This is a genomic window from Emergencia timonensis (genome assembly GCF_900086585.1).
GTDB classification, from domain to species: domain Bacteria; phylum Bacillota; class Clostridia; order Peptostreptococcales; family Anaerovoracaceae; genus Senimuribacter; species Senimuribacter timonensis.
Map to the genome: position 1 here is coordinate 865,073 of NZ_FLKM01000009.1, position 57,671 is coordinate 922,743.

The window sequence follows — 57,671 nt, forward strand, 5'->3', positions numbered from 1 at the left end:
TACAACGCCGGAATCCTTAGAAATACAAGGGTATCTGCGGGAGATGAAAGATGCCGGCTGTCAAGCGGCTGTCATTGAAGTTTCTTCACAGGCATTGATGCTGCAGCGAGTAGAAGCCATTGACTTTGACTTAGGTGTCTTTACAAATTTGGAGGAAGATCACATTGGACCCAAGGAGCATAAAAACTTTGCTGAATACGCTTACTGGAAATCAACGCTCTTCAAAAAATGTAAAATTGGCATCATAAATCGCGACGATCCATGTAAGGATTTGGTCTTAAAAGGACATACTTGTGATATCGAAACCTATGGATTTGAAGATGGCAGCGATCTGCGCGGAGGTAATTTTTTCCATGTTAGGCTTCCAGGCAAATTAGGTGTGGAATTCCGAGTGAAAGGAAGCTATAATATAGATTTAGTTGCTTGTATTCCTGGAAAATTTACCTGTTATAACGCCATGGCAGCCATAGCAGTCTGCAAACATTTTGCCGTAAGCGAAGAAACCATTAAGAGAGCGCTGAAAAAAATCAGCGTTCCAGGCAGACAGGAAATGTTTTCGGCAGGAAACGACAAAGTGATTATGGTAGACTATGCACATAATGGTACGGCATTGCGGTGCCTGCTGACTGCTCTGCGAGACTATCGGCCGAAGAAACTGACTTGCGTATTCGGCTGCGGAGGAGAACGGGACCCGCAAAGGCGATTGAAGATGGGCGAGGCTGCGGCTAAATTGGCTGATTTTTCTATTATCACCAGCGATAACCCGAGAAATGAACCGCCGATGTCCATCATCGGCGATATCGTAAGAGAGATAGAAAAAGACGAGGGTTCCTATATGGTGATTCCCGACAGAAGAGAGGCCATTACATACGCGGTTTCCCATTGTATGCAGGGGGAAATCGTAATCATAGCTGGAAAAGGCCATGAAACTTATCAAATCGTTGGAGATGAAATATTACATTTCGATGACAGAGAGGAAGTCCTCGCATCGATAGAAAAGGTGAAGAATGAACGAGATTACCATAGCAGAAATTAAAGAAGCGACTTGTGGAACGCTGATGGCCGGGTGTGAAGAGCACCTGGTCGGCAGCGTCTGTACTGATTCGAGAAAAGCAAAGGAGGGCGATCTTTTCGTCCCTATCATCGGTGAAGTACACGACGCGCACAAATTTATCCCACAGGTAATAGAAAAAGGGTGCAGGGCGCTGCTGATATCAGAAAAGTCGGCGGCAGCAGCACTGGGAGATTGTGATGTCATTTTGGTGGACGATACCACCAAAGCCCTCCAGGCATTAGCGGGTTACTATCTTGAAAAATTAAAGTTGAAGAAAATCGCGGTGACTGGCAGCGTAGGCAAGACCAGTACCCGCGATATGGTATATTATATCCTCAGTGAGAAGTACAAGACGGGAAAAACAGAAGGGAATTTCAACAATGATATTGGCGTTCCCCTGACGATTTTCAGTTTCGACGACTCCATGGAGGCTGCTGTTCTCGAGGTCGGCATGGATCACGCAGGAGAAATTCACAGACTGGTTGATATAATCAGGCCAGATATTGGCATAATAACAAATGTAGGTATTTCACATATAGAGAATCTTGGCAGCAGAGAGGGCATCTTACAGGCAAAATTAGAAATCGCAGATTATTTTGACGCTGGCAATACGCTGGTCATCAATCAGTCTAACGATATGCTGGCATCTGCCGTACTGCCGGATACTTATGACGTGGTGCGGGTCGGTCTTGCAGAGACAGATGCATTCTATGTCCACGATATCGAAGATTATGGCGAAGCGGGCATCAGCTACTGTCTGACTGCTTGTGGAAAGGATTACCAAATTAAACTGGGCATACCGGGCGCCCACAATGCGGTCAACGCAAGTCTGGCTTTGGCTGCGGCCAAGAGAGTGGGCGTGACCATAGAAGAGGGAATTACAGGACTTTCCAAAATGCAGTTGACGGATAACAGGCTTACGATTAGAGAAACCCGCGGCATCAAAATTATCGACGATACTTATAATGCGGCGCCGGATTCTATGAAGTCGGCCATTAACACCTTGGTGAATACCAGGGGAGATAGAAAAATCGCAATTTTAGGCGGTATGAACGAACTTGGACCGGATTCCCTTCTCTATCACAGAGAGGTCGGCAGATACGCTGGAGAAAAAAAAGTTGACTTATTGATTACAGTTGGGGAAAAAGCGAGAGACATTGCAATAGGCGGCATAGAAACATTAGGGGAAGACAAAGTCAAGCACTTTGACACGAAGGAACAGTTGTATGAACAGATGGACGAAATGTTTAAGGCAGGAGATATCATCATCGTAAAAGCCTCCAGAAGTATGGAAATGGAACAAGTCGTAGAAAGTATAATGAAGAAATAGGAGTAGGAGTTATGCAGATTTTTCAACTAATTATTGTATTACTTATGGGGCTGGCGGCATCGGCGCTTTTGACATCCTTAGAGATTCCCATTCTGAAACACAAGCAGTTTCAGCAATTCATCAGGGAAGAAGGTCCGAAATCCCATCTATCAAAAGAAGGGACGCCGACCATGGGCGGAATTGCCATTTGTGCTGCACTACTTTTGGTGACCATCGCAGGGGGAAATTTTACTGCGGACTCTGTGGTCATGCTCGTCGTTACATTTCTGTTTGCATTGATTGGATTTTTCGACGATTATATCAAAGTTGCCAAGAAACACAACTTGGGACTGACGGCTTGGCAGAAACTGGTTTTGCAGATTCTATTTGCCGTAGGGCTTGCCGTCTATATGGCTAAATTCTCCGGCTATGGCACGGACGTGTGGATTCCCTTTATCAACAGGTATATCGACTTTGGCTGGCTGTATATTCCTTTTGTCGCTTTTGTGGTTGTTTCTATGGCTAACGCCGTCAATTTGACCGATGGGCTGGACGGTTTATCCTCCGGCGTCACTGCTCTGGTGGCATTTTTCTTCGCTATCGTTGGTATGCAGTTCGGACACGGTGCTGCCACAATCTTCTGCTGCGCACTAGCAGGCGCATGCTTAGGATTTTTAATCTTCAACAGATTTCCGGCAAAGCTGTTTATGGGAGACACCGGTTCTATGGCTCTAGGCGGAGCGCTGGCAGCGGCTGCCATCATGATGAAAGCGGAACTGCTGCTGCCCATCGCGGGGCTGATCTACGTTTTAGAAGCGTTGTCTGTGGTCATTCAGGTACTGTACTTTAAAGCTACTGGCGGCAAACGTTTCTTCCGTATGGCGCCGCTGCACCATCATTTTGAGGTTGGCGGCATGAAAGAGAAGAACGTCGTCGTCATGTTTTGGTCCATCGCCCTCATCTGTTGTGTCCTAGCATATGTCGTTATGTCGATTTAACATTAAAAATAGAAATATAGGGTGGAGATATGAAAGCAAATATAAATAACATGAAAGATAAAAAAGTCCTGATCGTCGGCATGGGTAAGTCGGGTATTGCTGCTGCACAGGCTATGATCAGACTGGAAGCGGAAGTATTTATACAGGATTCTAAGAAAGAAGACACGATTGATGCACAGTTGATTTCTTTTCTCAGGGGGAGAGGGGTGACCTGTTATTTCAATCAGATTCCACCGGATATGGCAGCCTTTGATCTGCTCATCGTCAGCCCGGGTGTGAGCCCGGAATTACCTTTCATTACGGAAGCGAAAGAGAAGGGCGCAGAGATTATCGGAGAGCTGGAGATTGCCTATCGGATCGGCAGCGGAAATTACATTGCCATCACGGGTACTAACGGGAAAACTACTACTACCACCTTGGTGGGTGAGATATTTAAAAATGCCAGAAGGAAGACTTATGTAGTTGGAAACATCGGCGTGGCAGTCATATCCGCATCGATTGATGCTGGAGAAGACGATTGGCTGGTGACAGAGACCAGCAGTTTCCAGTTGGAGACCACGAAGTATTTTAAACCGGTGGTATCGGCCATTCTCAATCTGACGCCGGACCATCTCAACCGGCACCATACTATGAAGGCTTACGGTGACGCTAAGGCTAAGGTCTTCGCCAACCAAAGCGCTGACGGTTATCTGGTTATCAACTATGACGATAAGGGCTGCTACAAACTGGCGGCGGGCTGTAAAGCCAAGGTCGTGCCTTTCAGCAGAAAGAGTCAGCTTGACTTTGGCGCTTTTCTCAAAGACGATCGCATCGTCATCAAAGGGGAAACAGGAGAAGTGGCGGATATCTGCGGCAAAGAGGATCTGAAAATCATCGGCGCCCATAATCTGGAAAATGTTTTGGCGGCTGCAGCCATCGCCTATTTTGCCGGTATCGACGCAGAGACAATCGGCAGAACCATTGCCGGTTTTGGCGGCGTGGAACATAGAATCGAATTTGCTGGCGAAATAGAAGGCGTAAGATATTATAATGACTCAAAGGGGACCAATATCGACGCAGCTGTGACGGCGCTGAAGGCAATAGAACAGAATATTATTCTCATTGCTGGCGGAGATGCCAAAGGGCAGGATTTCGACGAGTTTGTAGAACATTTCAGGGGAAGCGTAAAGAAGATGATTCTTCTTGGCAGAGATGCTCATCTCATTCAGGAAGCGGCGGACAGAAAGGGATTTAAGGATTATGTCTTCTGCAAGGATATGGATGATTGTGTGCGCAAGGCATATGAGCTGGCTGAACCGGGGGACAACGTACTGCTTTCTCCTGCTTGTGCCAGCTGGGATATGTACGATAATTTTGAACAAAGGGGAGAACACTTTAAAAATTGTGTTAGCAGGTTAGAGGAATAATGAATTTGAAACTAAAAGGCAGACAAAACTTAAGAGCGAGCGACTTTGTCATCGTATTGCTGGTAACGGCGCTTGTCATATTTGGTGTAGTTATGGTATTTAGTGCCAGCTACTACTATTCTATTAACAGTACGGGATCGCCCTACGGGTATCTAAAAAAACAGGGACTATTTGCGATTGCAGGATTTGTGCTGATGGCGGTCTGTACCCAGTTGGATTATCATCTGTACAGGCGATGGTCGATCATCATCCTCATCATCAGCTTTCTGCTTTTGGGGCTGCTGCTTTTCCCGGGGCTGCCTTTTGTAGAGACCATCAACAATGCCACTAGGTGGATCTTAATTGGGCCGATCACCATCATGCCAGGAGAAATTGCCAAGATTGCGGTAATCATTTTTACGGCGGCCTTTTTAGCTAGTGAACCTAAGCTGATACTTTCCTTCACAAAGGGAATATTGCCACTTCTGCTGCTCATGGGTGTCTTCGGCGGCTTGATTATCAAACAGCCGAATCTGTCCACAGCGATTACTGTCTGCGGCATTATCGCCGGCATTATGTTCTTAGCGGGTCTGCAGTGGAAATATGTTGTTGGCGCAGCCATTTTCGGCAGTGCAGGGGTCGGCGGACTGGTTCTCGTCGGCGATAAAATCGGTGCAGCTCACTGGAAGGAAAGAATCACCAGTTTTATGGATCCTTTTGCAGATCCGCTGGGCGACGGTTTCCAGGTAGTGCAGTCTCTGCTTGCTCTGGGGACAGGCGGACTCTTCGGCCTGGGTCTCGGAAAGAGTATCCAGAAGAATCTTTATCTGCCGGAGCCGCAGAACGATTTTATTCTGGCAATCATCGGTGAAGAGTTGGGTCTGGTCGGAATCCTGGTATTGTTTGTTGTATACGCGGTGCTGATCTGGAGATGTTTCCACATCTGCTTAAATGCGCCGGATCGGTTCGGCATGCTGCTCTCCGGAGGCATCACAATTATGATCGGATTGCAGCTTTTGATCAATGTAGCCGTTGTTACTTCTTCCATGCCGGCAACTGGAATTACCTTGCCATTTGTCAGCTACGGCGGAAACGCCTTGTGGCTCTTCATGGGATCGGCGGGAATCATGCTGAATATATCGAGACAAAGTATTACGGCGCAGACACAATAGAGATTAGGGCTAGCCGCTTGCAATCGCTTGCGGACTGGCCGTCAAGTGCCACGGAGCGTAGCTCCTGCACTTTTGACCAGGGATCTGCCATCGATTTCGCTTCGCTAAATCGGGTTAGGTCTCCCAAAGCATAAGGAGTTCCCAGCAATTTACTGGGAGACCTAACCACATTTGCATAGCAAATGTATGGTAGGTCCCCTGTCAGGATTGCAGTGCTTTAGCACGTGGCAATCTACGGCACGTAAATTGGGGCAAGAACCATGATACGACTTAATTCACCAATCAAATGTCGCCTGACGGCTCATTTTCTTGGGAATTAAAAGCATAAGGAGTTCCCAGCAATTTACTTCGTAAATTGGGGCAACTCCATTAGGAGGAAATTTATGAGAGTGATTGTAACAGGCGGAGGCTCTGGCGGTCATATTTATCCGGCCATTGCCATCGCTGATAAAATAAAAGAGAAAGAGCCGCAATCGGAAATTTTGTATATCGGCAATGATATCGGTCTGGAAAAGACAATCGTACCGCAGACAGGATACCCTATGAAGCTGGTGTCGGCGAAATGGCTGGACCGCAGGAATATCTTCAAGATCTTCGATACTGGGTTTACCACCATGAAAGGCGTCTGGCAGGCTCTGCGGATTATGAAGAAATTCAAACCTGACGTGGTCATTGGAACAGGCGGTTTCGTGTGCGTTCCAGTCATGTTCGCAGGCCACAGATACGGCGCCAGGTGTTATCTGCATGAGCAGAACGCTTTTCCCGGCGTTGCAAACAAATCGCTGGAGAAATTTGCGACCAAGGTATTCCTGGGTTTTCCTGAGGCCAGTCAATATTTCAGAGAACCGCAGAAACACGTCAATGTGGGCAATCCGGTCAGAAAGCGATTCTACGATGTGGAGACCTCTGAAGCGCGGGCGAACCTCAATATAGATAAAGATGATTTTGTAGTCTTTTCTTTCGGCGGCAGCCAGGGGGCGGAGATGATCAACAATGTGGCCTTCGACCTGATGGATGCCATCAACGGACATAAAGGGGTTACTTTTATCTTTGGCACTGGCAGCCAGTACTACGAGACCATATTGGACAAGGCAAAACAGCGAAATATCCAAATTCAGCCCAACATCAGGATAAAATCGTACATAAACGATATGCAGAATTACCTGGGCGCTGCAGACCTGATTATCAGCCGAGCGGGGGCGCTGTCCGTAGCAGAGACGACGGTCTGCGGAAAAGCGGCTATCTTGATTCCATCACCAAATGTAACTGGCAACCACCAATATTTTAATGCAAAATCAGTAGCTGATAAAGGCGGCGCAATCCTCATAGAAGAAAAGAATCTGACCTCTGAGATGCTGATAGAGGAGGTTATGAGATTAAAAAACAACACGGACGTTTTGAGAAAGATGTGCAGAGCTAGCCGTGAAAGTGCGCCGATAGATGCTACAGAACTGATATATTCGGAGATAAAAAAGGATGAGTGAATACACAGACGACATAGAATTTAAGGAAATAGAGCGACAGAAAAAAATCAGGAAGAAGAAAAACTATCTGGTAAGAATCCTGGTCGTTTTTGTCTTCCTGGCTGCTGTAGCCCTTTTCTTGTCATCTAGTTTTTTCGACATTCAGAACATAGAGGTAGAGGGTAACAAGTATTACACAGATGGTGAAGTGATCAACCTGGCAGATGCCACCTTAGGCGTCAACTTGTTCTGGGGAGCAGGTGATTCGCAGATCAAAGCGAATTTGGGTAAGAACCCATACTTTTCTGACGTCAAAGTGAAACGAAAACTGCCGTCGACACTGATTATCGAGCTGAAGGAACGTGCACAAATTGCAGCTATCGTATATGGGGACAAGTATGTTGTGATTGACAAGGAGGGCACCGTACTTCGCAAAAGCGAAGTCGACCCAAAGGTGACCTTGCTTACGGGCCTTACGATCAGTAAACTCAATGTGGGGGAAACAGTTGGGGCGGAAGAGACGTCTACGCTGGAGACCACTTTGAAGATGCTGTCGTCTATGAAAGAAGGGGATATATATTTTAAAAAAATCGACGTATCCAGAGTTGTGATTAAAGCCTACATCTACGATACTTTAATCGTCAAAGGTACGCCAAAGCAGATGATGAAAGCCATTGACAGCGGCAAACTGCAGATTGTTGTCAATGATTTATTTAAGAAGGATATCACTAGAGGAACGATAAACCTCGGAGATCATAAGTATTTGTCGTTTTCACCAGGAATTTGATTAAAAAAATGATGCAAAGGGATAATTTTTGTGATAGAATAGATTATATTATGGGATGCAAGGAGGCTATTTATAATGCTGCAATTTGAGACAGGCCAAGATAACTCAGCAGTCATCAAAGTCATCGGCGTTGGAGGCGGCGGCTGTAACGCAGTCAACAGAATGATGGAGGCTGATTTAAAGGGAGTGCAGTTTATCGCGGTCAACACGGATAAACAAGCTCTGAATAGATGTAAGGCAGAGACGAAAGTCCAGATTGGTGAGAAACTGACGAGAGGACTAGGTGCAGGCGGCAATCCAGAAGTTGGACAAAGATCCGCAGAAGAAACTCTTGAGGAAATAACAGATTTATTAGAAGGATCAGATATGGTCTTTATTACCGCAGGTATGGGAGGCGGTACGGGCACAGGTGCTGCGCCGATCATCGCGAAGGCTTCCAAAGATCTTGGAATCCTTACGGTAGGTGTAGTGACCAAGCCGTTTTCGTTTGAGGGTAAGAAGAGAAAAGATCAGGCGGAGCTTGGTCTCAGCTTTTTAAAAAAATATGTAGATTCACTGGTAGTAGTACCAAACGACAAATTACTGCAGAATTGTGAAAAGAATACATCTATGTTGGATGCCTTTACCATGGCTGACGATGTACTGCGGCAGGGTGTCCAGGGTATTTCTGATTTGATTTCCGATTTTGCATTGATCAACGTGGACTTCGCCGATGTCAAGTCAGTCATGACAGACCGAGGCATCGCACATATGGGTACAGGCCATGGAAGTGGAGAGAACAGAGCGAAAGATGCAGTCAAATCTGCCATCGAAAGTCCTCTTCTCGAGACGACCATCGGAGGTGCGAAGGCAATTCTGCTTTACGTATCCGGCGGCTATGACCTGGGTATGTTAGAAGTGAACGAAATTGCAAGTTTGGTTGAAGAACAGGCGGATAGAGAAGCCATCCTGATTTTCGGTGCGGCTGTCAGCGAAAATATGAATGATGAAGTAGCAATAACCGTAATAGCAACAGGCTTTGAAGCAGGTTTAACACCTGAGAACAGTTATGGCAATTTCGACAAGAAATCCCAAGAGGTTGTGACAGAAGAGGGATTAAGAGGCAGAAGTGTAACTCTTGGAGAAATCTTTGACGAAACCAAGGACGAAAAGGATTCGGATTCCAGGTTTGGTATCCCTTCATTTTTGAATAACAAATAAAGTTTAGCTTAGTTGAAAAGCCGGTAGAATTGCGACCGGCTTTTTCGTGATTTCAGCGCTGTGCGCTGTAATCACGAAAAAGAGAGGTGTGCAGAGGGGAGTATCCCCTCGCCGCCCTCAGGAGGGTGCTCAGCCTGCGTAGCAGGCGCCGAAGGGAACCTAGGGTTCCCTAGCGGCCTTGCGAAGCAAGAGTTTTCGTGGTTTCAGCAGTGCGCAGACATACGAAAAAGAGAGATGTGCGAGAGAGGAATCCCCTTCCTTTGCAATTCTTACGCATCGGGCAGATTATCATATTTAAGTATCAATAAATGTAAAGTATTGGAAGTCATCGATGTGCCGACAGGAGAATATTTTATTCTGGCGGAAAGAAATGCCGTTTGGACGAAAAAAGAACTGCTATTTTATACTTGAATGCGGCATAAGGGCTGAATTTAGTTGAGATTATCTGCTGTTACATTACAATATAAAGATTTGGAAGTTTTTATGATAAAAGAAATCAACTCAAAGGACAACCGAATATTGAAAGAATGCCAAAGGCTCACTCAGAAGAAGTATAGAGACAAAGAAAGCCGCTACTTGATCGAAGGACATAATCTAATCGAGGAGGCCATAAATGATAGGGTCCCAATCGACTATTTGATTTTCGATGAGGAAAAGGCTTTAAATACTAATTTTGATGGCGACAGCTATATCGTGAAGCACAGTCTCTTTGAACGCATTGCGCAGACAGAGACCAGCCAGGGTGTGATAGCCGTAGTCCGAAAAAGGGAATATGGATTTGAAGAACTGACTGCAAGATGTCAGGGGGGCAGCAACATCGTTGTCCTGGACAGACTGCAGGACCCGGGCAACATCGGCACCATCATCAGGACGGCTGAGGGTGCAGGATATGCAGCTGTTTTCGCTCTCAAAGGCACCGCGGACATTTTTTCACCGAAGACCATCCGGGCAGCGGCCGGATCAGTCTTTAGGATCCCTATTATTCATGTCGAGGATAATAGGGAATTAAAAGCGCTTGCGGGCGACCTACATAAAAAGCTGGTCGTTACAAGCCTTGAAGCCGACAACAATTATTTTGACGCAGACCTCTGCAAAGATATCGCTTTAGTCATCGGCAACGAGGGCAACGGTGTATCAGAGGAATTATTAGAAATGGCAGACGTCAAAATCAGGATTCCCATGGCGGGCCGCCTGGAATCCCTCAACGCTTCCGTAGCTGCAGGCATTTTGATGTATGAGGCGCAGAGGTGCAAAAAGAAGATCAATAAACAACATTTAAGTGAGGTTACAATAAAATGCAAGAGAAATTAAGCAAGATGCTGGAAGAAGCTAGAGAACAGTTAAACAAAGCGGCTTCACTAGCTGACACAGAAGAAATCAGAGTCAAAGTCCTCGGTAAGAAGGGACAGCTGACAGAAATCCTTCGTTCCATGGGAAAACTGCCGCCGGAAGAGAAAAAGGCGCTGGGAATGGCAGCAAACAAAGTAAAGGCTGAGTTTGAACAGCTGCTCACCGAAAAGGCTGCTGAGGTGAAAATCAAGGCGAAGGAAGCGAAATTCAAGGCAGAGAAAATCGACGTTACTGAGCCGGGAAAAGAAATTACCTACGGCGTAAAGCACCCGATTACGCAGATTATCGATGAGGTTGTGGAGATTTTTAAGTCCATGGGTTATGCAGTTTATGAAGGACCAGATGTGGACACGGTCTACAACACTTTTGACGCATTGAACTCTCCGGAGAATCACCCAGCCAGGGATATGACAGATACCTTTTACATCAACGAGGACATGGTACTGAGACCGCATACTTCTTCTGGAGAAATCAGAGCAGAGCTGGAACTGCCGCTGCCATATAAGGTGTTGATTCCGGGCAGATGCTACAGAGTCGATACGCCCGATGCGACTCATTCTCCGACTTTCCACCAGATTGAGATGATGGTCATCGGTGAAGACATCACCATGGGAGACCTGAAGGGTTCCTTAGATCACATGGCGAAGAGACTTTTTGGACCAGAAACGAGAACTAAGTTCCGCCCGAGTCACTTCCCGTTCACAGAACCGAGTGCTGAGATGGACGTTTCCTGCTTCAAATGCGGCGGCAAAGGCTGTCCGGTCTGCAAAGGAAGCGGCTGGATTGAAATCCTGGGCTGCGGCATGACCCATCCCCACGTACATCAGGTGGGCAATATCGATACAGAAAAATATACTGGCTTTGCAGTAGGTATGGGCGTAGAGAGAATCGCCATGCTGAAGTACGGCATCGACGATATTCGTTTTCTCTATGAAAACGATATGAGATTCATCGAACAGTTCAAATAATTAGCAGAGTCGTACGAAGAACTCCTTCCAACCAAACATGGCTTAGGCTTCGTTTGCATGGGGAGTGAAAGCGTAAGGTCTGCCAGCCAAAACAAGTTTTGGGGCAGAACCATAAAAGTAAGCGAGGTTAAAAATACAATGTTAGTATCATTACAATGGTTAAAAGATTATACAAATGTAAACGTGCCTATTGACGAATTCTGTGATCGCATGATCATGAGCGGATCCGATATGGAGACCTGCGAAGAATTGGGATGCGGCATCAGCGGCGTCGTAGTAGGCAGAATTGACAAAATAGAACAGCACCCTGATGCGAACAAACTGGTAGTATGCCAGGTCAACGTAGGCGAAGAAGAACCGCTGCAGATCGTTACAGGGGCAACGAATATTTACGAAGGCGGTTATGTGCCCGTAGCAAAGGATAACAGCCATATTCCAGGGCCACTTCACGGTCAGCCGAAGGTGGAAGGCGGCGTGACGATTACCAAAGGCGAACTTCGCGGCGTAGTTTCTAACGGCATGCTCTGCGGGCCGCAGGAACTGGGGTATGACGACAAGATCGCGCCGTACATTTCTAAAGACGGAATCTGGATGCTGCCAGGCAACTGGGATGAATATTTAGGCAAAGATTTTGCCAAGGCACTGGAGCTTTCCGACTATGTGATAGACTTCTGCATTACGCCCAACCGTTCTGACTGCCTGTGCATGATCGGTATGGCAAAAGAAGCTGCCGCAGTATTTGAAGAAAAGATGACCTACCCTGATACAGAATGCGAGAAGACTGACGAAAACGCATCAGATTATATCAGTGTAGAAGTTAAAGATAACAACTGCAAACGTTACACTGCCAGAATCATCAAAGACGTAAAAATTGAGCAGTCACCTTGGTGGCTGCAGAAACGCCTGATGGCAGCCGGCATGAGACCGATTAACAATATGGTAGATATTACTAACTTCGTCATGATGGAATACGGTCAGCCGCTCCATGCTTTCGACATCAGAAGCATTGCTGGCAGTCACATCGTCGTGGATATGGCGAAAGACGGAGATAAATTCGTAACTTTGGATGGCCAGGAAAGAGATGTCTATGCAGACACACTGATGATTAACGACGCCGAAAAACCAATCGGTATCGCCGGCATCATGGGTGGTCTGGATTCCGAAATCGTCGACGATACCAACACCGTCGTCGTGGAATCCGCTTGCTTTGATAAGACCTGTGTTCACCGTTCCATCAAAAAATTGGGACTGAAGACTGAGGCGGCCGCCAGATATGAAAGAGGCCTGGACCCGAACCTGTGTGAAGCCGCTGCAGACAGAGTCTGCAAACTGGTAGAGATGCTGGGCTGCGGTAAAGTCCTCAATGGCAGCGTGGACGTCTATCACAACCCGGAAACAGCACCTGTTATCAAATGCAGAGTCAGCAGAGTCAATAAAATTCTGGGCACTGACATTCCAAGAGAAGAGATGGTAAACTACCTGGAAAGACTGGATATGAAGGTCGAAGGTGAAGGTGATACCATGTTGGTAACGCCGCCTACAGTCCGTCAGGATATGAAAGAAGAAGTTGACTGTGTAGAGGAAGTGGCTAGACTGTATGGCTATGATAATCTGCCGATGACCCTGCCTAGCGCAGACACGGTGGGAACCGTCAGCAAGAGCTGGGAACTGCGGGATATGACCAGAAACCTGCTCTGCGGCATGGGCGCAAGCGAAATTCAGACCTACTCCTTCTCAAACAACAAGATTTTAGACGGAATCGGTATTGAAGAAGATTCGTGGGAGAGAAACTTCGTCGATATCATCAATCCGATGGGAGAAGAGACTTCTGCAATGAGAACGATTCTGACCCCGGGTATGTTGGAAGTTCTGGGCAGAAACTGTGCGAGAAATCAGGAGCGTGTAAGAGCATACGAAATCGGACTGACCTACATGAAAAATCTGGTGGACGCACAGGCGCTGCCAGTAGAATCCTATAACTTGACCATGGGTATCTATGGCAAGGATGAGGACTTCTTCACACTGAAAGGCATGGTTGTAACGCTTCTGGAAAGACTGGGCATCGAAGATCTGGAATTTGCAGCAGAGTCAGATTACAAGGTATATCATCCTGGCAGATGTGCAAGAATCCTTACAAGAGACAAAAACGGTGAAACCGTTGAACTGGGTATCATGGGTGAGGTACACCCTGATGTAGCAGAGAATTATGGAATTGGAACGCGTTGTTATATTTGCGAGCTGTTTTTCGACCTGATTGTCGAGCTTTCGGACAAAGAAATTCAGTATCATCAGCCGCCGAAATACCCTTCTACATCGCGAGATGTTGCAATGATTGTAGAAGAGGATCTGCAGGTGGCAGACATGGAAAAGGCCATTAGAGAGGCAGGTACTGAAATTCTGAGAGAAGTCAAATTGTTCGACGTCTATAGAGGCGAACAGGTTGAAGCCGGCAAGAAGAGTGTGGCTTTCAGTCTGACTTACAGACACGATGACAAGACTTTGACAGACGAAGAAGTAGATCAAATTCACAGCAAAGTGATTGAACTGCTGAAAGAAAAGTTCAAGGCTGTAATTCGTGACAACTAATTGTAAAATGTCAGTAGGAGAGAAATAGTATGGAGAGCAAAGTAACTGTAAAGATTTTTGGACAGGAGTACACCATTGCTGGTGATAAAGCAGCAGAAGAGATTGAAAAAATAGCAGAATATGTCGACAATAAGATGCGTCTGATCAGCAGAGTTGCTGGAGATTCCGGTCAGGGCAGTATCGCAATACTGTCTGCCATCAATGTTGCAGAGGAATACTTTGACGCTCTGAGCCAGATCGAACAGCTGAAAATCTCGAAAACGCAGCTTGAAAACGACTCCAAGTACTACTTGAAGATGTGGGAAGATGCAAAGCAGAACTCCATGCAGTACAAAGAAAGCATGTCCGAAATTAAAACGCAGAAAAAAGAAAATGATGAGAGATTCAAAGAACTGCAGGCCAAGTGCAGCGAATATGAAAATTCCTTTTTCGATCTACAGATGGAAAATATCCAGTTGAAAAGCGAGTTAGAAAAACTGAAAAACAATGGATAGAGGAAATCATCATGAATAAAAAAGCACTAGATGTGTTAGAGTATAAAAAAATTATTGAGCTTCTGAAAGAGGAGGCAGGTTCGGAAATGTCACGTAAGATTATTTCCGAACTGGTGCCTTATACCGACGTGCATGTAATTTCAGAAGAACTAAGGTCAACCACGGAAGCGGTTGACCTTATTGTGCGTAAGGGGCCTCTGCCTACGGGCGGTATCTATGATATCGGCCAGAGCCTTGGATTAGCAAGGAAAGGCGGCACATTGTCCATGAAGCAGCTGCTGCAGGTTCATTACAATTTGCGCATCTGCGAGCGGATCGTCAGCTTTATGAAAAGTGACCTGCCCCCGCTGCCCCTGATCAATTCCATGACAGAATTGATCGTGACCATGCCCCGTCTGGCGGAGAATATCGACAGATGTATTCTCTCTGAGGATGAGATGAGCGACAATGCCTCATCAGAACTGCGAAGTATCAGACGCAGCATCGGCAGACAGAACGAGGCTATCAAAAACAAATTGAATCACATCCTGAATTCATCTGATAATCGGACTTATCTGCAGGATTCCATCGTGACTATGCGGGACGGCAGATATGTCATACCTGTCAAGCAGGAGCATCGGGCCAGGTTTCCGGGCATCGTCCACGACCAGTCCAAGGCCGGGGCGACCCTCTTTGTGGAACCCCAGGTCATCGTAAACTTGAACAACGAACTGAGAGAACTGGAGATGGCCGAAGAAGCGGAAATCGCGCGGATTCTGGCAGAGCTTTCTGCCAGCGTGGCGGAGCATTTCCACGACATCAAGAACAACCAGGAGATTCTCATTCAGCTGGATTTTATCATGGCGAAAGGGAAATTTTCCTGTCGTATGAAAGCAGAAGAGCCCCATATCAATGAAGACGGCTATCTCCTCATCAGAGAGGGGCGGCACCCTTTGATCGACGAAAAGAAAGTGGTGCCCATCAACGTCTCCATCGGCAAAGATTACCGAACCCTTGTAGTCACTGGACCTAATACGGGCGGTAAGACGGTAACCCTCAAGACCATCGGGCTTCTGGCCCTCATGGCGCAGAGCGGCCTGCACATTCCGGCATCCAGCCAGAGCCAGATCCCCATCTTTGATGATGTCTTTGCTGACATCGGAGACGAGCAGAGTATCGAGCAGAGCCTGTCAACCTTCTCCTCTCACATGAAGAACATCGTCAGAATCGCAGAGGAAGCTGATGCCGATTCACTGGTACTCCTTGACGAGTTGGGGGCGGGCACGGATCCGACGGAGGGCGCGGCTCTCGCCATCGCCATATTGGAGAACCTCTACAAGAGAGGCGCCATGACGGCGGCAACCACCCACTACAACGAAATAAAGAAATACGCCTTGTCCACAGACGGCGTTGAAAACGCCTCTATGGAATTTAACGTGGAGACACTGAGCCCGACTTATCGGCTTACCATCGGCATTCCAGGCAAGTCCAACGCTTTCGAGATATCCAAGAAGCTGGGACTGTCAGAGACTTTGATCGACAGGGCAGGACAGCTCATCGAGCGGGGCGATATCGAGTTTGAGGACGTGATCAGCGCCATCGAAGCCGACAAGAAAAAGGCGGAGGAAGAGCGGGATGAGGCCATCATGATTAACCTTGCCATGAAGAAAAAGCAGGAAGAGATCGAGAAACAGATGGCGGATCTTGCAAAGAAAAAAGAAAAGATGATCGCCGATGCCAGAGAAGAGGCGCGGGAGATCCTCAGAGACGCCAGAGAGACGGCCAGTGAAGTACAGAAGGAACTGAAGGAACTCTCCAAGCTGGAAAGCATGGGCGAGCGGAACAAGCGCTTTGACAAGAGCAGACGGAAGCTGAAAGAGACAGAAGGAAAATACGCCGAAAGACTGATCAGACAGGTCAACAACAATCCGGTGCAGGCATCGGAGATCAAGGTGGGCGATCGAGTCAAGGTTTTGTCTCTGGATCAGAACGGAGAGATTCTTTCCCTGCCCGACGACAAGGGGAACCTTTTGGTCAAGGTGGGCATCATGAAGGCCAACCTGAGCCTGGACGATTTGATGCTGATCAACGACGGCACTGGCAAGAAGAAGTCTTCGAAATCATCAAAATACGGCCAGCTTTATAAAGTAAAGGCGCAAAACGTTTCTATTTCCATCAACGTACAGGGTGAAAGCCTAGATGATGCGGTGATGGATGTCGATAAATATCTGGACGACGCTTACGTAGCGGGACTCAAGGAGGTCACGGTCATACACGGACGGGGAGAAGGCATCCTCAAGTCCGGTATCAGAGACATGTGCAAGAGACATAAGCACGTTGCATCATTTAGAAAAGGCAATTATAATGAAGGCGGTGACGGCGTCACCATCGTGAAAATGAAAACGGAGTAATCATATGTATTTGATCAGCGGATGCCTTTTGGGGCACAACTGCAAGTATAACGGAGGCAATAATTATAACAAAGAAGTCTGTGACTTTTATGAGAATCACTCCTGCGTTTCTGTCTGCCCGGAAGGAAGCAGCGGACTGCCCACACCCAGACCGCCAGCCGAGTATGTGGGGAGGCGGATTCTGGACAGGGAAGGCACGGACGTGACCGAAGCCTTCGAGCGAGGGGCAGCCCTTTCTTTAGAGCGGGCTTTTGATGAGGCCCGGCGGCGCGGCGAAACAATCGAAGGCGCTGTGCTCAAAGCCAACAGCCCCTCCTGCGGCAGCGACAAGATCTATGACGGAACTTTTTCCGGCAGACTGGTCCAGGGAGACGGCTGTTTTGCGGCAAAGCTCAAAGAGCGGGGAATCAAAGTAATTTCAGAGAAGGAGATAAACAATGGTAAATTTTAAAGATGAAATCGCAAAATTGATTGCGGAGAAGGTAGAAGGCCTCGAGCTTTCGGAGATTCAGGACATGATTGAAGTGCCGCAGGATACAAAGATGGGAGACTATGCGTTCCCATGCTTCAAGCTGGCCAAGGTGCTGCGCAAGGCGCCGCCTCTCATCGCCAAGGGCATCGCAGAGGGCATCGCGGACGCGCCTTTGTTCGAAAAGGTGGAACAGGTCAACGCTTATGTCAACATGTTCATTTCCAAGGAGGAGTTCGTCAAGGATACCCTGGAAGAGGTTCTGGCAAAGGGTGATGATTTTGGCAGGACAGATATCGGCGCAGGCAAGAAGGTCATCGTCGAGTATTCTTCTCCGAACATCGCAAAACCGTTCCACATCGGCCACATCAGAAGCACGGTCATCGGAAACTCCATCTACAAAATTTATGACGCGCTTGGGTACGATGTGGTCAGAATCAACCATCTAGGTGATTACGGCACCCAGTTCGGCAAGATGATCTGCGCCTACAGACATTGGGGCAACAAGGAAGACGTCATTAAGGAACCGATCAAAACCCTGCTCAGCTATTACACCAAGTTCCACGTGGAAGTAGAAACCCATCCGGAGCTGGACGATGAAGCGAGAGAGATCTTTACCAAACTGGAGCACGGTGAAAAGGAAGAGGTGGAACTCTGGCAGTGGTTCAGAGACGAATCTCTGAAGGAATTTACCAGAGTATATGACATGCTGGGCATCTCCTTTGACTCCTACGCCGGTGAGAGCTTTTACTCCGACAAGATGCCTAGATTCGTGAAGGAACTTGCAGACAAGGGACTGCTGGAAGAATCCCAAGGCGCACAGATTGTCGACTTGGAGCCTTATGGCCTGGGCGCTGCCCTGGTTACAAAATCTGACGGCTCCACCCTCTATATCACAAGGGATATCGCGGCAGCCGTATATAGAAAAGAAACCTATGATTTCTATAAGAACATCTACGTAGTCGCTTCTCAGCAGAACCTCCACTTCCAGCAGTGGATTCAGATTGTAGAACTTCTGGGCTACGAATGGGCGAGAGACTGCGTCCACATTCCATTCGGCCTTGTCAGCCTGGAGGACGGCACCATGTCCACCAGAGAGGGCAGAGTGGTCTTCCTGGAGGATGTTCTCAACAAAGCAGTAGATAAGACGAAGGAAATCATTAAAGAGAAGAACGCAGACGCATCAGAAGCGGATGTTGATGAGATCGCCAAAGCAGTGGGTATCGGTGCGGTCATTTTCCAGGAATTATCCAACAACAGAATCAAAGACTACACATTCAAGTGGGATAAAGTGCTCAACTTTGACGGAGAGACGGGTCCTTATGTGCAGTATACCCATGCGAGATGTGCGTCCGTATTGCGCAAGGCGGGAGAGGCCATCGTGAAAAAGGCAGCCGCACTTGAGGGCGTGGACTTTCAATATCTCTGCAGCGAGAGCGCTTATGAACTGGCAAAGCTGTTATACAAATTCCCTGCCGTCATCGTGGACGCAGGCGAAAAATATGAACCATCCATCGTAACCAGACATATTGTAGATATGGCACAGGGCTTCAACCGTTTCTATCACGATGAGCACATCCTGACAGATAACGAGGAGGAGCAGGTCGCAAAAGTGGCTCTGGTCATCGCAGCAAAGGACGCCATCAAAAACGGACTGGCACTGCTGGGCATGAAAGCGCCAGAAAGAATGTAGCGCTGGCAGGGGAGTTTCGTTCACTCTGCACCGAAAACAGGCACACTCATAAAATGCGTTTTCGCTTTCTCATGGCTTCGCCGGAACTCGCCTGACGGCTCAGACAACCGGCTCAGCCAGAGAAACCCTGGAAAACGCATTTTGCGGGTGCATCTGTTTTCTGCAGAAATCGTTCGCAGAAATCCCCTGCCCTGCGCAGCGGGAAAGCAGCCGGGGTTTGCCCCTCCGGGTTGCTTGGGTTTACCCTCCGGGCGGCCTCATTTGCCCCTCCGGGTTGCTTGCCATGCCCTCCGGGCGGCCTCATTTGCCCCTCCGGGCGGCAGTGTTACGCAGATTCTCCCCGGAAGGCTGGAAACGTTAAGCAGAAAGGCAGAATATCTGCTGATCTGCGTAACATTTGCATAGCTAATGGCTCGCGCCCGCCCTCATCTGCTAGGGGAGGGGGGTATGGCTTACGATAAAATTGTGCTTTTTGAAGGATTTAGTGTAGTTTGACATAATTGATCGGACAGTAAGGCTTGGTTTTAAGAGATTTCGAGGCAGTTTGGCTGGATAATATGTAATATTATGGAAGATAGTTGCTTTTGAGAGAGCTTTCAGGCGGAAATGAGCGGATAAATTGAAGAAAAATAACCGTTGCTGCCATTTTGAAGCCAAATCGGCGCGCCCCGAGGGGTTTTGTTATGTCAAATAATTAAAAAAATGCCAAAAAGCATAAAACTATCGTATAGGGATTCCAAGTCAAAGTTTATATGTAAAATATGACCGCTTAAGAATGAAGCGAGAAAAAAGTTAACTTAAAAAAATCTCCTTTCTGCTGGAGAATACCCTTTCATTCCTAAGCGGCTTTGTCAGAAATAGCTATGATTTTCAAAATTTGGAAGCGCTGGTTTCGATGAACCGGGAGACGGATTTTGAGGAATCATCTATTTTTGACGGTTAGTGAAAGAATGAAAGGATATTCTGATTTATGAGATATGAAGGTGATATTTACAGACCTCCCAGTGAGGCTTACAGCCTGTTAATTCAGGTGACCATTGGCTGCTCTCACAACAAATGCACTTTTTGCAGTATGTTCAAGGACAAAAAGTTCAGAGTGAGGGAAGTGAGCGAGGTTCTGGAGGACCTGGAAACAGCGAGGAAAACCTATCGCAGGGTGGAGAAGATCTTCTTATGCGACGGTGACGCCCTCTGTCTTGCTAATCACAAGCTGATGGTGATATTAGAGAAAATCAGGGAACTGTTTCCGGAGTGCAAACGAGTCGGTATTTATGGATCTGCAAAAGATGTTCTGCGCAAGAGTCCAGCGGAACTTGCGGAACTTCGCAGCGCCGGCATCGGCATGATTTATCTGGGTGCAGAATCGGGCAGCCAGAAGGTGCTGGATGCGATCTGCAAGGGTGTCACCCGCGAGCAGATGATCGAAGCGGTGCACAAGATCGAAAATTCTGGCATCAAAGCGTCGGTTACCTTTATCTCCGGTCTTGCAGGCAAGGCAGGATGGGAAGAACACGCCATCGAAACGGGAAAGATGATCAGCGAGATGAACGCTTCTTATGTGGGACTGCTGACTTTGATGCTGGATCCACGCGCGCCGATTACGAAACAGATTGACAGCGGCGAATTGACGCTGCTATCTGGTGAAGAAGTGGTTGCAGAGACCTATCTCATGCTAAAACATGCAGAGCCGACAAAGACTTGCGTGTTTAGAAGCAATCACGCCTCAAACTATGTTTCTCTGCGCGGCAATCTGCCCTCTGACAAAGAGAGGATGATGCAAAAGCTGCAGCGCGCCATGGAAGATCGCGGCTTATTAAAGGATGAAAGATTCAGGATGTTATAATTATGAGGATTTTACTGACCACCTTAAATTCTAAATATGTGCACTCCAATTTGGCGCTGAAATATCTCTACAGCGTGGCGGAAGGTTCGGATCTGGACATAGAACTCTTTGAGTTCACCATCAATAACGATAGGGACTACATCTATACAGAAATCGTCAGGGGCGGTTACGACTATGTCTGCTTCTCCTGTTATATCTGGAACATCGGGAAGATCAAAGACCTGGCATCGGATATTAAGAAAGCCTGTCCGGAAGTAAAGATTTTGCTGGGCGGACCAGAAGTCAGCCATGAAACAGTACCTTTCATGGAAGAGAACAGCTGGGCGGACTATATCATTCGTGGAGAAGGGGAGTACCCCTTCTTCCAATTTTGTAAAGAGCTGGTTTTGGATGAGAACGACTTTTCCAAAGTCAGCAGTTTGACCTATCGGGAAAATGGACAGATTCTGGAGACGGAAGACGGACCGCTGCTGGATATGGACACGATTCCCTTTCCTTATGAAAGTCTTCCTATGGAGCCGGACAAGGTCGTCTATTACGAGTCGTCGAGAGGGTGCCCTTATCATTGCAGCTACTGCTTGTCATCGCTTGAAAAAAACATCAGGCCCCTATCGGTGGAACGAACGAGACGGGATTTAGGATATTTTTTATATAAGAAAGTGAAGCAGGTTAAATTTATCGATAGAACGTTTAATTATGATAAAGACAGAGCCTATGAACTCTGGCGTTATCTGATTGAGAACGATAACGGCGTGACAAACTTTCACTTTGAAATCTGCGGAGAGCTTTTAGACGACCGGCATTTTGATCTGTTATCAACGGCTCGGAAAGGGCTGTTTCAGTTTGAAATCGGCATCCAGAGCGCCAATCCCGACGCCTTGATGGCTGTGGACAGAAAAGAAAGTGTCTTTCCAATATTACATAATGTAGAAAAACTGCTGATTCTGGGCAATATCCATATCCACGTGGATTTAATTGCGGGCCTTCCCCATGAAGATTACAAATCTTTTGCCCGGTCCTTCAACAAAGTCTATGAGCTGGGGGCGGATAACCTGCAGCTGGGCTTTCTGAAGCTCCTGAAGGGCACTAAGATTCGCCGTCAGGCATCTGAATTCGGATATGTTTTTCGTGCAAAAGCGCCTTATGAAGTGATTTCTAACCAAGATCTTTCGGCGGCAGAACTGGTCAAGCTGAAAATGATAGAGACAGTACTTGATCTCTACGCCAATAAAGGCGGATTTGAGATGACTTTGGAGTATATATTAAAATCTTCAGGAGGAAATCCATTTCGTTTTTATGAGCAGCTGGCAGATTTTTTCTTCTCTAAAGGCTATCAGCACAGGTCTCATAAAAAAGAGGATCTTTACAGGATCTTGTTGAAATTCGCTGAGAGCAAAGGCTTAGGCGAAGGGGCGGAAGTCTTTCTGACGGAAGATCTTTCGCGGACGATGAACTTTGATGCAGTGAAAAAATTCCATAAAAAAGGATGGGAGATATGATGGAAAACAAAGAAATACAGGATAGAATTGGTGAGTATCTGATACCCCACGTGGAAGAGTTCGTCTTCGATGAATTATCGGACAGTTATCTTGAAAAAGCCGGGATTGCGGACGTTCTTACCGGGGTGCCGGTTCCAATTAGAACGACTTCGATGGCCAACCTTTCCACTCTGGTCATTGCGCAGAACATGGCTTTTATCATCGGCTGTGATGTGAATTTTAAATACAGAGATAACTACATTGCCTATATCATCAGGACTTTTACCAAAGAGTTTGCAAAGCCTTTGATTAACGAGGGCGTGGAGGCGGCAGCCAAAAATGATTTTGATTACGCCTGCATCTGCTTTCGCGGGGCGCTTTTGATCGATCCCGATTCGGCAGACGCCCTCTATTGCTACGGCAGAGCCTGCAAAGACTCTTATGAGGTCGGCGAAGGAGAGGAATATGTGGGACGCTACAAAGCGGAATCACTGGAGGCCTTTGAAAAACTGACCATCAAAAATCCTGACTTTGACATGGGTTATTATTTCCTGGGATATGGGTATCTGAATCTGGGTCTTTACGTCAAAGCGAAGCTGACCTGGGAAACTTTTATGAAGCTTTCGAATCACAAGGAGCAGAAGGAAGAAGTGCAAGGGTGGTTGGACAAGCTGGCGGAACCAGTCAAAATAGAAGAGGGGTATAATCACGTTCTCAGCGGACGCTACGAAGACGGATTAAATATTTTGCAGGGTTATGAAAATGATGAGAGATTCAATACCTGGTGGCCTTTATGGTATTATTTAGGAGCTGCATATAAAGCGCTGGAAGACCCTGCGGAGGCGGAACGTTGTTTTAAGCAGGTTCTGAATCTATCGCCCAGCAATGTGGAGGCGATGGAAGAACTTTTGGCTATTTATGAGACACAGGGTGATCAAGAAAAGGTAGAAAAATTCTCGCGGAAAATAGAAATCGTCAAGTACAATGCGGAAATGGATAAAGCTGAAAGGATGAACGGCTTGTCGTAAAGTTTGAATTGGAATTTCTATCAGCTTGATTTTCCTGGCACTGCAGTATTTTCAACAGCAGATTTCTGTGAAAGTGCCATAAATCCGGCAAAAAAGGGAAAATTAGGCGAATTTTGATGGGAAAGTTGATGCAGAAGTGGCAAAAGTGTCTGAAAAGATGAAAGTTGCTCCTTCAATGGAAGAATATTCATGGGAAAATATGGACGTAAACCCTTTAGCACCTTGATATGGAGAAAAAACATCATAAATTTGCTATTTGCCCTGCGATGATACTGCAGTATCTGGTCAGATCTGCCTAAATTTGCAAAAAATTGATTGATTCTGGCACTTTACTGCTGACTGCAATGAGATTGAGCGGGAATCCTCGAAGTGTCTGCTAAAAAATACATTTATTACCTATTGACATTCACTATGTAGTATTATATAATTATTCATGCCGTCAGAAATGGCGGCATGAGTGTTCCGAGGTAGCTCAATGGTGGAGCAACCGGCTGTTAACCGGTAGGCTGTGGGTTCGAGCCCCACCCTCGGAGCCAATTTTTTTCTAATGTTGGTGCGCCGGAATGGCGGAATTGGCAGACGCACAGGACTTAAAATCCTGCGATCCTTACCGATCGTACCGGTTCGACCCCGGTTTCCGGCACCATTATAATTTCATACGATATCGCGGGGTAGAGCAGCTGGTAGCTCGTCGGGCTCATAACCCGGAGGTCGCAGGTTCAAGTCCTGTCCCCGCAACCAAACGCAAGAAAAAGCCGTTCGTCAGAACGGCTTTTTTCGTGCGTTGGATTTGTGAGATGAGGACTTGAACCGATAGGCGTGGCCGTGAAGCGAAGCAGTCCGATGGACTGGTGAGCAGGCCACGGTGCCAGCCGACCGAAAGGGGAGGCGCAGCGCGGCGACTTCGAAGAAATCGTGCAAGTTCGAAAGTACGCAGACCTTTGTGTTTTACGAAGAAAAAGCTTGGACTTGAACCAAGGAAAAATGCATAGTCCCCTATGGAGCCGAGGCCGAATATTACATCATCAATTACCCCTTTCAAGTAATGATTGATAGCAGAACAATTTACTTGTCTGCAGCATAAGATGACTTGGGACCACATTTATCTAATTATTTTGTAGGTCCATCATTCCACATCAAATCCATGGAAAGGGAAAGTGTTAACATGATTATTTACAATGCTAATAACGATTGCGATGGTTCCATCAATCGCAGTTGTAAGTTTTGCGGCGGTCGTGGCTGCAGTGCCTGCTGCCAAGGCCCTACTGGGCCGACTGGTGACACAAGTTCCGCCTGCTGTGATTGTAAGGAGCAGCTGAGAAATATAATCCAACAAATCATCACACTATATAAAGATTATGATATATTGGTCACTTTGAGTAGTGGCGATGCGGTTGTTGGCCGTCCCGCCTCTTTGATAACGGGACCAAACGGGCGTGCCGGAGTATTTGAAGTGACAAATTCTCAAAATTTGTCCCAATATTTGTCCATCTGCAGTATCGACTCGATTTTGATTAACAATGCGACGTATAATGATGCAATTGTTTATTTGCAGGAGCCGGTTCCTGCTCTGACAGACTGTTGCACTGATTGCGAAGCAACCATTCGATCTCTTTTGCCTGTCGGAAGACCTAATGTTAGTATCATCACAAACACGCAAACTCCATCAATGGGAACAGTTGTGAAAAATGAATACGGTATGATCGTACTTGCTAATGAAGCTGAAAACAATATCACCTTTATATCCTCGTGCAGTATAGATTTATTTTACACCTAGAGCCTGGGGTGAGCGGCCCCTTATGTCAGTCCACCCAATCTGTCGAAAAAATGCTTCTATGGCTGTGCAGTTCTATCTAAAGGCGTAGGAGCGAATCCTTTCATTGTCAGACTAAAAATTTATCTGACAACCTGAATTTGCTATTTAACGAATCTAAACAGAAAAAGTGGTTAATCTCTTCCATTATGAAGAAATTAACCACTTTATTTACGCGCTTGTAATTATTTGAAAGCTAAAGCATTGAACTGATCGACGATTTCTTTGTCTGGTTCACCTTCTCCAGTGTAAACCATAATCATGCCGTCGTTATGGGCGGCCGCTTTTACCACGGTGATTCCCAAATCATATCCGTCGCCAGTGACATCTTTATATGCATCGGAGTTTTGATCTTCGTACAAATAGAGCTCAATACCACCATCAAATGCGGCCCCATCTGCAGCGCCGATCATATCAAAAGCTTTTTCTTCTTTGTTGGTGAGTTCCAGTTCTGCGGCTACGGCGTCAATCGTTTTATCGATTTTTGGAACATCTGCTTTATCCGAGTCTCCGCCTCCACAGGCAGCGAGTCCGATACATAACAATATTGACAGGACTAAAACCAGTACTTTTCTTTTTTTCATAATACTCCCTCCTCGTTGATTTTCACTTTCTCTGACACCACTATTTATTTTACATTATTGTACCACAAAAAGAATCCAAAGTGATGTTTTTCTACTCTTTTTTATATTATTACAAAACTGCCATAAGATAGAATAGAAAATCGTAAGTCATTCCTTTTTCCTTGCGTACCTTTCCCTGTTCACATATACTGTAAGTAATGAGAATTCGATAATGCTGCATATAGAAAGAGGAATAAACAGATGGAATTAACCAAGACCACCAGGGCAATTTTTAACGCCATGAACGAAGGTATCATGATTATCGATCAGGCTTGTAGGGTAGTCTTTGCCAATCAAGTTTACTTGGATTTTATCGGTGAGTCAGAGCAAGAAGTCATGGGCAGAGAATTAGGCAGTATCCGGCCCAGCGCCAGGCTGCCGGAAGTGGTGCAGAGCGGACAGAAGTTGGTTCACATGGCTCGCTCAGAGGACAGCGCCAGCGGCAATCCGGTCTACTTTGTCAATATGTATCCCATTGTGGAAGACGGACAGATTAAGGGCGGCATCTCTGTCGTGATTTTTCTCGACGACGCCTACGATGTGAAAAAAGCCCTGGAGAAACACGAAGAGTATCTGCAGAGCGTCATGGACAGAATCAACGAAGTGCAAGGACAGACCGACGGTTTTGACTCTGTTGTGGCGGTAAGCTCGCCGTCAGTAGCGGCGAAGGAACTGGCTCAGCGCATTGCGGCTACTGACGCTACTGTACTGCTGGAGTCCGAAAGTGGTACGGGCAAAGAGGTTTACGCCAAAGCCATTCACAACGCCAGCAGTCGGCGGGGAGAGACTTTTCTGGCTATCAACTGCGCCTCCCTCAGCTCCGCCCTGCTGGAAAGCGAGCTTTTCGGCTACGTAGGTGGCGCCTTTACCGGTGCGGAGAAGAAGGGGAAAATGGGAGTCTTTGAGGCAGCCAGAGGCGGTACCCTCTTCTTGGACGAGATATCGGAAATCGACTTGGAGTTTCAGGCAAAGCTGCTCCGCGCCCTGCAGGAGCACTGCATCCGTCCAGTGGGCGGCCTGGCTGAGATTCCCGTCGATGTGCGGGTTATCTGTGCTTGTAACGCTGATCTGCAGGAATATGTGGCAAAGGGCAGATTCCGCAAGGATTTGTACTACCGCCTCAACACTTTTACCATCCATATACCGCCTCTGCGAGAGCGTAAAGAAGATATCCCCCACCTGGCTGACTTTTTTCTGCGAGAGTTTTCGGAGAAGCTAAAACGACCGATTTCGCTCTCTGAGGATGCCATGGTTTGTATGCAGAACCATAGTTGGCCCGGTAACGTCAGAGAGCTGCGCAATATTCTGGAGTTCGGCGCTTATCTTTCTGAAAACGGCATCATTACTCCTTCCATGCTGCCTGGCGAGATGACCCGCTCCTCTCATGCTGGGCAGGGGAGACCTGCCGAAGGGAAAGGTGCAATCAGAGAAGGGATGATAGGCGATGAGGCTTGCAGCAGGGACGACGCTTCAGAGATAAAAGAAGAAAGCTTGATGAAGCGAGTCCGTCGCTTTGAAAGGCAGGAGATTAGGCGGACGTTGGAAATATATGGCAGCGATTTGGACGGCAAGAAAAGAGCTGCAAAGGCTTTAGGCATCTCCTTGGCCAGCCTATATAACAAGCTGAAAGAAACGTAATAGAGGATTCTAAGATTTTAGAAAGATTCTAAGATCTTAGAATCTTTCTATTTTCACGTATTTCAACGGATAGCAGCATCGTAATTCTAAAATATTAGAATGCTATATCTGTGTCAACTGCCCGCTACTCTGCAGGCAGCAGCAGAGAAACCTTCTAATATCAATGTTAAGAGGTTTAGATGAATGATGATGTATATCTTGGCATGGCATTTGCTTAATTATAGACGTGAGATGCAAAAAATCCGGTTATTTAAAATGGTTAAACTATTTCCGGAGCATCAGAAAGGAGGTTGACTATGAGATGTATTCGAATAGGCAGCGGGGCAGGTTATGCGGGCGACCGCCTGGAACCGGCACTAGAGCTGATAGAAAAAGGAAACCTGGACTACATCGGTTTTGAATGTCTGGCAGAACGGACCATTGCTCTGGCACAGCAGGAACGGGCCGAACATCCGGAACGAGGATATAATCCGCTGCTTACATACCGGTTGGAAAAGGTTTTGCCTTTGGCACAGCAGAAAAAAGTGAAAGTAATTACCAATATGGGAGCAGCCAACCCTGAAAGTGCGGCGGAAAAAGCAGCGGAAATTGCCTGCCGCCACGGTTTGACGGGCTTAAAGATCGCCGCTGTGACCGGCGATGATGTGCTTGACAAACTGCAGCAGTATCAGGACAGAGATATCTGGGAAAACGGCAGGCCTCTGAGCGAGTTTGCAGGTGAAATTTTGTCGGCCAACGTATATATGGGCGCACAGCCCATTGTGGAGGCTCTGCGAAATGGCGCCGATGTGATTATCACTGGCAGAGTTTCTGACCCGGCGCTGTTTCTAGCTCCGCTGATTTATGAATTCGATTGGCAGGATGACGATTGGGTAAAGCTGGGCAAAGGCACTCTGGTAGGCCATCTACTGGAGTGCGGCGGCCAGGTGGCCGGCGGCTATTTTGCCGACCCCGGCAGAAAGGAGGTGCCGGACCTGGCGCGTTTGGGGTTCCCCTTGGCTGAAGTCTCGGAGAATGGGGACTTTCTGCTCACCAAGGCAGAGGGCTCTGGCGGCTGCATCACCCGTCACACCTGCATCGAACAGATGATTTACGAGATCCACGATCCGACAAAGTATTTTACGCCGGACGTTACTGCCGACTTCTCCCAGGTGCAGTTCACCGAAGTGGGTAAGAACTGTGTCCGCGTAGAGGGCGCAGGCGGTCATCCCAAGACGGACACGTTAAAAGTATCTATCGGTTACAAAGACTGCTTTATCGGAGAGGGAGAGATTAGCTACGGCGGTGCAGGTGCTTATGTGCGGGCGAAACTGGCAGCAGAAATCGTAAAGAAACGATTTTTGCTGACGGGCGTACTGCTGGAGGAGCTGAAGATTGACTATATCGGTGTGGATTCTACCTATTGGAACCACAAACAGGACTACATCGTACCGGAAGAGGTGCGGCTGCGCATTGCGGGCAGAGCAAAGGACCTCCAGGTTGCCCGTGCAGTAGGCAGAGAGGTAGAATCACTCTATACCAATGGACCGGCTGGCGGCGGAGGCGCACGGCAAAGCGTGCGGGAGATTACCTCTATCGCGTCCATGCTCATCGATCGGAACGATGTGCATCCAAAGGTAACCTATTTGGAGGTGAAGAAATGAAACTGAGAGAAATCGCCCACAGTAGAACAGGAGATAAAGGAAATATTTCTAACATCTCTCTGATTGCCTATGAAGAGGCAGATTATCCTTTGCTGGTTGAAAAAGTGACGCCAGAACGTGTCAGAGAGTGGTTTGGTGATATGATACAGGGAGAGGTGGTTCGTTACCAGCTGCCACAGCTGGCCGCCATGAATTTTGTCATCTACGGGGCGTTAGGCGGCGGTGTGACTAGATCCCTATCCCTGGACCCCCACGGAAAGAGCTTAAGCTCTCACTTATTAGATATAGAAATCCAGCCATAGAAAAGAGGTGTTTATGAACAAAGAGAGAATATTAGCAGGTCTGAAACCAGAAGAAGTCTTCTACTATTTTGAAGAAATTACAAAGATTCCCCATGGCAGTAGAAATGAAAAAGGGATCAGTGATTATATTGTTAACTTAGCAAGAAAAAGTAACCTGAATGCAGTGCAAGATGACTTCTATAATGTGGTGGTAAATATTCCCGCAACAGAAGGCTATGAAAATAAGAAAAAAACCATCATACAGGCCCATATAGACATGGTTTGCGCCAAGGATGAAACGAGCAGTCATAACTTTTCGAGTGATCCGCTGGACATCTATGTGGACGGAGAATATGTCAAAGCGAGAAATACCACCCTTGGTGCCGATGACGGTACGGGAGTAGCTATGATGCTGGCAATAATGAGCGCAAAGGATTTAAATCATCCGCCGCTGCAGATGCTCTTCACGGCGGGGGAAGAAATACGCTTTGTAGGGGCATCAGCAATGGACGAAAAACTCATCGATGGAGAACAGTTGATCGGACTGGATTGTTCTGATTCTAATGTTATCATGGTATCCTGTGCAGGTTTTAGCAGCAGCAAAATCAAACTGCCTACAGGGAGAGAAAGATTAGAAACTACTGCATCAAAGACGGTATATAAAATGAAAGTGGAAGGCCTGGCCAGCGGTCACAGCGGGAATATGATTCATCTTGGCAGAGTAAATGCCATTAAACTGATGGGCGCAATATTGCTAGAATTGGCTGAAACCGTCCAATATGACTTGATCTCCTTCATCAGCAATGGTCTTGAAAATGTGATTAGTAAGACAGCAGACGCCGTAATCTGCTGTGATACGTCAGAAGCAGAAAAGTTAGAAGAAGTGTTTAACCAGCTTGGGACTAATGTAAAAAAGGCCTATAGACGGACGGAACCGGAGATGAAAATTTCTCTTGATAAAGTTTCTTTCAATCAGGAGATAGAAATCATCAACAAGAAGGCGAAAAACAATCTGTTGACTTTGTTAGAGTTTTTGCCGTATGGCGCAAACACCATGATAGACGATGATTTTTCACTGGCGGAAAGTTCTCTCAATATCGGCAGCTTGATCGAGATAGACGGGCGATTGGAAGTGGAGTTGAGCATCCGCAGCAACAATGAATATCAACATGATGTGCTGCTGCGAAAGTGCAGAGATATTGCCGCAATTACCAATGCCCAGGTATTTTTACAAGGCAGGTCGGTACCTTGGGAATACAACCCAAATTCGTCCCTGCTTCGTATTGCACGTGAATTGTACCATAACTTGAACGGAAAAGCGCCGGTAATCAAAATGATTCATGCATCCGTTGAAGCCACAGTCTTTATTGACAAGATGAAAAAGAAGGGAAAAACCCTGGACATCATTAATATTGGATGTGACCAGCTTGACGTTCATACGACGAGTGAACGTCTGAAAATCTCTTCTGTAGAAAAAGTATATCGTCTGCTGAGAGCAGTGCTGGAAGCATCAGATTAAGGAGGAAACAAAATGACTGCAATTTATGCATTAACAATTTTATTAGCATTCTATGCATTTGGTGACTGTATTGCAATGAAAACCAAAGGTTTGCTATCATCCGTATTCGTAATCTGCGTTGTTATGTTGGTTTCCTTCTGGGTCGGACTTCCAAAAGATATCGCCGTAATTTCGGGGATTTCCACCATTGGAGGAGCCCTTGTAGGTCCTTTGGTAGTGGGTATCGGTACGACCATCAGCTTTGATGAACTGAAAAGACAGTGGAAAACTGTAATCGCCAGCGCCTTTGGAGTCACTGTCGGCGTAGTCGGTGTTATTCTCATCGGAAATCAACTGATCGGATGGAATGAGGCGGTGGCATCTGCCCCGGTCTTTGCAGGTGCTGCCGTATCCCTGCTGGTCGTGAACCAGGCGCTTACGGATCTCGGTCTTCTTGAAACAATAGGTGTTATCGTAATAACTATATACGCAACTCAAAAATTCTTTGGTGTGCCACTGGCATCATTTTGCCTGCAGAGAGAAGCAAAATCATTTCTTGGCAAGACGGAAAAAATTAGCTATTATGCCAACCTTCTGGAAGAGAAGGGCAATCATATAGAGAAAAAAAGACCTTTAGCCTATTTCAGCAAGTCAGACAAGCCCGTGTACAACTTGGTGAAACTAGCCCTCATTGCCAGCCTTGCCAATTTCTTATCGGAGTTGACCAATGGTGCAATCCACAACCTGGTAATTGCATTAGTTCTGGGAGTGGTCTTCACAGAACTAGGTTTCCTAAAGAAGAACTCATTGGCTAAGACAGATTCTAATTTCCTGATCATGTTTGCTACAATTATGACTGTATTTGCTTCACTGGCCAATGTGACTCCTAAATCTCTGGTAAACAACCTGCTTCCGGTCGTCATCGTCATGGTCATTGGTACTTTGGGCGTAATTGTTGCTGGTTTTATCAGTGGAAAAGTGTTGAAAGAAAGTCCGTGGGTATGTATTGCTCTTGGTATTACCTGTACCTTTGGATTTCCAACGACAGTACTCATGTCCAATGAAATTGCAGAAAGTATGGGCAGAAATGAAGAAGAAATGAAAGCGCTGCGTAACTATATTCTGCCGAAGATGACGGTAGCCGGATTTGTCACTGTAACCATTGGCTCCGTTATTTTGGCAGGAATCATCGTTCCACTGCTTAAATAGTTCGAACTGAGATACTCGGATGTGAAAATTATGTAAAATCTGAAGGGAACCCCTTGTTAATTTAACGGCTATCAATTATAATAATCCAAAATATCTCATAAGTGAACGAGGAGGAATATAGGATTATGGACAACGCCGCCGACGACGCTGCCCGAAGTACATACTTTCGAAAAACGGATAGATTTCATATTACGCACGTTTTGCGGTTTTTTGCGCCCAAGACGTGCTTTTTCTGTGGAAAAAAGGCCATAGGGCCAGGGGCAGACCATGGATTGGTAAAGGGCTTTTTTCAATTCTTAAAGGGGCTGCCTCCTGGGCGGCTGATTGCCTTAGGTTTTGCCGCGGTAATCCTGTTGGGCACCTTCTTGCTCCTTTTGCCGGTATCCATAAAATCAGACATGGAGGTCGGCTTCGTAGACGCACTGTTTACCTCTACCAGCGCAGTCTGTGTAACTGGTCTCATTGCCATTGATACAGCCGACCATTTTACCGCTTTTGGTCAGACTGTCGTGGCGCTGTTGATTCAGATTGGCGGATTAGGCGTGACTTCTGTAGGCGTCGGTTTCATACTGGCGGCAGGAAAGCGCGTAAGCATAAAGGGGCGGCTGATTGTAAAAGAAGCACTCAACATCGACAGTTCTAAGGGGATTATTCGGCTGGTCAAAGTGGTCCTGCTCACGACCTTGTGTTTTGAACTGGCAGGCGCGATGCTGAGCTTTATCGTTTTCGTGCAGGATTTTCCGCCGTTAAAGGCATTGGCAATCAGCGTATTTCACTCCATTGCTGCTTTCAACAACTCAGGCTTTGACATCTTGGGCGGCATGCAGAATCTGATACCATATCAATCCAACGTATTACTGAATCTGACCACCTGTGGTCTCATCCTCTTTGGCGGACTAGGGTTCCTGGTCATCCTTGACATTATAAAAAACAGGTCTTTTCGGAAGCTGTGCCTCCACTCGAAGGTCGTCATTACGACCAGCGCAGCCTTGCTGTTAATCGGTACGATACTCCTGAAAGTGACGGAAGACATCACCTGGCTGGGCGCTTTCTTTCACAGCGTGTCAGCTAGAACTGCAGGATTTTCTACATATACGATAGGGGAATTTTCTAACGGCGGACTTTTTACATTCATTCTCTTGATGTTTATAGGCGCTTCACCAGGGTCGACAGGAGGAGGCATTAAGACCAGCACTTTTTTTGTCCTGCTGCAGTCCGTGAAGAGCCTGGTGACAAAAACTCATTTCTGTGCATTCAGGCGCAGTATTTCACAGACAGGGATTTCAAAAGCCTATATCATTACTTTTCTATCCCTGCTGGTGGTGTGCTGCGGAACTTTTCTGCTTTGCATACTGGAGCCGGAGTTTTCATTCATTCAGCTGTTATTTGAGGTGACATCGGCCTTTGGCACGGTGGGCCTGTCCACAGGAATCACGCCGGATCTGGGAGCAGTCAGCAAAATTGCGATGGTGTTAATCATGTTTATCGGCCGGCTGGGGGCGTTTACGCTGGCTTCTATGTGGGTGAACCGGTCGGAACCCACAGTTCGTTATACAGAAGAATCAATTACGATAGGTTAAAGGAGAAATGAGAATGAAAAGTATAGAATCTTTTGGTGTCATCGGCTTAGGCCGTTTCGGTACTGCCTTGGCACAGAGCCTGGCAAAAGCAGGGAAGGAAGTCATCGTAGTGGACTGCAACGAGGATAAGGTTCGGGAGATGCGCCAGTTTACAGAACATGCTTTTGTGGCCGACCATCTCAATAAGGAGACGCTGGAAGAAATCGGCATGCAAAACTGCGATACGGTCATCGTCTGCATCGGGGAAAACATCGATACCAGCATCCTCACTACGCTTCACGTCGTCAGCCTGGGAGTGCCTCATGTAATAGCAAAGGCGATCAGCAGTGATCAGGGAACCGTACTTGAGAAAATTGGTGCAGATGTGGTTTACCCAGAGCGAGATATGGCACTGCGTCTTGGGAAGAGATTGTTATCGCAAAACTTTCTGGACTCCATCTCCCTGGATAACGAAGTGGAAATTAAACAGATACCTTTGCCGGCATCTGCAGCAGGGAGCAGTGTGGAGGAAATGAACCTGAGACAGCGTTATGGTCTGAACATCATCGCCATAAAGCGGGAAGATGCCACTGATATCGCTGTATCGCCGCAACATCGCTTCAACGTAGGTGATATTATCGTGGTAATTGGAAAAACTGAACGTATATGGGAATTTGAACGTAATTTGGAATGAAGGTATGAGGAAAACACATATAAATGTAAAAAGAGAGGGGAATTGGAATGAGAAATCATGTTGTGTTGACGGTGGCCAAGGGGTTGATTGTAGGAGGAACGATGCTGGTACCGGGCGTCAGCGGCGGTACTATGGCCATGATTCTCGGTATCTATGACAGGCTGGTAACATCGGTCAGTTCATTTATGAAACACAAGCGGCAAAGCCTTTTCTTTCTGGCCTTGTTTTCCGCAGGCGGCCTCGCGGGCATGCTGCTCTTTGCGAACCCACTGCTGGCATTGATAGAGGCGTATCCCATGCCTACACTGTACTTTTTCCTCGGCGCTGTAGCCGGAGGGATTCCGGTTATCTTGAAACAGGCACGGATCGAGCGATTTTCCTGGAAGGTGCCGCTTTACACGATCCTGGGGCTGCTGGCAATTCTGCTCTTTACAAAACTGCCTATGGGGACTTTTCAAGCTGAGGCAGATCGTGGCTTCGTGCAGATCCTGTTCTTGGCAGCAGTCGGTTTCATTGCAGCAGTGGGGCTGGTACTGCCTGGAATCAGCGTCTCTTACCTGCTTCTGCTCATGGGCCAGTACGATGTTACGATGAAAGCAATCAGTGACTTTGACCTGCCTATTCTGATGCCTTTGGCCGTTGGACTGCTCATAGGCATCGTTCTCACTACAAAAGCCTTAGAACGGGCGATGAAACGTTATCCTCAGACCACCTATCTGATAATCTTTGGATTTGTAGCAGGTTCTATCGTGGAAGTATTTCCGGGGGTTCCGGCAGGGTCGACGCTGCTTCTGTGCCTGGGACTGCTGGCGGCAGGATTTTGCTTGGTTCGTCTGCTATCGCGGCAAGAGATGAAGGCATGAAAGGAGACCAAATGAACTTTGTGATTCGCATTGCCACGGAAAAAGATATTGATGAATTGGAGGTGCTTTACGATGCCTTAAACGATCATTTGGCTGCCGGGGTCAATTATCCAGGATGGCTCAAGGGGATTTACCCGGTTCGTGGAACTGCTGCCCAGGGCATAGCGGAAGGCTGTCTCTACGTGGCGGTATGCGACGATCTCATTATCGGTTCGATTATTTTGCGGCGCGGCATGGAACCGATCTATCAAAAAGCCCGCTGGCAGCTGCAGCTCGAGGGGGAAGCGGTGCTGGTGGTGTACACCTTTGTCGTACATCCAGATTGGCTGTCAAAGGGAATCGGCCAGGAGCTGCTGGACTTTGCTGTAGAATATGGCTTGCAGACGGAAACAAAGGCGCTTCGCCTGGATGTATACGAGCATAATTTACCTGCCATACATCTCTATAAAAAAAACGGATTCAAATATATTGAATCCGTCGATTTGGGTTTGCGCGAATATGGTTTAGACTCCTTTCATCTTTACGAAAAGCTGATCTAAAATTTCTATTTATGAGGTTTTCCACCCAGCGCCTCGAACAGCTGCTCATAATAGGCGCGGAAAATACTGCCCCGGCGCCACAAGAAGGTGATGTTGTGGGAGATGGAGAAATGGGCAAGAGGTATGGTCTTGAGCGTACCTTGCTTCAGCTCTTCCTGTACGGCAAATCCATAGAGGAAGGTGATACCGGCGCCTTGCTTGACCAACTCCTTGATAGCGGTTACGTTATTCATCTCTGTCACATGAGCGAAGTCCGCTACCACCAGATTGTGCCTCTTCAAGTAACTCTCCAAAATGTTGCGAGTTCCGGAACCCGCCTCGCGGACAATCAGCCTTTCATCTAAAAGATCCTCAACCGTATTGACCTTGCCTTTAAAAGGGTAATCTGACTTAGAGACTGCCACGAAGGATTCTACGGAATAGATGAGAAAATCGTACTGATCTTTTTCGAAGGAACCTTCCACCAGGGCACAGTCAATCTTTCCTTGATCCAGTTCATCGAGCAAGATTTTTGTATTGTCCATGGTGATATGTACGTCTGCTTCTGGATTGCGGGACAGAAAACCTGCTAAAGCCTGGGGCAGCAGATAGGCGCCCACTGTCTTTGTCGCTCCCAGGGCTAGGAGCTTGCCTCTCTTGGTGGTGTCCAACAGTTTTTCTCTCAGATAGATTTCATCATGCTTCAGGGTTGTTGCTGCGTCTCGCAGCAGTTGTCCGGCCTCGGTCAAAACAGGACGCTTACCTTGAAATTGGAACAGTTTGACCCCGAAATGCTCTTCTAGGTAATGAATGTGCTGTGTGACGGCCGGCTGGGTAATGCTCAGGGCCTCGGCGGCTTTGGTATAATTCATATACTGGCAGACCGCCAGGAACGTGTCGATTCTAAAATCTATCATAATCTGTCACCTCTTTATAAATCTCCAGTTTTTTCTATCATAACACAGATCAATCGACGAATAAATAAGCAAATTTTATTATAGCATAATATATTATCATTTCCTTTTATCATTCTTTCCTGCTATAGTAAATATACATAGAAGGTAAAAGAGAAGGAGGAGAATGGTCATGGGATACCGTATAAGCTTTGATCAGGCGGACCAGATTTTTGAAAAACTGGGCGAAGCCTACGAGATTTGGGCGCCGAAGCGTTTTGCTGGAAAAGGCAGATATTCACAGACGGATTTGATCCGTTACGACAAAGTCTGTAAGATGGGGGAAATCGAATACAAAGAAAAATCCGATTTACCTGCCAAGGAGGTATTAAGCCCCATCACACAGTCATTGTTTTATTTCACAGAGGATGAATTTATCGAGAGTAAGGCAGGACGCAAAAAATTGCTGGTTTTCATGCGCCCCTGCGACATCCACGCACTGCACCATCAGGAAAAGATTTACCTGGAAAACGGCGGTTTTGCCGATCTATACTATCAGCGCATGAAGGATAGAGTCAAAATCGTCATGATGGAATGCGTCAGCGGCTGGGACACCTGCTTCTGCGTCAGCATGGGAACCAATCAGGCAGAAGACTACAGCGCGGCAATTCGCTTCGAAGAAAATGACGTGTTGATGGACGTGACCGACGAAGATCTGGCTCCTTATTTCGACGGCAGCAAAGAAACAGAATTTAAACCGGAATACATAAAAGAAAACCAGATGACAGTGAAAATTCCAGATATTCCTGACAAGGAAGTCCTGACAAAGCTGAAGGAACATCCGATGTGGAAAGAATTCGACAAACGCTGTGTTTCCTGCGGAGCCTGTACGGTAGCGTGCAGTACCTGCACCTGCTTTACGACTACGGATATTTTGTACAACGAAAACGCCAACGTCGGCGAACGGAAACGGACGACGGCATCCTGCCAGGTAGCTGGATTTGCGGACATGGCAGGCGGCATGGGATTCAGAAATACGGCTGGTGAGCGGATGCGCTACAAAGTCCTCCATAAATTCCATGATTACAAAGAACGCTTCGGAGATTACCACATGTGTGTCGGCTGCGGACGCTGCATCGACCGCTGTCCAGAATTTATCTCCATTGCGGCGACGGTGAACAAGATGTCAAAGGCCATCGACGAAATCAAAGGAGGGCAAAGAGATGAATAACATTGTAAAACCGATTCCGTGCGAGATTCTGTCAGTCAACCGGGAGAGTCTGCACGAATATACCTATAGAGTGAAAACCGATATCAAACCGGAACACGGGCAGTTCTTACAGCTGTCCATTCCGAAGATTGGAGAAGCCCCTATTTCCGTCAGCTCCTTTGGAGACGGCTGGCTGGAATTCACCATTCGTTCGGTAGGCAAAGTGACCGATGAGATTTTTAGAAAAGAAGCGGGAGACACGCTGTTTCTGCGGGGCGCTTACGGCAAAGGCTGGCCGACAGATCAGTTTAAAGGTAAAAACGTGGTGGTCATCACCGGAGGCACGGGATTAGCACCGGTGAAGAGCATGCTGAATATGTTCTGTGATCAGCCGGATTTCGTCAAAAGCGTGACGTTGATCAGCGGATTTAAGAATGAAGAGGGCATCATCTTTAAAAATGATCTGGACCGCTGGGCAAAGCACTTTAACACCATTTATACCTTGGATAAGGATCAGAAAGAGGGTTGGCGCGTAGGATTTGTTTCTGAGTTTATTTCAGAAATTCCTTTTGACCAGTTCGGAGAGGATTACGAAGTGGTCATCGTGGGACCGCCGCCGATGATGAAATTCACAGGTCTGGCAGTTGTCAAAAACGGTGCGGCAGAAGAGAAAATCTGGATGTCCTTTGAGCGGAAAATGTCCTGTGCAGTAGGCAAGTGCGGACACTGCCGTATTGACGAGACTTACGTATGTCTGGATGGCCCTGTGTTCAATTACACCAAGGCAAAATATCTGGTAGATTAAAGAGGAGGCAGTGGTAATGAATCATGATATTGATATAAAAAAGGTACGGATCAACTGCTTTAGGCAGTCCAAGGTGCCAGGAGAATTTATGCTGATGCTGCGTGTGCCGGGTGCTTTGATTCAGGCAAAACATCTGAGTATGGTACAGGAAATCTGTGAGCGCTGGGGCAATGGGACTTTTCACATGGGCACCAGACAGAACATGGATATACCGGGCATCAAATATGAATACATAGATGAAGTCAACAAGTTCATCAAAAATTATATAGAAGAAGTAGACGTGGAGATGTGCGGCGTGGATATGGAAGTGGGCGATTACGGCTATCCTACCATCGGCGCCCGTAACATCATGAGTTGTATCGGCAACGCCCACTGTATCAAAGGCAATGCCAACACCTATGAGTTAGCGAGAAAAATCGAGAAGCTGGTATTTCCATCTCACTACCACATCAAAGTGGCAGTTGCCGGATGTCCCAACGACTGCGTAAAAGCCAACTTCAATGACTTTGGCGTCATCGGCATCCACAAGCAGGAATATGACATCGATCGCTGCATCGGCTGCGGTTCCTGTGTGGACGCCTGTAAACATCACGCGACGGGTGTTCTGTCACTGAACGCCAACGGCAAAATAGATAAAGACACCTGCTGCTGCGTCGGCTGCGGCGAGTGTTCCTTGATCTGTCCAACGGGGGCATGGAGCAGAGGCACCAAGCAGCTGTACCGTGTGACTTTAGGCGGACGTACCGGCAAGCAGAATCCGAGAGCAGGAAAACTGTTTATGAACTGGGTAACAGAGGAGGTCGTCCTTGGCATGTTCGGGAACTGGCAGAAATTCTCCGCCTGGGTTCTCGATTACAAACCGGAATACCTCCACGGCGGCCATCTGATCGACAGAGCCGGCTACAAAGTGTTCATGAAACATATACTGGAGGGCGTTGAACTCAATCCAGAAGCTAAAGTGGCAGATGATATCTACTGGGCAGAGAACGAGCAGAGGGGCAATATGCACGTTATGCCGATCTCAGAGCACAAACCTTGCGGCCCGCAAGAATAAATTTACGTTGTTCCTTTCTAAATAAACCTTAAATTAAAGCAGGAACCGCTACGGACTTGGAAAAGTCTGCAGCGGGTTTTGCTTTATTTTGATGTTTGATGTAATCTTTTGAGAGCATTGCCGTTATATATGTGAAGCATGTTTCAAAAAAGAAAAGGAGGCATAATGTGAAAGACTGTGCAATCATTCTGTTTTCGGCGACAATAAGATTAGCGATACAGCGTAGCTGCTGCACCAATAGATTTTTTCTGTTGGTGCAGCAGTTTTTTTGTGCGCAGATGATGCACAAGACAATCATGATTATTTTTTGCATCAAAAAAAGGGAGAAAAAAGGGAAAAACCCCCATTTGTGCAATCTGAATACCCTGGAAACAGGCAATTTGCCGCTGCTTCTCGAAAACAGGATAATGGCACAATATTTGCAATATTGCATAAATAGAACGAGAACAATTTATGCAGAAAGGAATAGGCTTAAAAATGAAAGATTTTTATTTCAGGATGCTAACCAGAGTCCGTTACGGCGTAGGTATCAGCAGCAAGATTGCAGACTTCGCCAAGGAGATGGGCGGCAGTAAGATTTTTGTAATCGCAGATAAGATTTTGCTGGAGACAGACACCTTGCAAGGCGTCTTTGAGAGTTTTGAGAAGGCAGAGATGGAATATGAGCTGTTTACCGACATCGTGCCTGAACCTCCGGTGAAAGTGGTTGACGAAGTTTCTAGCGTGATGCGCCGGGTTGGCTGCAATCTTTGTGTCGCAATCGGCGGCGGCAGCACCATCGATACGGCCAAGGCTGTGTGCATGCTGCAGACCCACGAGGGTTCTGTCAAAGATTACCTTTTCGGCGGCACAAAGACCGTCACGAAACCCTGCGTCCCGTTGATCTGCATTCCGACGACGGCAGGGACTGGCGCCGAGGTGACGGCAGCCTCTGTCATCGATGATACGGAGAATCAGGTAAAATTGTCGGTGACTCATGAAAACCTGATCCCGGATCTGGCGCTTCTGGATCCCAGCCTGCAGACGTCGCTGCCAACATTTGTAACAGCGGCGACCGGGATGGACGCACTGACCCATGCCATCGAATCCTATACCACCCTCAATGCCAATCCGGTGGGAGATGCTTATGCGCTGCAGGCTATGAGGCTGATTGGCGAAAATTTGCGGACTGCGGTATCGGATGGCAGCAATATAGAGGCTAGGGGAAATATGACTGTTGCCAGCTTCCTGGCAGGAGCTTCCCTGCTCAACTGCGGCGTCAGCGTCGTCCACGGCATTGCCCAGTCCATCGGCGGTATCGCCCATGTTCCACACGGACTTGCCAACGCTTTGATTCTGCCATATGCCATGGAAATCAATTATGTGGGGAATCTGGAGAAATTCAAGAACATCGCAGCCTGCCTGGGAGAAAAGGCAGAGGGTCTTTCTCTGCGGGATGCCGCAAGGAAAGCGGTCGAAGCGATCATCAACTTGGAAAACGATATCGGCATTCCAAGAAAGCTTTCCGAAGTCGGTGTAACGAGAGAGATGTTCTCGCAGATTATCAAAGATACGATGAAGTACCGTCTGCTGGCCATCAACCCGGTCAAAATTACCAGAAAGCATGTGGAAGACATTCTGGAAGCAGCCTACTAGAAAGGAGAGATCAATGCTCACATTATTTAAACCGTATGGAGATATTCTTGCAGAACAAAGAAGATACGGGCACATCGTAAATGTGGTAGGAGTCAATGAACCAGAAGGCCCGGCTCGTGTAGCGGAAATTCGTAAAAAAATGAAAAACTGTGATATTCTGCAGGCGGATGTAGATATTGCTGTAAATAAAGAACTTATTGAAGGTGCGGACAACCTTCGTGCAATCGTCTGCACTTCTATCGGAACCGATTATGTCGACATACCAGAGATGACAAAGGCTGGAATCCCAGTTGCAAATAATCCGGACTTCTGTATCGAAGCGGTGGCTGAGTTTGCAATGAGCCTGATGTTCTCTATCGTCCGGCGTGTTCCAAAGGCGGTGAACGGTGTAGCAGACAATAACTGGCTCATACGGTACCAATCTGGCGGAATAGAGTTAAAAGGAAAGACCCTGGGTCTGGTTGGGTTTGGCCGTATTGGCAGAGAAGTCGCGCGAATGGCATCGGGGATCGGAATGAAGGTGATCGCTTTTGATCAGTACATCAACACTGACCTTGCAAAGTCCATGGGTGTTACATCAGTGGAGATAGAAGAACTTTATGCACAGGCCGATGTGATTAGTATCCATTGCCCACTGACAGAGGAAACAAAGGGCATGATTGACAAGACTGCATTGGAAAGGATGAAGAATGGCGCATATCTCATCAATGTATCCAGGGGCGGCATTATCGTAGAAGAAGATATTATGGCATTCATAAAGAACGGGAAGTTAGCAGGAGTTGCTCTGGATGTATTGGGGACAGAACCGCCGGCAAAATCCCACCCATTAATTGGACTAGCAGATCAAAATGTCATCATCACGCCTCACATGGCTTGGAATACCCATGAAGCTGATGAAAAAGCGTTTCTGCATACGTTGGAGCAGATCAAGGCTATTTCTGAAGGGAGGGTGCCGCCATCTGTTGTGAACCGGGAGGCTTTGTCGAATCCGAGGTTAGAAGGATGGTTTCAGAATGGCGAAGCCTGATTGTTTTGCTCCGTTTTTTATAACATCGGGGATATCGTCCAAAGGACGTATTTCCGATGTTTCAAAGAACGTACCTTGCAAAGAGTCGCCCCTTGCGGGCGACATATGGAAATAGGAATCTTTGATTCCGTTATTTCCACGTTTTTTATTAACATATTTCTAAAATGATTAAGAAAGGAAAGAGGTTAGAGTATGAAAAGGTGGAAAAGACAAGTATTCGTAATCGTCATGATTTTATCGCTCATGACAACCATGGCTGCCTGCGGGAACAAGGATGCCGGAGGAGAAAGCAAAGGAGGCGAAAAAACCATTGTATACGGTCAGGGAGGCGCATGGAACAGACTGATGCCATATGACCTCATCGGCATGTTCAGTATCATGCCTAATGAAAAGATTTTTGACAGGCTGTGCGGATTTGATAATGAAAACATCATCTATTACAGAGCCGCAGAATCTATTGACCTTTCAAAGGATCAGACTGTTTTTACCGTTCATCTGAGAAAGGATTCCAAATGGCATGATGGAGAACCCGTTACGGCACATGACTGGGAATGGACCTTCAAGACGATGGCAAAACCTGAGTTTGAAGGTTACGGCAGCCGTGGATTCCTCACACAGTTTGCAGGAACTGACGGAAGCGGAACTGGAGATATTCAGATCAAAGCAATTGACGACTATACACTGGAAATGCACTTGAAGAATCCGACGACACCAGAAGCATTTTTCGGTTCGTACTCCTATTATTATTATGTATTACCGAAACATTTATTGGAGGATATTCCTGTAGACGAACTCGGAACCTGTGATTTCTGGGACAACCCGATCGGATCAGGACCTTGTAAATTCGTCAGTGAGAAACCGGGATATGAGGTAGTTCTTGAAGCTTACGACGATTACTATTTAGGACGTCCACAGTTTGACAAATTAATCTATCGTGTTATGTCAGAGGAAACCTTATCTTCCGGACTCTTAGCAGGTGAATTTGATGTAGGCTGGAATACGGTCACTGCAGAGGAGGCATTGGAATCTCTCGATGGCAAGAATGGACTGCATGCAGATTTGGTCGACAACAAGATCAACATCCAGATGGTTTTAAACAATGAAAAATTCGGACCGGAAGTGCGTCACGCATTTGAACTTGCCATTGACAAGCAATTAATCGTTGATTCTGTATTAAAAGGATATGGGGAGCCAGTGTGCAGTGCGTTGATGCCAAGCAGCCCTTACTATAACAAGGACCTCAAGGTTGAATACAATCCGGATAAGGCAAAGAAGATGCTGAAAGAAGCCAACTTTGATTTCAGTCAGACGATTTCTCTGGGAGCTTCCAACTCTGACCGTGAAAAGATGGCGGTCATTATCCAAGACTGCCTCAAGAAGATTGGTGTGAATGTAGAAATTGAGACGGGTGATGCGACCACTTTGATGTCAGGTGCAAGAGATGGTTCTATCGATATGTGTCTGTTGCAGTCGACGACTGGAGCTTCGCCAACCTATCTCATGATGGACTACGTAACAGACGGCGTTACTTATTGCCGCGTTCAGGATCCGAAGTATTATGATCTGCACGTTGCCGTTAATCAGTGCGTAGACAAAGACGATCGTATCAAAAAGGCTTGGGAGATGCAGAAAGTCCTCTATGAGGAGAGCCCGAACATCAACCTGGTCGATCAGGATATTTATATGGTATGCTCTTCGAAACTCAGCAACGTGACAGTTCCTAACAACGATAAGTGTTGGGAATGGGTTGTAAAGTAGTTTAGAAACAGTATTGAAGTTGACGGATATATAGCGAGGGGGATTATCCCCCCTCGTGTGTATAGACTTGTCAAAGGAGGTGAGCCTTTGCCGCGCTATATTATTAAACGGATATTATCGATGATTCCGGTGTTTTTGATCCTGACATTTGCAGTATTTATTCTTTCTGATTACGCTCCGGGCAACGCAGTAGATCTGATCGCATCTGAGAACAAGATGACAGAAGAAGCGTATCAATCTATGATACATGCATATGGACTGGATCAGCCCCTGCTTCTCAGATATGCCAACTGGCTCTTAGATCTTTTCCAGGGTGATATGGGCGTATCTGTCCGCGCAAAGATGCCAGTCATGCATATGATTGGAAACAGAATCGGCCCTTCTCTCTTTTTAATGGTAACCGGATTGGTACTTTCGGTTCTGATTGCAATACCACTCGGTGTGGCTGCAGCATTCAAGCCGTACTCCTTTTGGGACAATTGCTCTTCCACATTGGCATTCATAGGAAACGCAATGCCCAGCTTTTTCCTGGGATTGTGCGTCTTATATATTTTTTCTGCCAAACTTGGAATCTTCCCTGGGTACGGTATGTATACCGCAGGTACGGAAGGGTCACTAGGAGACCTGCTTTATCACTTGGTGATGCCGGCCTTTGTCGTAGCGTTCACACTTCTGGGAGATCTGGTAAAACAGACCAGAGGCGGCCTGCTGGAAGTGCTCAATGAGGATTATGTCAAGACAGCCAGAGCAAAAGGATTAAGTGAAAAGGCGGTGATTATCAAGCATGCCCTCAGAAATTCCTTAATTCCGATTGTGACGGTAATCAGTTTGAACATACCATATATTGTCGGAGGCGCAGTCGTTATTGAACAGATCTTTGGATGGCCGGGAATCGGCACACTCATGGTACAGTCCATTAATGCGAGAGATTTTAGCGTAGTAATGGGAATTACCACGATGATTTGTGTGGTCGTTATGTGCTGTAATATCATATTGGATATTTTCTATGGAGTGCTGGATCCTCGTATCAGCCGCAGCAAATAATGCAGGAAGTGGTGAGAACAATTAAGGATACTAAATTATTGATTCAGAAAGAAAACTTTTTTCAGAAGTTTGTAAAACACAAAATGGCAACGGTAGCCTTTATGATCATTGCAATAGAAGTGATTATCGTATTTCTAGGCCCAGTATTATTTGATATAGATCCGTATTTTATGGATTCTTCTTCTTTGGCAAAGCCGCCATCATCTGTCCATCTGCTGGGAACGGATGATATCGGCAGAGATATTTTTGCTCGTATGCTTTATGGTGGACGCATCTCCCTTGCAGTCGGCGTGTGTTCCACGCTGATCAGCTTTATCATTGGAATTCCATTGGGGCTGTGCGCAGGATATTTTAAAGGCAAGGTTGAATTTCTCGTCATGCGGTGCGTCGATATCTTTCAGTCGTTTCCGGGATTGATTATGATTCTGGTGTTGGTTGCCATATTCGGTTCTTCTGTATTTTCTATGATTATCATGATTGGAGTGATGGGATGGATACAGCCCGCGAAGATTGTTTATGGTGCGACCCTTTCCGTCTGCGAAAAGGACTTTGTCGAATCTGCCAGGTCGATGGGGGCCAGCCATGCTACCATATTGATCAGGCACATTTTGCCCAATGTGCTGTCCCCTGTATGGATTTTGATTGCATTCAGAGTTTCCGGTGCAATTATCATGGAATCATCGTTAAGCTTTTTAGGTGCAGGCATCAGGCCGCCACAGGCATCCTGGGGCAATATCATCAATGCTGCGCAGAATGCGACGGTGTTGGCAACACAGCCTTGGATCTGGCTCCCGGCAGGAATTGTGCTGTTTGTCACTATCATCTGCATCAATTTAATTGGAGAAGGTGTGCGCGACGCATTGGATCCAAAAATGAAGAGATAGGGGGGAGCGCGAATGAGTACAGGAAATCCAATACTGCAGGTGAAAAATCTGCAAGTTGATTTTTTAGTCAAGAAACATACGATTACCGCAGTAAAAGACGTCAGTTTCAGCGTGGATAAGGGGACGACCTTAGGCATCGTGGGCGAAAGCGGATGCGGAAAAAGTGTTACGGCAACATCCATCATGAGGCTTCTTCCCAGACAATACAGCAAGATCAGCCAGGGACAGATCTGCCTCGACGGAGAGGATCTATTATCGAAATCGGAAGAAGAGATGTACAAGATTAGAGGAACGAAAGTTTCCATGATCTTTCAGGATCCATTGACTTCTTTAAATCCCGTTTACACCATCGGTACACAGCTTTGTGAGGTTCTTCTGACACATAAGATTGCAGATAAAAAGCAGGCCTTTGAGATGAGTGTTGAAATGCTGCGTAAAGTCGGAATTGGCGATGCACGTAATAAGATGAAGACTTATCCCCATCAGATCAGCGGCGGTATGAGACAGCGCGTCATGATTGCCATGGCAATGCTGACCAATCCGCAAGTTTTAATTGCGGATGAACCGACGACTGCGCTGGATGTAACCATTCAGGCACAGATTTTGGAACTGATGGCAAAACTGAAGGAAGACTTTGATACCTCGATTCTGATGATAACCCACGATATGGGTGTCATCGCAGATGTAGCGGATTATGTCTGTGTCATGTATGCAGGAGAAATCGTCGAGTACGGCACATGCGAAGAAATCTTCGATCATCCGCAGCATCCGTATACGAAGGGGCTTTTAAAATCCATTCCTAGATTGGATGAAGACACGAAAATCTTATACACCATTAAAGGTATGGTACCGAGTATGCAGGATATGCCAAGGGGATGCCGGTTTTCAAACAGATGCCCACATTGTACGATGCGATGCAACGAACAACATCCTGATTTAAAGGATTTTGACGGACATCAGGTCAGATGCTGGCTGATGGATGGGAATTGTTAGGAGAGGTGAGATATGGATAAACCCTTATTAGAAATCAGAGATGTAAAAAAGTATTTCTACAGCGACGGCATAAAGGTCGGTAAGAAGCAGCGTGTCAAAGCGGTTGATGGATTCTCTCTTGATATTTTAAAGGGAGAAAATATTGGGCTGGTTGGAGAGAGTGGATGCGGAAAGTCTACATTGGGCCGCACCATTCTGAATCTGTACCCAGCGACATCAGGCACCATTCGGTATCAGGGACAGAATATTGAAAAAATGTCATTTAAAAAGATGCGCCCTTATCGCAGAGAGTTACAGATGATCTTTCAGGATCCCTATGCGTCACTGAACCCGCGGCGAACGATCTTTCAATCTATGGAAGAGCCCCTGGAACTATTTAAGCTGGGGGACAAAGCGGAGAGAAAAGAAAAAGTGATAGAGATGTTAAACGAGGTGGGCATTGGCAGAGAACACTTGGATAAGTTCCCTCATGAAATGTCAGGCGGACAGAGACAGAGAGTTGCTATCGCAAGATCCTTTATATTAGATCCAAAGTTTATCGTTGCAGATGAACCAGTATCTGCTCTCGATGTTTCCGTCAGATCACAGGTTTTGAATATCATGAGGAGATTACAGGAAACGCATAGCTTTTCTTACATGTTTATCTCCCATGATCTGAGCGTGGTGCGCTACTTGTGCGATAAGGTAGTCGTCATGTATCTGGGGAAAATGGTGGAATGTGCGGATAAGAAAGAGTTATTTGAACATCCGACACATCCTTATAGCAGGGCATTGCTTTCTGCCATACCAGTTCCAGATGTCCATCGCAGGAGTGAGCGCATCATCTTGGAAGGTGATCTGCCGAGCCCCGCAAATCCGCCGACGGGATGCGTGTTTCACACACGGTGTAAATATGTAACGGAAGAATGTAAAAATGTCTGTCCAGAACTGAAAATGCTCCATGGCAGCCATCAGGTGGCGTGCCACTGTGCGGAAAAATTCTATGAATAGTTAAGAAAGAGCGGATGCTCTCTTAAATAATCAAAATGAAATAACAAGGAGGAGAAAAAATGGTTCCAGTAAATTATGCAGGTTTACAGTTAAGAAATCCTGTCATCGTCGCGTCGGCAACACCGTCCATCAATGTTGAGGCAATCAAGCGTGCCGCAGATGCGGGTGCAGGTGCAGTTGTAACGAAGTCGATGATTTTCCCAGATCCAGAGACAGGAAGGCCGGCAGGAAACTGCCTTCGCCCTCGTTTTATGGTTTATAATAACCCACATGGTTTTGACCCGGCTGTGTTTAAAAGGGATGGGCAGTTTTCATTTTTTAGAAATGCTGAGGTATATCCTACCCCAGATGAGATGGGTCGTATGCTGGAAGAATTAAAGGGTCCTCATGGCGTAGATATTCCAATCATTGTGAGCATCTGTGGAAAACCCAATGACTATGAAGAATGGCGTAAGTTGGCGCGCATGGCGGAAGATATGGGCGCAGATGCCATCGAACTGAATATGCATGCTGTTCCTAAAGTAACTACCTTAGACCCGTTGTTCATTTCCGTACCAAAGTCAGAGGTGAAAATTCCTGTGATCTGTAAGATGATGGCTCTCAACGATGATCCAACCATTGCGGCAAAAAAAGCGGAAGCGGCTGGTGCTGACGCAATTGCAGCCCTGGGAACCTTCCCGATTGACGGGTTGGAAATTGACACAGAGAATGAACGCCCATGGTTGGGATATCACGGTATGGGAGGTTCCTGGCTTCGTCCGGTGGGCCTGCGTTATCTCTCCCAGGTTGCGCAGGGAACCAGCCTTCCTCTATCAGGCGTTACAGGAATTCAGACAGGGGAAGATGCCATCAAGTATATGTTATGCGGTGCAACTACGGTTCAAATCTGCGGTGCTATCTATGCGAAAGGCTATAAGGTGCTTACAGAAGTTTCTGATGGCATCGACAAGTGGATGGCGGATCACGGATATAAGATCATTGAGGAATTTAGAGGAAAGGCGCTGCAATATCTCGATGATCCTGCATGGACGGAGTATGATCCTCCAATACGCGCAGTGGTCAATGAACATAAGTGTATCGGCTGTGGTGTCTGCAAGGATTCGTGCATGTACAGCGCGCTGAGCATCGAAGGCAAGAAGGCGCATATCTCTGAAAAATGCGATGGCTGTGGCGTTTGCTGGTCCATGTGTCCGAGCAAAGCAATCACGATGGAACGTTTCGAACGCTAAAAGAAGAAAAGTGAGGAATAACGATGGCGAAGTATTTTATGGAATTTGAAAAGGGCGGCAGATTTGAAATAGAACTTGATTACGACGCTCCAATGACAGCTGCCGCTTTTAAGGCATTCATGGAAGAGAACAATGGCTATCAGGCCCTTTGTTTACAGGGGAGATTTTCTGGGGAAGAAATGTATTTCCCCGCGCAGCTCGGAGCGGAAGAAAGAGAAAACAAGCATACCAAACCTTGCAGGGGCTGTTTATGCTTTAATCCAGATCCTGAGTGGTCTGCAGTTTGTATTTACTGGGGAGATGAAACCCCGACAAGAGAACGTTATCATAACTTGTTTGCCCATTTGAAAGGAGATATGGAGGAACTGACAGAAGTTGGAACCCGGATCTGGCAAAAAGGCGGAGAAACTGTTGTTCTGAAGAGAGAGGATGAATAAAAGGAGGAGGATCTCTATGAAGAAGTTAAAATTTACATTCCATGGAAAAGATTTTTATGCCAACATGCTGACCGATCAGGCTCCCGTGACTTGTGAGGCAGTCGAAAAAGCCTGTCCATTTACGACCCGCTGGGTGCATGCAAAGATTGTAGCAAATGAAATTTTCTGTCCGACAAAGATTGAAGGCCCTGTTCTCAGAGAAAACCCGATTCCAAATTTACCAGGAGATATTGGTTTATTTGACACGCCGCAGACCATTTGCTGCTGGCACGGAGATATGAAACCCCTGGGTTCCGGTAACGTATTTGCAAGATTTACACCCGAGCAGATGGAAGTATTCCATGCAGAAGCTACGGGCCTTTGGAAAGAACCAGGCAGTCTCGTAACTGTTGATGTAGTAGAGGAGGAATAGTCATGAGTGAATTTACGAAAGAATTGGAACGTCGTATCGATGCCGGCTGGTTAACAGAACCTCAGGACGTGCGCAGAATGCTGAAGCACTCTGCGGCGGAAGGCCGTAATATGGCGCAGCATATTTATGCTTATATGGATTTGTGGTTGTTACAGGAGTCACTTTATCCGATATACAGGGTCACTATGGGAGGAAATGCTGATTTGGATACTTTGAAAGCTGCTGCAAATGGCATCATTGGCCCTGCTGCAAATAATTTCCGTGCGACAAAGATGGAGGATACCACCAGCGTGCTGTATCGTTCGATAACAGCAATCAGTGGATGCGACAGTCTGGAATCTCTGGCTGCAACCATCCGTGTCGTTCAGCGGTTCATCAATATGATGTTCTACGCTGTCGACCTGGCATTCCCTTGGGATGCCATGTGTCAAGAATACAGCAGAGTGATGAAGGACTTTGTCCCGCCTCATAGAGCAGGCGCTGTCGATGTATCTGACCAGTAGTGCGAGTTTAAATTGTTGAAGAAAGGAGATCTATTTTGAAAAAGCTAAAGTTCACATTCCATGGCAAGGATTTATATGCCGATATGCTGACGGAGGAAGCTCCGCTCACCTGTGAAGCTGTCGAAAAAGCTTGTCCATTTACGACACGCTGGGTGCATGCAAAAATCGTCTATAACGAGGTATTCTGTCCAACGACGATCGAAGGACCGAAATTCAGAGAAAACCCGATTCCGAACGTGCCAGGAGATATCGGGTTCTATGATCTGCCGCAGTGCATCTGCTGCTGGCATGGAGACATGAAACCCCTTGGAGCAGGTAATGTTTTCGCAAGATTCACACCGGAGCAGATGGCGGCTTTCCACGAGGAAACCGTAGGGATGTGGGAAGAAACTGGTTGTCCCGTAACCGTCGATGTAGTAGAGGAGGTGTAATCATGAGTGAAATAACAAAAGAATTGGAGAGACGAATTGAAGCCGGCTGGATGGTTGAACCTCAGGATGTTCGCAGAATGCTGAAACACAATGATGACATGGGACGCAGCTTTTCGCAGTGGCTATATGCCTACATGGATATGTCACAGCTTCAGGAAATTCTCTATCAGCACTATCAGCTCTGCCTGGGCGGTAAAGTTGACTTAGAAACCATGAAAGCAGTTGCAGGTTCTGCGATGAACACCGTTGCGTCCAGCGCCCGCAGCAACAAGATGGAAGACGTGATGTCCGTCTTATACCGATCTGCGGCGGCCTTGAATGGATGTAAAGATTTAGAGGAGCTTGCTGATCTGATTCGCAAAGTGCAGCGTTTTATCAACATGATGTTCTACGCTATCGATCTGGCATTTCCGTGGAGTGAGGTAAGCAAGGCTTACAATGAGATTCGAAAGGACTTTGTACCGCCGCACAGAGCAGGTGCTGTGGATGTCTGCGATCTGTAGTGAAACAGCAGAACTTGAGACCCTTTAGAAGTCTTCCTTAAATTTATATAACCTTCACGTTTGCATCCGTGCAAACGTGAAGGTTAAGTATGACATTCTGCCCAGCGAGATGCGAATCGAGCTGCATGGCAGAATTTATGCTGGCGTTCCAGACCAACCTCTGGCTGGTCTGGAACGCGTCGTATATTTTATGAGCGTATCATCATATACAGAAGAGGAGAAAGAAAATGAGCAGAGTAGTAGACCGGTTTTTTAAATATGTTTCCTATGACACGCAGTCAGATCCAAACAGCAAAACAGTCCCTACCGCAATGAAGGAGAAAATTCTCGGTGCGGAGCTGGCAAAAGAACTGGCTGAAATCGGCCTTGAGAGTGCAAAGATGGATGAGTTCGGTTATGTCTATGGCTGGCTGCCCGCCTCTACCGGGTGTGAGGACCTGGAACCAATTGGTTTGATTGCCCATATGGATACTGCGCCGAGTACCACTGGCGCCAATGTCAAGCCTCGTATCGTACATTACGAAGGCGGGGATATCGAACTGGGAAACGGCGTTGTCACTGGTGCAGATTACTTTGACTATCTGCCTAAATATATCGGTCAGGATCTGATTGTGACCGATGGAACCACACTGTTAGGCGCCGATGATAAGGCTGGTGTCGCTGAGATCTTTACGGCGATGGAGTATCTCATTGAACATCCTGAGATCAAGCATGGAAAAATCTGTGTCTGCATTACCCCAGATGAAGAGGTTGGGCAGGGTGCAGAATACTTTAATATCAAAGAATTCGGTGCCGCATATGCCTATACCATTGATGCCGGCCCTCTTGGCGAGCTGGAATATGAGAACTTCAATGCTGTAAAGGTGGACATCGTCGTAACCGGCGTCTTTGTACACCCAGGAATGGCAAAGAACAAACTGAAAAATGCAATTCTGATCGCCAATGAACTGATTTCTATGCTTCCGGCTGCAGAGGCACCGGCACATACGGAGAACTATGAGGGATATTATCATGTATCGAACATCAGTGGAAATGAATCTTCCGTCAAAATCACCATGAATGTAAGGGAGTTCTCCAAAGAGAAATTCGAACGGATGAAACAATTCATGCTGAATCTTGCAGCGTATCTGAACGGTGTGTATGGAGAAGGGACTGTTTCCATTGAAATGGAAGATCAGTTCTATAATATGAAAGAGAAAATCCTTCCTGTCATGCACATTGTCGAAAGAGCAGAACAAGCTTTCCACGCATGTGATGTGGAACCAAACATCATACCCGCGCGGGGCGGCACAGATGGAGCGCGTCTTTCCTATGAGGGACTGCCGTGTCCAAATCTGTCCGCGGGAGAAAAATATGCACATGGCGTACATGAGTTTATCTCGATTCAGTCAATGGAAAAAATGGTGGAAGTGCTCATCGCATTGTCTGAGAAACAATCGTCCATGTAGAATATGCAGGAATCCGCTGCGATGAGGAATGCCTCCATTTATCATCTTCAGACATATAGGAAAATAATGGAAATATTTGAAAAGGTGATGAGGTATTGTGATTTTAACAATCCTAGAGTAAAATAATGGTATTAATTTTAAGCCAAGAGTTGAATATGGAAGAAAGTAGGGGTTAGAAAAATGGTGCAGTCTGGAAAAAGTGTTTTTGAAGAAAAAGAAACGAAATCTGCCCCTGTCATCACGCTTGATCACGAGATAAAAATTATTAGAATGAATCAAGCCGCAGCGGACCTTTTTTCACAGATATATCCGGATAAAACAGAAGTGGACTTTCACGGTACTAAACTGTGCAAATTGACTGGAAAGCTACATCGTATAGAGACAGAAAACGACCTTATCTATACATTTTCTGTGCGAGACAGAGCTTTCTATGCCATCCCGTTTCATACGATTTCCGACACGAGGAAAGCATTCTGGGCGATTCTGCTAATAAACAAGGAGAACGAGAAAATTAACAAGAGAACGGCGTATCATGCTGACCTCTCAAAGCATTTTGAAGAGATACTGGAGGGTTCCTTTGACGGAATTCTTGTAACGGATAAAGAGGGAAAGGTTCTCTTTGTCAACAGCTCGTACGAGCGTGTGGCGGAGATTAAGAAATCAGAAATAGAAGGCCGGTATATGAGGGATTTGATTAACCCGGTCTGGATGCCGGAATCTGTAGCGCACATCGTCGCAAAAGAACAGACCGTGGTATCAAAAAGACAAGTTGTCAAATCCGGCCGGCATATCATGGTCACTGGCCGACCGATCTTCAATCAAAATGGTGAGATCAAGATGATTGTCATTAATGCAAGGGACATCACCGAAATCTATAATTTGACGGAAGAGCTGCAGCGTGTAAGGAAAAATGAAAGAGAATACATGTCCCGTTTTTCTTCACCGCCGGCAACTGGAGACAGTGAAGATGCTTTACTTGCGATCAGCGAAGGGATGAAGCAGGTTCTTTCATTGGCCGGAAAAGTAGCTAATTTCAATACGACGATTTTGATTCTGGGAGAGTCTGGCGTAGGTAAAGAAGAGGTCGCAAAATATATCCACCAGCACAGCATGCGGAAAGAAAAGCCTTTCATAACGGTGAACTGCGGCGCCATTCCAGGCAACTTGTTGGAATCTGAATTATTTGGATATGAAAGAGGCGCTTTTACTGGCGCCATGCAGAATGGTAAGGTCGGATTAATAGAAGCTGCCGACGGCGGTACCGTCTTTCTCGATGAAGTTGGAGAGATGCCCCTTGATTTCCAGGTGAAGCTGCTTCGTTTTATACAAAGCAAGGAAATTCGGCGTGTAGGCGCAATTGATTCTAAAATCATAGATGTCAGAGTCCTGGCAGCAACCAATCGTTCACTGGCAGACATGGTAGAAGAAGGGAGCTTTCGAGAAGATTTATATTATCGCCTGAATGTGGTACAGATTGAGATTCCGCCTCTTCGGAAACGGACCGATGCCATTCTTCCCTTAGTAGCGATGTTCCTGAAGCGATACAATAAGAAGTACGGGCAGGAAAAAGTTCTGACCTATGATATCGTAAAGGAAATGGAACGGTTTTCATGGCCGGGTAATGTCCGCCAGCTGAAAAATATCGTGGAGAACATGGTCATTGTCAGCAATAATGAGTATTTGGAGCCAGAAGATTTACCGTGGAATGCACAGTATAAATCCGATCCCATAAGAAAAGTAATCCACTGCCTTGCGGATAATGAAGATCTGGGATTGAATGAAGCCATAGAAGAATTAGAGCGACTGGTTCTGGAGAAGGCGAAGCTGACCTGCGGTACCACGCGAAAAATAGCCGAGAAATTAAAAGTCAATCAGTCCACGATCGTAAGAAAAATGCAGAAGTATCATATTGAATAAACAGCTGTGATTTTCGCCTGTGAAAGAAAACGGATGCGAAAATCGGGTTTAGGATGTATAATAGGACTAGATTTTAATAATAGTGCCTGCTAGGGGCTGGCCGGAGGTGAAACATGGAAATAAAGAATGCGGATAAGGAATATCTCCTGGGAACGCTGATCGATATCGAAATTGATAATTTGATGGACTGTAAAAACGCAATCGACCTGGAGATGGTGCAGCAGCTGATCGAAGATATGCAAGCGGCGCCGGAAGTGGTGGTCATCGGTTCCAGGGCTTCTACGGTATTGGTCTCTTATACGACATATATTTTCAACAAGATCGGCATCAGGACATCGGGTTTTGATGCGGCCGACACGAAAACGCTGGACAACATCATCAACATCGACCGTTCAGCTTTGGTTATCGCTTTCGGGTTTCCCAGATATCCTAAGCCCACAATCGTAGCGACTCGTTTTCTTAAAAACCGAGGATATAAGATCGTCTCGATTACTGACAAGAAAAAATCTCCTTTGGCAGAGCTGTCTGAGTACGCCTTTAGGCTGCAGGCGAACTCCTATGGTTATACGGATACCTATACGTCGGGTATTCTTCTGATTAATCTGATTACGGCCCTGATCGGCAAAATTCAGGGAACCGATATCAACCGTCATCTGCGGGAATTTAACGAGACGGCGCAGCAGCTGGACTTCTATTTTTAAAGGATGAAAGAGATGCTGATTGAAAAATACTGCGATACCAGAGGTAATGAGCTGCGCTTGAACTTCTCACTGAAGGCCTATACGTTTCACAAGATATTGACATGCAATCCCATAATGATGAGCCAGATTGAAACGATTCATAAGATTTCCAACTCGTCGGCTCCGGTCGTCCTCTTTGGCGAGACGGGAACAGGTAAGGAGCTGTATGCGGAATACATTCATCACGTAAGCAGCAGGCAGAAGGAAAACTACGCCAAAGTCAACTGCGCGACAATTCCGGAAACTCTCTTTGAATCTGAAATGTTCGGCTATATGCCGGGCGCTTTCACCGGAGCGTTAAAGACAGGGAAAAAAGGAATCTTTGAAATTGCGAACCAGGGGACGCTGTTTCTCGATGAGATATCAGAATTATCCCAGACCCTGCAGTCAAAACTGCTTAGAGTGATTCAGGAAAACCGTTTCGTAAAAGTGGGTGGTAACGTGGAAATTACCAGTGACGTGCGTCTAATCGTAGCGTCTAATAAAGACTTAAGGACAATGGTTCAGCAAAATACTTTCAGACGGGATTTATTCTATCGCCTGAACGTGGTGCCGATTTCGCTGCTGCCGCTGCGGGAAAGGCGAGAAGATATCATTCTGCTGTCTTTCTATTTTCTCAATCTGTTTAATCAGACCTATGGTGCAGACAAGAAGATGGGGGTCAATCTGATGAGAGCCTTTCTCGACTATGATTGGCCGGGCAACGTGCGAGAACTTCGCAACGCCATCGAGCGGCTGATTTTGTTAAGTGACAGTGAAGTTCTAAATGATGAAAGCATTCTGCAAGCGACTTTAGAAACGGAAGAGCTGTTCTTGCTGAACGATGCCAATGTAGACGAAATAGCACCTGCGCGGGCGCGGGCCGTGAACCTCACTGGCGATTCTAAATCTCTGAAAGAAATTGTCTCCGAGTATGAAATCTTCATTATTGAAGAATACATCAAAAAAACGGGAAGCATGCGAAAGGCTGCCGCCGCACTAAAGACAAGCCCCTCTGTTCTCTCGCGAAAATTAAACAATCGAAAAGGTTAGGCTGCGGCAAAGCTGCCGCAATTGTTCTACAAATGTGCATATGTTGTAAAATCAGAACAGTCAGGTGTTCTGATTTTGCAACACTTTTGTTTTTGGGAGGAAAATAGTTGAAATTTGCGCCCCTCACAAGTGCTTTTCTTTGGCATGCTTCTTGCTGAATATATCAGTAAAGATGATTTACAGGAGGTAAAGTTAAATGAAAACAAAGACTGTTGGGTTTCCCATGATCCGCAATTTTGCAGGAGATAGAAGGGACTTTATACCAGATCTGTTTCAGTTTATGGATCGCTACGATGGAGTAGAGTTTTTTCTTGAGAAAGGCTATGGCGAGCGACTGGGATACAGGGAGGAAGACTATCTGAATGCTTCTGAAAAAGTACACTTTGTCCCTTTTGAGGAGGCTTATGGACAGGATATCACTATGATTCTAAAAAATCCCGAATTAGAGAATCTTGAACTGCTGAAGGACGGCTCTACCCTTTTCACCATGCTTCACTACTCTACACGGCCTGCCGTTGTGGAATTGATTAAAAGAAAGAAGCTAAAGACGTTCTCGATGGATTCCATTGTCGACGATCAAGGACTGCGTATGTTTGTGGACTATTTCGGCACAGCCTACTGCGGCTGCAGAGCAGGTATCGACGTGCTGAAAAAAACGTATGGGAAGTTTTATTCTCATGAACGGGGACCAATCAAGGCGATTGTCATGGGGGCCGGCGG

At 46.6% G+C, this 57,671-nt stretch carries 52 protein-coding genes and 3 tRNA genes (2 of these 55 running past the window's edge); 53 read left to right on the forward strand and 2 right to left on the reverse strand.

Annotated elements, in window-relative coordinates:
* From BN6539_RS14970 to BN6539_RS15080, 22 genes are all read left to right on the forward strand, one after another.
* Positions 1-1,036 carry the 3' portion of a UDP-N-acetylmuramoyl-L-alanyl-D-glutamate--2,6-diaminopimelate ligase gene (locus tag BN6539_RS14970; RefSeq protein ID WP_067540301.1) on the forward strand. 452 nt of this gene lie to the left of the window's left edge, so 1,036 of the gene's 1,488 nt are visible here — the last part of the coding sequence; its start codon lies off the left edge, out of view; its stop codon occupies positions 1,034-1,036.
* A complete protein-coding gene (locus BN6539_RS14975; protein WP_067540304.1) occupies positions 1,008-2,384 on the forward strand; it encodes a UDP-N-acetylmuramoyl-tripeptide--D-alanyl-D-alanine ligase in 1,377 nt (458 codons plus the stop codon). The genes BN6539_RS14970 and BN6539_RS14975 overlap by 29 nt, the downstream gene beginning before the upstream one ends.
* A gap of 11 nt (positions 2,385-2,395) precedes the next feature.
* Positions 2,396-3,361 carry a phospho-N-acetylmuramoyl-pentapeptide-transferase gene (mraY, locus tag BN6539_RS14980; protein WP_067540307.1) on the forward strand — a complete coding sequence of 322 codons (966 nt, stop codon included), beginning with the start codon at positions 2,396-2,398 and terminating at the stop codon, positions 3,359-3,361.
* 50 nt (positions 3,362-3,411) lie between these two features.
* The gene (gene murD, locus BN6539_RS14985) at positions 3,412-4,767 is read left to right on the forward strand and encodes a UDP-N-acetylmuramoyl-L-alanine--D-glutamate ligase (protein ID WP_242869421.1); all 1,356 of its coding nucleotides are present in this window, start codon (positions 3,412-3,414) and stop codon (positions 4,765-4,767) included.
* Positions 4,767-5,918: a putative lipid II flippase FtsW gene (ftsW, locus tag BN6539_RS14990; protein WP_067540313.1), complete on the forward strand. Its 1,152-nt coding sequence runs from the start codon at positions 4,767-4,769 to the stop codon at positions 5,916-5,918. The genes murD and ftsW overlap by 1 nt, the downstream gene beginning before the upstream one ends.
* Positions 5,919-6,301: 383 nt before the next feature.
* Complete coding sequence (gene murG / locus BN6539_RS14995; RefSeq protein WP_067540316.1) at positions 6,302-7,402, forward strand: undecaprenyldiphospho-muramoylpentapeptide beta-N-acetylglucosaminyltransferase; 1,101 nt, start codon at positions 6,302-6,304, stop codon at positions 7,400-7,402.
* On the forward strand, positions 7,395-8,168 hold the full coding sequence (locus BN6539_RS15000) for a cell division protein FtsQ/DivIB (protein WP_067540319.1): 774 nt from the start codon (positions 7,395-7,397) through the stop codon (positions 8,166-8,168). Before murG ends, BN6539_RS15000 begins: the two co-directional genes overlap by 8 nt.
* A 75-nt stretch (positions 8,169-8,243) precedes the next feature.
* Positions 8,244-9,368, forward strand: coding sequence for a cell division protein FtsZ (ftsZ, locus tag BN6539_RS15005; protein ID WP_067540322.1), 1,125 nt, complete (start codon positions 8,244-8,246; stop codon positions 9,366-9,368).
* A 483-nt stretch (positions 9,369-9,851) separates the two neighbouring features.
* Complete coding sequence (locus BN6539_RS15010) at positions 9,852-10,679, forward strand: TrmH family RNA methyltransferase (RefSeq protein WP_067540325.1); 828 nt, start codon at positions 9,852-9,854, stop codon at positions 10,677-10,679.
* The gene (pheS, locus tag BN6539_RS15015) at positions 10,664-11,686 is read left to right on the forward strand and encodes a phenylalanine--tRNA ligase subunit alpha (protein WP_067540330.1); all 1,023 of its coding nucleotides are present in this window, start codon (positions 10,664-10,666) and stop codon (positions 11,684-11,686) included. The genes BN6539_RS15010 and pheS overlap by 16 nt, the downstream gene beginning before the upstream one ends.
* A gap of 138 nt (positions 11,687-11,824) precedes the next feature.
* Positions 11,825-14,272, forward strand: a complete 2,448-nt coding sequence (pheT, locus tag BN6539_RS15020) for a phenylalanine--tRNA ligase subunit beta (protein ID WP_067540333.1) — start codon at positions 11,825-11,827, stop codon at positions 14,270-14,272.
* Positions 14,273-14,301: 29 nt separating this feature from the next.
* Positions 14,302-14,766 (forward strand): cell division protein ZapA, encoded by a 465-nt coding sequence (locus BN6539_RS15025; RefSeq protein ID WP_067540336.1) that lies wholly within the window; start codon positions 14,302-14,304, stop codon positions 14,764-14,766.
* A gap of 11 nt (positions 14,767-14,777) precedes the next feature.
* On the forward strand, positions 14,778-17,156 hold the full coding sequence (locus tag BN6539_RS15030) for an endonuclease MutS2 (RefSeq protein ID WP_067540340.1): 2,379 nt from the start codon (positions 14,778-14,780) through the stop codon (positions 17,154-17,156).
* 4 nt (positions 17,157-17,160) lie between these two features.
* Positions 17,161-17,607 carry a DUF523 domain-containing protein gene (locus BN6539_RS15035; protein WP_067540343.1) on the forward strand — a complete coding sequence of 149 codons (447 nt, stop codon included), beginning with the start codon at positions 17,161-17,163 and terminating at the stop codon, positions 17,605-17,607.
* Positions 17,594-19,318, forward strand: coding sequence for an arginine--tRNA ligase (argS, locus tag BN6539_RS15040; RefSeq protein ID WP_067540346.1), 1,725 nt, complete (start codon positions 17,594-17,596; stop codon positions 19,316-19,318). Before BN6539_RS15035 ends, argS begins: the two co-directional genes overlap by 14 nt.
* A 970-nt stretch (positions 19,319-20,288) precedes the next feature.
* Positions 20,289-21,161 carry a radical SAM protein gene (locus tag BN6539_RS15050; protein ID WP_067540352.1) on the forward strand — a complete coding sequence of 291 codons (873 nt, stop codon included), beginning with the start codon at positions 20,289-20,291 and terminating at the stop codon, positions 21,159-21,161.
* A gap of 2 nt (positions 21,162-21,163) precedes the next feature.
* Positions 21,164-22,660, forward strand: coding sequence for a B12-binding domain-containing radical SAM protein (locus BN6539_RS15055; RefSeq protein WP_067540355.1), 1,497 nt, complete (start codon positions 21,164-21,166; stop codon positions 22,658-22,660).
* Complete coding sequence (locus BN6539_RS15060; RefSeq protein WP_067540358.1) at positions 22,657-23,667, forward strand: tetratricopeptide repeat protein; 1,011 nt, start codon at positions 22,657-22,659, stop codon at positions 23,665-23,667. The genes BN6539_RS15055 and BN6539_RS15060 overlap by 4 nt, the downstream gene beginning before the upstream one ends.
* Before the next feature lie 461 nt (positions 23,668-24,128).
* Positions 24,129-24,203, forward strand: a tRNA-Asn gene (locus BN6539_RS15065).
* Positions 24,204-24,224: 21 nt separating this feature from the next.
* Positions 24,225-24,313: transfer RNA gene (locus tag BN6539_RS15070), tRNA-Leu, on the forward strand.
* 19 nt (positions 24,314-24,332) lie between these two features.
* Positions 24,333-24,408, forward strand: a tRNA-Met gene (locus BN6539_RS15075).
* A gap of 424 nt (positions 24,409-24,832) precedes the next feature.
* The gene (locus BN6539_RS15080) at positions 24,833-25,444 is read left to right on the forward strand and encodes a hypothetical protein (protein WP_242869422.1); all 612 of its coding nucleotides are present in this window, start codon (positions 24,833-24,835) and stop codon (positions 25,442-25,444) included.
* Between the two features lie 221 nt (positions 25,445-25,665).
* On the opposite strand, the gene BN6539_RS15085 is transcribed toward BN6539_RS15080, so the two are convergent.
* A complete protein-coding gene (locus tag BN6539_RS15085) occupies positions 25,666-26,064 on the reverse strand; it encodes a hypothetical protein (protein ID WP_067540361.1) in 399 nt (132 codons plus the stop codon).
* 240 nt (positions 26,065-26,304) lie between these two features.
* Between BN6539_RS15085 and BN6539_RS15090 the strand changes: the two genes are divergently transcribed.
* The 9 genes from BN6539_RS15090 to BN6539_RS15130 all read left to right on the forward strand — a co-directional run bounded on the left by BN6539_RS15090 (position 26,305) and on the right by BN6539_RS15130 (position 36,027).
* Positions 26,305-27,741: a sigma-54 interaction domain-containing protein gene (locus BN6539_RS15090; protein ID WP_067540364.1), complete on the forward strand. Its 1,437-nt coding sequence runs from the start codon at positions 26,305-26,307 to the stop codon at positions 27,739-27,741.
* Positions 27,742-28,037: 296 nt separating this feature from the next.
* The gene (locus BN6539_RS15095) at positions 28,038-29,384 is read left to right on the forward strand and encodes an acyclic terpene utilization AtuA family protein (RefSeq protein ID WP_067540366.1); all 1,347 of its coding nucleotides are present in this window, start codon (positions 28,038-28,040) and stop codon (positions 29,382-29,384) included.
* Entirely contained in the window at positions 29,381-29,686 is a 306-nt protein-coding gene (locus BN6539_RS15100) for an AtuA-related protein (RefSeq protein ID WP_067540369.1), read from the forward strand. The genes BN6539_RS15095 and BN6539_RS15100 overlap by 4 nt, the downstream gene beginning before the upstream one ends.
* Before the next feature lie 13 nt (positions 29,687-29,699).
* Positions 29,700-31,184 (forward strand): beta-Ala-His dipeptidase, encoded by a 1,485-nt coding sequence (gene pepD, locus BN6539_RS15105; RefSeq protein WP_067540372.1) that lies wholly within the window; start codon positions 29,700-29,702, stop codon positions 31,182-31,184.
* Positions 31,185-31,196: 12 nt separating this feature from the next.
* The gene (locus BN6539_RS15110) at positions 31,197-32,372 is read left to right on the forward strand and encodes a hypothetical protein (protein ID WP_067540375.1); all 1,176 of its coding nucleotides are present in this window, start codon (positions 31,197-31,199) and stop codon (positions 32,370-32,372) included.
* Positions 32,373-32,497: 125 nt separating this feature from the next.
* Positions 32,498-33,952, forward strand: coding sequence for a TrkH family potassium uptake protein (locus BN6539_RS15115; protein WP_082907553.1), 1,455 nt, complete (start codon positions 32,498-32,500; stop codon positions 33,950-33,952).
* Positions 33,953-33,965: 13 nt separating this feature from the next.
* Complete coding sequence (locus tag BN6539_RS15120) at positions 33,966-34,625, forward strand: potassium channel family protein (RefSeq protein WP_330385093.1); 660 nt, start codon at positions 33,966-33,968, stop codon at positions 34,623-34,625.
* A 47-nt stretch (positions 34,626-34,672) separates the two neighbouring features.
* Complete coding sequence (locus tag BN6539_RS15125) at positions 34,673-35,488, forward strand: DUF368 domain-containing protein (RefSeq protein WP_067540381.1); 816 nt, start codon at positions 34,673-34,675, stop codon at positions 35,486-35,488.
* 11 nt (positions 35,489-35,499) lie between these two features.
* On the forward strand, positions 35,500-36,027 hold the full coding sequence (locus BN6539_RS15130) for a GNAT family N-acetyltransferase (protein WP_067543402.1): 528 nt from the start codon (positions 35,500-35,502) through the stop codon (positions 36,025-36,027).
* Between the two features lie 5 nt (positions 36,028-36,032).
* Here the strand turns inward: BN6539_RS15130 and BN6539_RS15135 are convergent, their stop codons facing one another.
* Positions 36,033-36,923, reverse strand: a complete 891-nt coding sequence (locus tag BN6539_RS15135) for a LysR family transcriptional regulator (RefSeq protein ID WP_067540384.1) — start codon at positions 36,921-36,923, stop codon at positions 36,033-36,035.
* A gap of 169 nt (positions 36,924-37,092) precedes the next feature.
* Between BN6539_RS15135 and asrA the strand changes: the two genes are divergently transcribed.
* From asrA to BN6539_RS15245, 22 genes are all read left to right on the forward strand, one after another.
* On the forward strand, positions 37,093-38,130 hold the full coding sequence (gene asrA / locus BN6539_RS15140; RefSeq protein WP_067540387.1) for an anaerobic sulfite reductase subunit AsrA: 1,038 nt from the start codon (positions 37,093-37,095) through the stop codon (positions 38,128-38,130).
* A complete protein-coding gene (gene asrB, locus BN6539_RS15145) occupies positions 38,123-38,914 on the forward strand; it encodes an anaerobic sulfite reductase subunit AsrB (RefSeq protein ID WP_067540390.1) in 792 nt (263 codons plus the stop codon). Before asrA ends, asrB begins: the two co-directional genes overlap by 8 nt.
* A 16-nt stretch (positions 38,915-38,930) precedes the next feature.
* Positions 38,931-39,968, forward strand: coding sequence for a sulfite reductase subunit C (gene asrC, locus BN6539_RS15150; protein WP_067540393.1), 1,038 nt, complete (start codon positions 38,931-38,933; stop codon positions 39,966-39,968).
* 477 nt (positions 39,969-40,445) lie between these two features.
* Complete coding sequence (locus BN6539_RS15160) at positions 40,446-41,603, forward strand: iron-containing alcohol dehydrogenase (RefSeq protein WP_067543405.1); 1,158 nt, start codon at positions 40,446-40,448, stop codon at positions 41,601-41,603.
* A 13-nt stretch (positions 41,604-41,616) separates the two neighbouring features.
* On the forward strand, positions 41,617-42,630 hold the full coding sequence (locus BN6539_RS15165) for an NAD(P)-dependent oxidoreductase (protein WP_067540399.1): 1,014 nt from the start codon (positions 41,617-41,619) through the stop codon (positions 42,628-42,630).
* Positions 42,631-42,822: 192 nt separating this feature from the next.
* The gene (locus BN6539_RS15170; RefSeq protein ID WP_067540402.1) at positions 42,823-44,388 is read left to right on the forward strand and encodes an ABC transporter substrate-binding protein; all 1,566 of its coding nucleotides are present in this window, start codon (positions 42,823-42,825) and stop codon (positions 44,386-44,388) included.
* 87 nt (positions 44,389-44,475) lie between these two features.
* Positions 44,476-45,432 carry an ABC transporter permease gene (locus BN6539_RS15175; RefSeq protein ID WP_067540405.1) on the forward strand — a complete coding sequence of 319 codons (957 nt, stop codon included), beginning with the start codon at positions 44,476-44,478 and terminating at the stop codon, positions 45,430-45,432.
* Positions 45,433-45,443: 11 nt separating this feature from the next.
* Positions 45,444-46,316: an ABC transporter permease gene (locus tag BN6539_RS15180; protein WP_227142717.1), complete on the forward strand. Its 873-nt coding sequence runs from the start codon at positions 45,444-45,446 to the stop codon at positions 46,314-46,316.
* Between the two features lie 12 nt (positions 46,317-46,328).
* Positions 46,329-47,309 (forward strand): ABC transporter ATP-binding protein, encoded by a 981-nt coding sequence (locus BN6539_RS15185; protein WP_067540408.1) that lies wholly within the window; start codon positions 46,329-46,331, stop codon positions 47,307-47,309.
* Between the two features lie 12 nt (positions 47,310-47,321).
* Positions 47,322-48,299 (forward strand): ABC transporter ATP-binding protein, encoded by a 978-nt coding sequence (locus BN6539_RS15190; protein ID WP_067540410.1) that lies wholly within the window; start codon positions 47,322-47,324, stop codon positions 48,297-48,299.
* 59 nt (positions 48,300-48,358) lie between these two features.
* Complete coding sequence (locus BN6539_RS15195) at positions 48,359-49,528, forward strand: 4Fe-4S binding protein (RefSeq protein ID WP_067540413.1); 1,170 nt, start codon at positions 48,359-48,361, stop codon at positions 49,526-49,528.
* Positions 49,529-49,551: 23 nt separating this feature from the next.
* Positions 49,552-49,965, forward strand: coding sequence for a hypothetical protein (locus BN6539_RS15200; RefSeq protein WP_067540416.1), 414 nt, complete (start codon positions 49,552-49,554; stop codon positions 49,963-49,965).
* A gap of 16 nt (positions 49,966-49,981) precedes the next feature.
* Positions 49,982-50,377: a DUF3830 family protein gene (locus tag BN6539_RS15205; RefSeq protein ID WP_067540419.1), complete on the forward strand. Its 396-nt coding sequence runs from the start codon at positions 49,982-49,984 to the stop codon at positions 50,375-50,377.
* A 2-nt stretch (positions 50,378-50,379) separates the two neighbouring features.
* A complete protein-coding gene (locus tag BN6539_RS15210) occupies positions 50,380-50,880 on the forward strand; it encodes a hypothetical protein (RefSeq protein ID WP_067540422.1) in 501 nt (166 codons plus the stop codon).
* Positions 50,881-50,915: 35 nt separating this feature from the next.
* A complete protein-coding gene (locus BN6539_RS15215; protein ID WP_067540425.1) occupies positions 50,916-51,311 on the forward strand; it encodes a DUF3830 family protein in 396 nt (131 codons plus the stop codon).
* Positions 51,312-51,313: 2 nt separating this feature from the next.
* The gene (locus BN6539_RS15220; protein ID WP_067540428.1) at positions 51,314-51,814 is read left to right on the forward strand and encodes a hypothetical protein; all 501 of its coding nucleotides are present in this window, start codon (positions 51,314-51,316) and stop codon (positions 51,812-51,814) included.
* A gap of 76 nt (positions 51,815-51,890) precedes the next feature.
* The gene (locus tag BN6539_RS22785) at positions 51,891-52,070 is read left to right on the forward strand and encodes a hypothetical protein (protein WP_207645103.1); all 180 of its coding nucleotides are present in this window, start codon (positions 51,891-51,893) and stop codon (positions 52,068-52,070) included.
* Complete coding sequence (gene pepT / locus BN6539_RS15225; protein WP_067540430.1) at positions 52,042-53,262, forward strand: peptidase T; 1,221 nt, start codon at positions 52,042-52,044, stop codon at positions 53,260-53,262. The genes BN6539_RS22785 and pepT overlap by 29 nt, the downstream gene beginning before the upstream one ends.
* Before the next feature lie 180 nt (positions 53,263-53,442).
* Positions 53,443-55,179 (forward strand): sigma-54 interaction domain-containing protein, encoded by a 1,737-nt coding sequence (locus BN6539_RS15230; protein WP_082907557.1) that lies wholly within the window; start codon positions 53,443-53,445, stop codon positions 55,177-55,179.
* A gap of 113 nt (positions 55,180-55,292) precedes the next feature.
* Positions 55,293-55,880: a MurR/RpiR family transcriptional regulator gene (locus BN6539_RS15235; protein ID WP_067540433.1), complete on the forward strand. Its 588-nt coding sequence runs from the start codon at positions 55,293-55,295 to the stop codon at positions 55,878-55,880.
* Between the two features lie 3 nt (positions 55,881-55,883).
* Complete coding sequence (locus tag BN6539_RS15240) at positions 55,884-56,951, forward strand: sigma-54 interaction domain-containing protein (RefSeq protein ID WP_082907558.1); 1,068 nt, start codon at positions 55,884-55,886, stop codon at positions 56,949-56,951.
* Positions 56,952-57,147: 196 nt separating this feature from the next.
* Positions 57,148-57,671 carry the 5' end (the start) of a Rossmann-fold NAD(P)-binding domain-containing protein gene (locus tag BN6539_RS15245; protein WP_067540438.1) on the forward strand. The gene runs 595 nt beyond the window's last position, so 524 of the gene's 1,119 nt are visible here — the first part of the coding sequence; its start codon is at positions 57,148-57,150; its stop codon lies beyond the right edge, outside the window.

Bases quoted from the DNA above. Each gene is read 5' to 3' on its own strand.
- BN6539_RS15110 (WP_067540375.1), top strand. From the start codon at position 31,197: ATGACTGCAATTTATGCATTAACAATTTTATTAGCATTCTATGCATTT.
- BN6539_RS15025 (WP_067540336.1), top strand. From the start codon at position 14,302: ATGGAGAGCAAAGTAACTGTAAAGATTTTTGGACAGGAGTACACCATT.
- BN6539_RS15090 (WP_067540364.1), top strand. From the start codon at position 26,305: ATGGAATTAACCAAGACCACCAGGGCAATTTTTAACGCCATGAACGAA.
- BN6539_RS15240 (WP_082907558.1), top strand. From the start codon at position 55,884: ATGAAAGAGATGCTGATTGAAAAATACTGCGATACCAGAGGTAATGAG.
- asrB (WP_067540390.1), top strand. From the start codon at position 38,123: ATGAATAACATTGTAAAACCGATTCCGTGCGAGATTCTGTCAGTCAAC.
- ftsW (WP_067540313.1), top strand. From the start codon at position 4,767: ATGAATTTGAAACTAAAAGGCAGACAAAACTTAAGAGCGAGCGACTTT.
- BN6539_RS15160 (WP_067543405.1), top strand. From the start codon at position 40,446: ATGAAAGATTTTTATTTCAGGATGCTAACCAGAGTCCGTTACGGCGTA.
- BN6539_RS15010 (WP_067540325.1), top strand. From the start codon at position 9,852: ATGATAAAAGAAATCAACTCAAAGGACAACCGAATATTGAAAGAATGC.
- BN6539_RS15130 (WP_067543402.1), top strand. From the start codon at position 35,500: ATGAACTTTGTGATTCGCATTGCCACGGAAAAAGATATTGATGAATTG.
- BN6539_RS15125 (WP_067540381.1), top strand. From the start codon at position 34,673: ATGAGAAATCATGTTGTGTTGACGGTGGCCAAGGGGTTGATTGTAGGA.
- BN6539_RS15195 (WP_067540413.1), top strand. From the start codon at position 48,359: ATGGTTCCAGTAAATTATGCAGGTTTACAGTTAAGAAATCCTGTCATC.
- BN6539_RS15000 (WP_067540319.1), top strand. From the start codon at position 7,395: ATGAGTGAATACACAGACGACATAGAATTTAAGGAAATAGAGCGACAG.
- BN6539_RS15230 (WP_082907557.1), top strand. From the start codon at position 53,443: ATGGTGCAGTCTGGAAAAAGTGTTTTTGAAGAAAAAGAAACGAAATCT.
- BN6539_RS15100 (WP_067540369.1), top strand. From the start codon at position 29,381: ATGAAACTGAGAGAAATCGCCCACAGTAGAACAGGAGATAAAGGAAAT.
- pepT (WP_067540430.1), top strand. From the start codon at position 52,042: ATGAGCAGAGTAGTAGACCGGTTTTTTAAATATGTTTCCTATGACACG.
- BN6539_RS15035 (WP_067540343.1), top strand. From the start codon at position 17,161: ATGTATTTGATCAGCGGATGCCTTTTGGGGCACAACTGCAAGTATAAC.
- BN6539_RS15165 (WP_067540399.1), top strand. From the start codon at position 41,617: ATGCTCACATTATTTAAACCGTATGGAGATATTCTTGCAGAACAAAGA.
- BN6539_RS15190 (WP_067540410.1), top strand. From the start codon at position 47,322: ATGGATAAACCCTTATTAGAAATCAGAGATGTAAAAAAGTATTTCTAC.
- ftsZ (WP_067540322.1), top strand. From the start codon at position 8,244: ATGCTGCAATTTGAGACAGGCCAAGATAACTCAGCAGTCATCAAAGTC.
- pheS (WP_067540330.1), top strand. From the start codon at position 10,664: ATGCAAGAGAAATTAAGCAAGATGCTGGAAGAAGCTAGAGAACAGTTA.
- asrC (WP_067540393.1), top strand. From the start codon at position 38,931: ATGAATCATGATATTGATATAAAAAAGGTACGGATCAACTGCTTTAGG.
- BN6539_RS15115 (WP_082907553.1), top strand. From the start codon at position 32,498: ATGGACAACGCCGCCGACGACGCTGCCCGAAGTACATACTTTCGAAAA.
- BN6539_RS15220 (WP_067540428.1), top strand. From the start codon at position 51,314: ATGAGTGAAATAACAAAAGAATTGGAGAGACGAATTGAAGCCGGCTGG.
- pepD (WP_067540372.1), top strand. From the start codon at position 29,700: ATGAACAAAGAGAGAATATTAGCAGGTCTGAAACCAGAAGAAGTCTTC.
- BN6539_RS15030 (WP_067540340.1), top strand. From the start codon at position 14,778: ATGAATAAAAAAGCACTAGATGTGTTAGAGTATAAAAAAATTATTGAG.
- BN6539_RS15095 (WP_067540366.1), top strand. From the start codon at position 28,038: ATGAGATGTATTCGAATAGGCAGCGGGGCAGGTTATGCGGGCGACCGC.
- BN6539_RS15235 (WP_067540433.1), top strand. From the start codon at position 55,293: ATGGAAATAAAGAATGCGGATAAGGAATATCTCCTGGGAACGCTGATC.
- murD (WP_242869421.1), top strand. From the start codon at position 3,412: ATGAAAGATAAAAAAGTCCTGATCGTCGGCATGGGTAAGTCGGGTATT.
- BN6539_RS15170 (WP_067540402.1), top strand. From the start codon at position 42,823: ATGAAAAGGTGGAAAAGACAAGTATTCGTAATCGTCATGATTTTATCG.
- BN6539_RS15205 (WP_067540419.1), top strand. From the start codon at position 49,982: ATGAAGAAGTTAAAATTTACATTCCATGGAAAAGATTTTTATGCCAAC.
- argS (WP_067540346.1), top strand. From the start codon at position 17,594: ATGGTAAATTTTAAAGATGAAATCGCAAAATTGATTGCGGAGAAGGTA.
- BN6539_RS15135 (WP_067540384.1), bottom strand. From the start codon at position 36,923: ATGATAGATTTTAGAATCGACACGTTCCTGGCGGTCTGCCAGTATATG.
- BN6539_RS15080 (WP_242869422.1), top strand. From the start codon at position 24,833: ATGATTATTTACAATGCTAATAACGATTGCGATGGTTCCATCAATCGC.
- BN6539_RS15185 (WP_067540408.1), top strand. From the start codon at position 46,329: ATGAGTACAGGAAATCCAATACTGCAGGTGAAAAATCTGCAAGTTGAT.
- pheT (WP_067540333.1), top strand. From the start codon at position 11,825: ATGTTAGTATCATTACAATGGTTAAAAGATTATACAAATGTAAACGTG.
- BN6539_RS15050 (WP_067540352.1), top strand. From the start codon at position 20,289: ATGAGATATGAAGGTGATATTTACAGACCTCCCAGTGAGGCTTACAGC.
- BN6539_RS15120 (WP_330385093.1), top strand. From the start codon at position 33,966: ATGAAAAGTATAGAATCTTTTGGTGTCATCGGCTTAGGCCGTTTCGGT.
- BN6539_RS15060 (WP_067540358.1), top strand. From the start codon at position 22,657: ATGATGGAAAACAAAGAAATACAGGATAGAATTGGTGAGTATCTGATA.
- BN6539_RS15085 (WP_067540361.1), bottom strand. From the start codon at position 26,064: ATGAAAAAAAGAAAAGTACTGGTTTTAGTCCTGTCAATATTGTTATGT.
- BN6539_RS15210 (WP_067540422.1), top strand. From the start codon at position 50,380: ATGAGTGAATTTACGAAAGAATTGGAACGTCGTATCGATGCCGGCTGG.
- mraY (WP_067540307.1), top strand. From the start codon at position 2,396: ATGCAGATTTTTCAACTAATTATTGTATTACTTATGGGGCTGGCGGCA.
- murG (WP_067540316.1), top strand. From the start codon at position 6,302: ATGAGAGTGATTGTAACAGGCGGAGGCTCTGGCGGTCATATTTATCCG.
- BN6539_RS15200 (WP_067540416.1), top strand. From the start codon at position 49,552: ATGGCGAAGTATTTTATGGAATTTGAAAAGGGCGGCAGATTTGAAATA.
- BN6539_RS14975 (WP_067540304.1), top strand. From the start codon at position 1,008: ATGAACGAGATTACCATAGCAGAAATTAAAGAAGCGACTTGTGGAACG.
- asrA (WP_067540387.1), top strand. From the start codon at position 37,093: ATGGGATACCGTATAAGCTTTGATCAGGCGGACCAGATTTTTGAAAAA.
- BN6539_RS15055 (WP_067540355.1), top strand. From the start codon at position 21,164: ATGAGGATTTTACTGACCACCTTAAATTCTAAATATGTGCACTCCAAT.